Source organism: Methylobacterium sp. HJ2, from assembly GCF_056431005.1.
In genome coordinates this window covers 336,862-393,370 of record NZ_JBWJYM010000003.1, presented here as the reverse complement: position 1 = coordinate 393,370, position 56,509 = coordinate 336,862, and the positions used below count along the sequence as shown (strand labels likewise).

Sequence of the window (56,509 nt, the reverse complement as noted above, 5' to 3'; positions counted from 1 at the left end):
GACGCGTTGGCCGACGCCCTTGAAACCGGCGCGATCGGCGGCGCGGCCCTCGACGTCTTCGCGGTGCAGCCGCTGCCGACCGATCACCGGCTGCGCGCCTGCCCCAATCTGCTGATGACACCCCACATCGCCGGCACCACGGCGACCAGCCTGCGCACGATGGGCATGGGCTCCGTCGAGGAGATGCTGCGCATCCTCCGGGGCGAGCCGCCGCGCAACCTCGTCAACCCGGAGGCGCTCGCCCGGTCAGCGGGACGCTAGGGCGCCCGCGATCGCGCCCTCCAGCGCCTCGGGCTTGGTCTTCGGCGCGTAGCGGCCGATCACCCGGCCGGCGCCGTCCGCCAGGAACTTGGTGAAGTTCCACTTGATGCCCTGCGAGCCGAGGAGGCCCGGCTTCTCGCGCTTCAGGTGGACGAAGAGCGGATCGGCCTCGGGGCCGTTGACGTTCACCTTGGCCAGCACCGGAAAGCTGACGTCGTAGGTCAGGCTGCAGAAGCGGGCGATCTCGGCGGCGTCCCCGGGCTCCTGGGCGCCGAACTGGTTGCATGGGAAGGCCAGCACCGCGAGCCCACGGTCGCGGTGGCGCCGCCACAGGGCCTCCAGCCCCTCGTACTGGCCGGTGAAGCCGCATTTCGAGGCGGTGTTGACGATGAGGACCGGGCGGCCGCGATACTGGGCGAGGGGATGGGGCGTCCCGTCCGCGGCGAGCGGCGAGAAGTCGTGGATCGTCGTCATAGACATGTTCTCTCGGTCTGACGGCGCGGAGGGCTTGCGCGGATCGACACGGTCGCGCGCGTCGATCCGCGGGACGGGACGTCCGGGTCTTGCCGGTGATCCCGTGTCCGCTCAGGCCGCCGTGCGCCGCTCCACCAGCCGCGCGAGGTAGGCGCTGCCGATCGGGATGATCGTGTCGTCGAAATTGTAGCTCGCGTTGTGCAGGCCGGGCCCTGGGTTCGAGCCGATCCAGGCATAGGCGCCGGGCACTGCGAGCGTCATGTCGGCGAAGTCCTCGCTGCCCATCCGCGGGGTGGCGTTGGTGTCGACCTTGTCGGCGCCGAACAGCTCGGCGGCGATCTCGGCCGCGGCGGCGGCCTGCTCGGGGGCGTTCTCCAGCACCGAGAACACGTCCTTGATGTCGACCGCGATCTCGGCGCCGTAGGCGGCGGCGTAACCCTGCGCCAGCTCGCGGATGCGCTGCGATGCGAGCGCCCGCAGAGCGTGATCGAAGGTGCGGATCGTGCCGGCGAGATGAGCCGATTCCGGCACGACGTTGTAGGCCGAGCCGGCATGGATCTGGGTGATCGACAGCACGATCGACTTCAGCGGGTCGGCGTTGCGCGACACGATCGACTGCATGGCCTGGGCGAGCGCCGTCGCGATCAGGATCGGGTCGATGCCGTGATGGGGCTGGGCGGCGTGGATGCCGCGGCCCCGCACGGTGATGTCGAAGAAGTCGGCCGCCGCCATGATCGGGCCGGGCCGGAGCTTGATCGCCCCGTGCGGCCCGTGCGGCTGGTTGTGCAGCCCGTAGATCTCGTCGCAGGGGAAGCGCTCGAACAGCCCGTCGGCCAGCATGGCGCGGGCGCCGCCGCGACCCTCCTCGGCGGGCTGGAACACGAACACGGCGGTGCCGTCGAAGTCCCGGGTCTCGGCGAGGTAGCGAGCGGCGCCGACGAGCATCGTGGTGTGCCCGTCATGTCCGCAGGCGTGCATCTTACCCGGATTTGTCGAGCGGTAGGGGAGGTTGGTCTCCTCCTCGATCGGCAGGGCGTCCATGTCGGCGCGCAGGCCGATGCGGCGGCCGTTGTCGCTGCGGCCCTTGAGGATGCCGACGACGCCGGTCCCGCCGATCCCGCGATGCACCTCGATGCCGTAGCCCTCGAGCAGCTCGGCGACGAGGCCGGCGGTGCGCAGCTCCTCGAAGCCGAGCTCCGGGTGGGCGTGCAGGTCGCGCCGCAAGGCGGTCAGTTCGTCGGCATAGGCGGTGATGCGGTCGATCGGGCTCATGCGCGGCTCTGCTCAGGGATCTCGCTTGAAGGGAGTCAGGGTGTCGAGTTCTCCGACGAGAGCATCGACGTGAGCGCGCTCCCGTCGCAAGTAGTCGGCCACGGCGCGGCGCAATCCCGGGTCGGCGATGTCATGGGCCGAGTGCATCACGACGGGCCGGTAGCCCCGCGCCAGCTTGTGCTCGCCCTGCGCCCCCGCCTCGACGCGCTTCAGACCGCGGGCGATGGCGAAGTCGATGGCCTGATAGTAGCAGATCTCGAAATGCAGGAAGGGATGGTCCTCGATGCAGCCCCAGTTGCGCCCGTAGAGCGCCACGTCGCCGATCAGGTTGATCGCGCCCGCGATGTAGCTGCCCGCGCGCCGGGCCATGACCAGGAGCACGCGCCCGGCCATCCGCTCCGAGAGCAGCGAGAAGAAGCGCCGGTTGAGGTAGGGCCGGCCCCATTTGCGCGAGCCGGTGTCGACGTAGAAGCGATAGAACGCGTCCCAATGCGCCTCGGTGATGTCCGCGCCCGTGAGGTGCTCCACCGTGATGCCCGCGGAGAGGGCGTCGCGGCGCTCGCGTCGGATGCTCTTGCGCTTGCGCGAGGCCAGCGCCTCCAAGAAGTCGTCGAAGGTCGCGTAGCCGCGGTTCTCCCAGTGGAACTGCTGATCGGTGCGCTTGAGGAAGCCCGCCGCGCCGGCGCGCTCCCACTCGGCCTCCTGCATGAAGGTGACGTGGATGGAGGAGGCCTCGGTCTGGTCCCGCAGCGCCCGCAGGCCCGCGATCAGCCCGGCCGTCGCGGTCGCCGGATCGGCGCCCGGGCCGATCAGGAAGCGGGGGCCCGTGACGGGGGTGAAAGGCACGCTCACTTGGAGCTTCGGGTAGTAGCTGCCGCCCGCCCGCTCGTAGGCGTCGGCCCAGCCGTGGTCGAAGACGTATTCGCCCTGGCTGTGCGATTTCAGGTAGCAGGGCGCCACGCCGAGCAGCGCGCCCTCGCGCTCAAGCGCGATGTGCAGAGGCAGCCAGCCGGTCTTGCGGGAGACGCAGCCCGATTCCTCCAGCGCCGACAGGAACGCGTGGGAGACGAACGGATTGTGGGTCTCGTCGCCGGCGGCCAGCGTCTCGGCGGAGGTGGCGCAGGCGTCCCAGGCCGCCGCGCCGATCTCCTTCAGGCCGGAGAGGGCCCGCACCTGCAGCGCGGTGGCGGCCTCTGGCGTCGCGGCAGGTGTCTCCATGCGGCGTAATCTAGCCGCCCGCGGGAGAGGAGCAAGCGACACCTGGGGTCGCGCGCCGTCGCAGGCCCGCGGACGTCGTCCATCGTCCGGCCGCGTCTCACCTTGGCAGCGCCAAGCGGTGGACGCCAACGTCGCGGACACGTTCTTCGTATCGACGGCTTTCGGATCGTACGGGCCGTGGGTGAGACATTATCGGGGTCGCGACCTGCCCGGCCTCGTCGTCTCCATCGAGCCGGGCCCGCAGGCGTGCAACGACTTCCTGCCCCGCCCCGCGTCCAGCGCCGCGAGGGGTCCGGTCATCGCCCGGGTCCGGCTGGATCGGGCGACGCTGCTCGATGTCTGGGATAGCGGCGCGTCGCGAAATCGCCGCGGGTCGCGGCGTTCCGCAGCGGGTCGCAGCGTCGGCCCTGATCCGGCCTCGGCCGGGTCCGGTCCGACGCGTCAGGGCACGAATCCCTCGAACACCATCTGGTCCGCATGGGCGGCGGCGTTGGCGCGTTGCTCGGGGGTGCGCACGGTCCAGGCCATCACCGGCATGTGCCCCAGGATGCGGGCGAGGTGGGTGGCGGCGGTGGGCAGATCGTCGACCCGCCAGGACAGGAAGTCGGGCCGGGTCTCCCCGATGTGCAGCAGATTGGCGAGGGAGCGGCGCTCGGCGACCGGCAGGGCGGCGTAGGACGGGTCGTCCTGGCTCGATTCGGCGACGATGCCGCGAGGGATCCGCTCCGGCAGCCAATCGCGCAGCGCCGCGACGATGCGGGGATCGAAGGATTTCAGGGCCACCGGCCCGTCGTAGCCCGAGACGAGAGCGGCGGTGCGGCGCGCGAGCGCGAGATCACCGTCGAAGCGCGACTTGATCTCGACGACGAGGGGAACGCGGGCCCCGATCGCTGCGAGGAACTCCGTCAGGGTCGGGATCGTGCCGGAGCTGCCGCCCACCGCGAGCCGGCCGAGCTCGGCCGCGGAGAGGGCGAAGACCGCCTCGCTCCGCTCCGTCAGCCGGCCGAGGGCGGCATCGTGGAACACCATCGCCTCGCCGTCGGCGCTCGCCTGCACGTCGCACTCGATGGCGAAGCCTCGCGCTATGGCGGCCTCGGCCGCGGGTATCGTGTTCTCCGGCCGCCCGGCCGCCCGGTCGTGCAGGCCGCGATGGGCGATCGGACTCGCAGTCAGCCAAGCGGGAGCGGGCATCAGCGCACCTCGAACATCGCCTCGACCTCGACGGCGACGCTCAGCGGAAGCTCCGCCACGCCCACGGTGGAACGGGCGTGGCGTCCCCGGTCGCCGAGCAGCTCGACCATCAGGTCGGAGGCGCCGTTCATGATTCCAGCGAGCCCCGGGAAGGTCGGCACCGCGTTGATGAAGCCGCCGAGCCGGACGCACTGGACCACCGCACGGTCGAGATCGCCGACCGCTGCCTCGAGCTGGGCCAGCACGTTGAGGGCACAGAGCCGGGCCGCGGCGACGCCAGCCTCGACCGAGACGGCGTCGCCGACCTTGCCGACGTGCTCGGGAGCGACCTTGCCGTCCGGCCCGAAGCAGATCTGCCCAGAGATCACGACGAGGTTGCCCGTGCGGACGAAGGGCACGTAGTTCGCCACGGGCGCGGCCGCCTTGGGCAACGCGAGGCCGAGCCGCTCCAGACGTTCCTTGACCGTGCTCATCCGATTCTCTCCCTCAGAAGCCTGCGCGAGAGGCTCTGAGCACAGGGACGGGGAGCCCCGCAAGGTGCCCGAAATTCGGGCGACATGGCAGGCAGGCCGGCCAAATCATTGACAGAGGAGCGGTGTTTCATAGTAATCGCGCGCGTGCCGCCCGGTCGACGAGGCGGCACTTTCATTTCGAGCGACCGCGCGGTGCGCGGACGGCCGACGACCCGGCGGATGCCCCGCATCCGCGCCCCACGAGAGACGGAGATGGGATCTGTGACATCCGCCCTTCTGCCGAACTATGCGCGGGCCCCGATCGCGTTCGAGCGCGGCGAGGGCGCCTGGCTCGTGGCGACGAACGGCGAGCGATACCTCGATTTCGGGGCGGGCGTCGCGGTGAACGCTCTGGGCCACGCCCATCCGCATCTCGTGGCGGCTCTGACCGAGCAGGCCCAGCGGGTCTGGCACGTCTCGAACCTGTACCAGATCCCGGAGGGCGAGCGCCTCGGGCAGCGGCTGGTGGACGCGACCTTCGCGGACATCGCCTTCTTCTGCAACTCGGGCGCCGAGGCGAACGAGGCCGCCATCAAGATGGCGCGCAAGTATCACGCCTCCGGCGGCCATCCGGAGCGCTTCCGCATCGTCACCTTCGAGGGCGCCTTCCATGGGCGCACCCTCGCCACCATCGCGGCGGGCGGCCAGCAGAAGTATATCGAGGGCTTCGGCCCCAAGGTCGACGGCTTCGATCAGGTGCCCGCGGGCGACATGGCGGCCCTGGAGGCGGCGATCACGCCCGAGACCGCGGCCCTGATGATCGAGCCGATCCAGGGCGAGGGCGGCGTCCGGGTGGTGCCCCATGCCGAGCTGCGCCGGATGCGCGAGCTCTGCGATCAGCACGGCCTGCTGCTGATCATGGACGAGGTCCAGACCGGGGTCGGGCGCACCGGCCGGCTGTTCGCGCACGAGTGGTCGGGCGTGACGCCCGACATCATGAGCGCGGCCAAGGGCATCGGCGGCGGCTTCCCGCTCGGCGCCTGCCTCGCCACGGCCGAGGCGGCCCGCGGCATGACGCCTGGGTCCCACGGCACCACCTTCGGGGGCAACCCGCTGGCGATGGCGGTGGGCAACGCCGTGCTCGACGTGGTCCTGGCGCCGGGCTTCCTCGATCACGTCAACCGCGTCTCCCTGCTGCTGAAGCAGAAGCTCGCCGGCCTGCGCGACCGGCATCCGGGCGTGCTCCAGGAGATCCGCGGCGAGGGCCTGATGCTCGGGCTCAAGCTGTCCGTGCCCAACACCGACTTCGCCGCCGCGGCACGCGCCGCGCACCTGCTGGTGATCCCGGCGGGCGACAACGTGGTCCGCCTGATCCCGCCGCTCATCGTCACGGGGAGCGACGTGGCGGAGGCCGTCGAGCGGCTGGAGGCTGCCGCCGCGGCCACCGAGGGGGCGATGCGCGGCGCGGCCGAGTGAGGAGCCGCGCGGCGGGCGAAGGCCCCGCGCGACGCGGCAGAAGCGGAATCCTGAGAAACGACGTGTTGAGATGAAAGCCCAGACGAACGGCCACGCGCAGGCCGCCACGACCGGCCCGCGCCACTTCCTCGACCTCAAGGACATCTCCGGAGCGGAGCTGCGCGCGGTGCTCGACGCCAGCGCCGCGATGAAGCGGGACCGCCGCAAGGGCGAGCCGCCGGCCGAGCGCCCGCTCGCCGGCAAGTATCTCGGCATGGTGTTCGACCGGCCCTCGACCCGCACCCGCGTCTCCTTCGACGTGGCCATGCGCGACCTCGGCGGCGAGACCCTGATGCTCACCGGCAGCGAGATGCAGCTCGGCCGCGGCGAGACCATCGGCGACACCGCGCAGGTGCTCTCCCGCTTCGTCGACGCGATCATGATCCGCATCCTCGACCACGGGCTGATGCTGGAGCTGGCGGAGAACGCCACGGTGCCGGTCATCAATGCGCTGACCAAGGTCTCGCATCCCTGCCAGATCATGGCCGACGTGCTGACCTTCGAGGAGCATCGCGGGCCGATCCGCGGCCGCACCGTGGCGTGGTCCGGCGACGGCAACAACGTTCTGGCGAGCTGGGTGCACGCTGCCGCGCGCTTCGACTTTACCCTCAACGTCGCCACCCCGCCCGAGCTCGCGCCGCCTGCCGCCCTGATGGCCTGGGCCCGGAGCGAGGGCGCGCGCGTCAACCTGACGACGGACGCCTTCGCGGCGGCGGCGGGGGCCGACGCGGTGGTGACCGATTGCTGGGTCTCGATGGGCGACGACGACGGCGAGCACCGCCACAACCTGCTCTCGCCCTACCAGGTCAATGCCCGGCTGATGGGGGTCGCGGCCAAGGACGCGGTCTTCATGCATTGCCTGCCCGCCCATCGCGGGGAGGAGGTGACGGCCGAGGTGATGGACGGCCCGCAATCGGTGGTCTTCGACGAGGCCGAGAACCGTTTGCACGCGCAGAAGGGCGTGCTGGCCTGGTGCCTGCGCGCCAACGGGCTGTAGGGGTCGCGAATCCGGAGCTGGCGCACCATATCGCGGGAACGAGCGGTTCCCGCTCCTTCCAGATCCCCCCGGCATCGCCGACGCGCGCTCCGCCCCCGACCGGGCTCGGACGATTGCGCGCGCGGCCCGAGACGAGCGGAGCCAGCATGACCTCCGGACACGAGACGTCCCGCGCGATCCAGACCAACGGCCAGATGGGCGAGCACGAGGGCGACGACGACGCGGTGCTGCCCTTCGCCGTCGAGGCACTCGACGTGCGCGGGCGCGTGGTCCGGCTCGGGCCCTCCGTGGACACCATCCTGCGCCGCCACGGCTATCCCGACGCGGTGGCGCGGCTGCTCGGCGAGGCCGCGGCGCTCACCGTGCTGCTGGGCTCCTCCCTGAAGTTCGAGGGCCGCTTCCAGCTCCAGACCAAGACCGACGGCCCGGTCGAGATGATCGTCGTCGATTTCGAGGCGCCCGACCGGCTGCGCGCCACGGCCCGCTTCGACGCGGAGCGCGTCGCCGGCCTCGGTAGCGCGCCGCTCAGGACGCAGGATCTCGTCGGCCGCGGCCATCTCGCCATGACGATCGACCAGGGCTCGGCCGCAAGCCGCTATCAAGGCATCGTGGCTCTGGAGGGCCAGAGCTTCGAGGAAGCGGCGCACCAGTATTTCCGTCAGTCCGAGCAGATCCCGACCGAGGTCCGCCTCGCGGTGGCCGAGGCGATCGGCGCGAGCGAGGGGCGCTGGCGGGCGGGCGGGCTGCTGGTGCAGTTCCTGCCGCAATCGGTCGACCGCGCCCGGCTCGCCGACCTGCCGCCCGGGGACATTCCCGAGGGAAGCGTCCATCTCGGCGAGGGCAAGGCGCCGGAGGACGATGCCTGGGTCGAGGCTCGCTCCCTCGTCGGCACCATCGAGGATCACGAGCTCGTCGATCCGGGCGTGTCGAGCGAGCGGTTGCTCTACCGGTTGTTCCACGAGCGCGGCGTGCGGGTGTTCGACAGTCAACCCGTGCGCGAGACCTGCCGCTGCTCGCGCGAGCGCGTGATGGGGATGATCCGCTCCTTCTCCCCCGAGGACCGGCGGGACATGGTGGCCGATGACGGGCGGATCGTGATCACCTGCGAGTTCTGTTCGCGCCGCTACGATCTCGACCCGGCCGAGGTCGAGCGCGAGATCGAGGCACGGCCGGCCCAGTAGAAGCCGGCCGCAACGCGCGGCAACGCGATAACGCGTAAGCTTTCGAGCAAGCTTTGCCGTTCTCGTCTTTGCGACGATGCGCAGAACGACGTTTTTCCGGTGAACCGTTTCGCGACGTGCGGCGTTTCGAGCCCAGTCAAGATCATCCCGGAGGAAACATCATGCGCAAGATCGCAGTCGGTCTGGCCGCACTTCTGTTCAGCACCTCAGTCTACGCGCAGGGCGCCGCGGGCGGGGCCGCAGCGAATGCCGGTGGCGGCGGCCGCGGCGGTTCCGAATCCAGTATGAAGGCCGGAGGATCCGCCTCGCGCGGCGGGCAGTCCGGCGGGATGGAGCGCGGCGACCGTGGCGGCGGGATGGGCCGCGACGCGTCGGCCCAGCGCTCCGGCGGCAACGAGGGCAGCAAGGCGGATCGCGGCGGCGACACGGCCGCGCGCGGCGACCGGGACGGCGGCCCGCGCGACCGCACCGAGGCGCGCAACGGACGCGATGGCCGCGATGGCGATCGCGACATGCGCCGCGGGCGCGACGAGGCGCGAGGCGACCGTGTCCGCGACAGCCGGCACAGCGAGCGCGGCGAGTTCCGTGGCCGCACGGATGTCCGCAGCCGCACCGACGTGTCCGAGGGCGGCTTCCGCCGCGAGGGCCGCTTCGTCTTCATCGGCGGGCGCCGCGTGGTCTACGGCTCGCCCGAGTACCGCCGGCTGATCGTCACCGAGCACCGCAGCGGGCCGCGCCAGCGCTACGTCCTGATCCGGGGCCAGCGCGTCCTCTACGGCTCGCCGGAATATCGCCGTCTGGTGAGCATCCGCGAGAGCGGACCCCGCACCCGCTACGTCACCATCCGGGGCCAGCGCGTCCTCTACGGCTCGCCCGAGTACCGCCGCCTCTCGGTCACCACGACCGAGCGCCGGGGCGGAACCGTCAACGCGAACTTCAGCGAGCGCAGCCGGACCGATATCCGCAGCCGGCACGAGGACCATGCGGGGCGCGGCGACCACGGCTTCGGCCGGGACGCTGACCGTCACGAGAGTCGCAACGCCGGCATGCAGGATCGCGGCGGCCGGGACGGCATGCGCAATGCCGACACCCGGGGCCGCGGCGGCCGGGATCAGGACGGCATGCGCAACGTCTCCGACACGGGCGGCGCCAAGAGCGGTATGAACGGCGCCATGGACAAGGGCGGCAAGGCCGGCGGCGCGGACCGCGGCGGCATGGGTGCCGGCACGGGCGGCGGGCGCCAGGGCGGCAGCGGCCGTGAAGGCGGCATGGGCGGCGGCAACGCCGGAGCCCGCAACTGACCTGACCGGATCACGGACGTCCGCCCCCGCCGGGGGTGGACGTCCCGCTTAGAAACTCCCACAAAGCCGGGGCGCGGGCATCGTCGGATGCACCGCGCTCCGCGCCGTTTCGAGGATGCCTGCCGCGTCGAGCGGGCGAACCCGACCCGATCCTCAACCGCGCCTCGTAGGCCCTCGTTCGTGAGCCCGGGGTCAGGTCTTGAGAACGGGCTCCGCGATGTCGCCACCGCCGCGCTGGGCCAGATAATCTGGCTGGAACAGACACATCCGAACCGCGTCCCGGTAACGTCCGTTGACGAAGAACTCGTCTCGCAGAACGCCCTCGGGTCGGAAGCCGCAACGCTCGTAGATCTGGACCGCGCGCTTGTTGTCCTTGTCGACGTGCAAGTAGAGCTTGTGGATGTTGAGCACGCTGAAGGCGTAGTCGATCGCGACGCGCGTGGCCTGCCACGCATAACCCCTGCCCTGAAAATTCGGGTGGATCGCGATCTGGAATTCGCAGCGCCGGTGCAGGTGGTTGATCTCCACCAGTTCGACCATGCCGGCATTCTCGTTGCGGGCGGTCGCGATGATGAAGCGCCGCTCGGTCTGGTTGTGGATGTTGCGCTCGTAGAGCTGCGCCAGCTCGGCGTAGGATTCGTAGGCCTCCTCGAACCAGTAGCGCATGATGCTGTCGTTGTTGTTGAGCTGGTGCACGAAGAGCAGGTCCTCCCGCTCCAGCGGCCGCAGCTTGACGCGATCGCCGGGCTCGCTCATCGGGCGCATTCCACGATCAGGCGGCGCAGGGCCGCCTCGCCGTCCGCGAGCGCCTTCAGGGTGATGTACTCGTCGGGCTGATGCGCTTGGTCGATCGAGCCGGGGCCGCAGACGATGGTGGGCAATCCGGCGCCCTGGAAGCGTCCGGCCTCGGTGGCGTAGGGCACCGAGATCGTGCGATTGCGGCCCGCCACCCGGAGCGCGAGGCGTTCCGCTTCCGAGCCCGGCTCCGGTGCGAGGCCCGGCACCGCCACCTCCTCCACGGTCTCGATGCGTCCGTACTCGCCGTGGCGGTTGAGACGCTCCCGCACCACGCGCTCGCTGGCGCGGGCGAAGAGCGCCGGGATCTCGGCGGCGTCGAGATCCGGCAAGCCGCGATACTCCCAGTGGAAGCTGCAGAGCTTGGGCAGGATGTTGCGGGCGGTGCCGCCCGCGATCGTGCCCACATGCACGGTCGTGTAGGGCGGGTCGAACCGACCCGAGACATCGCCCCGGGCGATCATCGCGTCGGCGATGCGATTGAGTTCGGCGACGAGATCGCAGGCCGCCATCACGGCGTTGGCCCCCAGCATCGGCTTGGAGGAATGGGCCTCGTGCCCGTGCACGGTGGTGGTGAGCGTGACGACGCTCTTGTGGGCATCCGCGACCTCGAGATCGGTCGGCTCGCCGACGATCACCGCGCCAGGACGCGGCAGGTCGACCCCGAAGCGCGCGATCGTATCGAGCACGCCGAGGCAGGTCGTCTCCTCGTCGTAGGAGAACAGCAGGTGGATCGGCCGCTTGAGGTCGGCCCGCAGCATCTCCGGCACCAGGGCGAGGCAGAGGGCGCAGAAGCCCTTCATGTCGACGGCGCCGCGGCCGTAGGCGCGTCCATCCGCGACCCGCAGCGTGAAGGGGTCGGCGCTCCAGCTCTGGCCGGTCACCGGTACCACGTCGGTATGGCCCGACAGCACCACGCCGCCGTCGATCGCCGGACCGATCGTGGCGAACAGAGCGGCCTTGTCGCCGGCCGCGTTGGGGATCCGGATGGACGGTACGCCCCAGCCGTCGAGATAGGCGCAGACCCAGTCGATGAGGTCGAGGTTCGAGCGCGCGCTCTCGGTGTCGAAAGCGACGAGGCGAGCAAGCAGGTCGAGCGGCTCCAGCCGCTCACCGGTCTCAGGCATGGTTCGGCTCACGGGTAGCGCCCGGCGCGGCGCCCGCCCGTTCTAGCTCAGTGGAGGCTGCGGCGCACGTGCGGGCTGTCGAGAGAGAAGGCCGGGATCTCGGCCTCGAAGCTCTCGCCGGCGACGGTGGCCATGGTGTAGCTGCCGGCCATCAGGCCGTCCGGCGTGGTGAGCGGACAGCCACTGGTGTAGCTGAACGATTCGCCCGGTTCGAGCACGGGCTGCTTGCCGACGACGCCGGTGCCGCGCACCTCCTGGCACGAGCCGTGCCCGTCGATGATGCGCCAGTGGCGCGAGCGGAGCTGGACCTGCTCGTCGCCGTTGTTCACGATCTCGACCGTGTAGGCGAAGAAATAACGGCTCTCGCCCGGAGAGGATTCCTCCTCGACGAACCGGGGCATGACCGTCACGCTGATTCCGCGCGTCTGTGCCGTGTACATGGTCCTGACTGGCCTCTTCCGAGCGGGACCTCCACCGGCCGCACCCGATTCGGCTCGGCTTCTCGGACCGGTGGCCCACGTGGTAGTGGGCGGCGGAATCCGCGTCAATCGCGGGCGAGTACGGCGCGGGGCCGACCGCCGCGGCCTCGGGCGAGCCGCTTAACCGGCCCTTTAGGCGATCGGGCGGACAAGGATCGATCCTCGGACAGGGGCGCTCCGCCACGGCGGCGTCCCCCGCCCGACCGCCACGAGCCGCAGACAGGACGGGAACGCGCGATGGAAGCGAGCACGACGCGGGATCCTGCGGCCCGCCCGTCCGGAGACCGACCCGAGGGTATCCTGCCGGCCCAGGCCATCGCCGCGCTCGCGGAGGCTGGCGCGATCAAGCCGGCCGCGCCGTTCGCACCCGACCAGATCCAGCCGGCGAGCCTCGACCTTCGCCTGGGGCGGCGCGCCTTCCGGGTCCGCACCAGCTTCCTGCCCGGACGGGACCGGACGGTCGACGCCTGCGTCGCGACGCTCTCCCTGCATGCCATCGATCTCGGCCCCGGCGCCGTGCTGGAGACGGGCTGCGTCTACATCGCGGAGTTGCAGGAAGACCTGGCGCTGCCGGAGGATCTCGCGGCGAGCGCCAATCCGAAGAGCTCGACCGGGCGGATCGACGTGTTCACCCGCGTCATCACCGACCGCGCGGCGGCCTTCGATCAGGTCGAGGCCGGCTATCGCGGACCGCTCTATGCCGAGATCTCGCCCCGCACCTTCCCGGTGCTGGTGCGCACCGGCTCGCGCCTGTCGCAGATCCGCTTCCGCCGCGGCGAGCCGCGGCTGCGGGAGGCGGAGTTGCTGGCGCTCCACGCGCGCTCCCCCCTCGTCAGCGGCAGCGCCGGATCGTTCCTCGGCGGCGTCCCGGTCTCCGTCGATCTGGCGGGCTTCGACGGGCTGATCGGCTACCGGGCCAAGCGGCATACCGGCCTCGTCGACGTCGACGCGCCCGGGTGCCACCGCGTCGCCGCGTTCTGGGAGCCTCTGCCCTCCGACGGGTCGGGCACGCTGATCCTCGATCCCGGCCAGTTCTACATCCTGGCCTCGAAGGAAGCGGTGCAGGTGCCCCCCGACCATGCCGCCGAGATGGTGCCGTTCGACCCGCTCGTGGGCGAGTTCCGGGTGCATTACGCCGGCTTCTTCGATCCGGGCTTCGGTTACGACGGCGCGGGCGGCAGGGGCGCGCGCGCCGTGCTGGAGGTGCGCTCCCGCGACGTGCCGTTCCTGCTCGAGGACGGCCAGCTCGTCGGACGCCTCGTCTACGAGCGCATGGCGGAGCTGCCGCGCACCCTCTACGGGGCGGGCGCGGGCTCGAACTACCAAGCGCAGGGGCTGAAGCTCTCCAAGCACTTCGCCTAGCATCGCGGCCTCCTCGGCGGGAGCCCGCGCACGGCTCGGAATTTACCCGTCAGGTCCCGGCCACGGTCTGCGCGAAGGCGCGGACGAGGGGCATGTCGAGCTTCCCGGTCATGCCGAGCAGGATCTCGACCGCTTGGTCGCTCCGCATCGGCATGCGGTAGGGGCGGCTCTCCACCAGGGCGGCGTAGATGTCGCAGATCGTGGCGAGGCGCACCGGATCGCTGATCGCGCTGCCCGACAAGCCGTCCGGGTAGCCCGACCCGTCGAGCATCTCGTGATGATGGCGCACCACCGCGAGCGTCGGGGCGTCGAACCCTCCGGCGGCCACCAGGATTTCGTGGCCGATCGCCGCATGGGTGCGCATCACCGCGAATTCCGCCTCGTCGAGCCGACCCGGCTTGTTGAGGATCGCGAGCGGGATCCGCGCCTTCCCCACATCGTGGACGAGGGCGGCGCGCACCAGCTGCTGCCGGTCGCGATCGGAGAAGCCGAGTCCGATCGCAACGGTGGCGGCGAGCCCGGTGACGAGCAGGCAATGCTGGTAGGTGGCGTCGTCGTAGTTGCGGACTGTGGCGAGCCAGCGCTCCAGCCCCCCCGCTTCGACCGCGGTGAGCACCGGGCTCAGGCCGGCATCGATCGCGCCGGCATCGACGGCGCCGCCGCTGCGCACGGCGTCGAGCAGACCGGTGATCACCGTGCCGGCCTCGTCGGCCGCCTGCGCCACAACCGTCTCGACCGTCGCGGCGGCAGGGCGGAGATGCGCGAGCACGGCCTGTGCAACGGTGAGCGGAGGCGTCGCGCCCGGCAGGCAGAGCCCGGCGCCGAGGTTGCGCGCGATGCCCAGGCTGCGGCTCCCCATGCTGCGCATGAGGCAGATCAGGGGCGTCCGGCCGCTGCCGAGAGCTGCCAGCAGGCCGCGCAGGGTCCGCTCGGCGTCGGGCTGCATCAGGTCGATATCCGCAACCAGCCCCATCGCCGCGTCCGCGGTCGCGATCGTGCGACCCCGGATCGTCGTGACGTGGCACGGGGCGATCTGCTCCAGGAGCTGCGAGAGAGCGATGCTGCGGTCGGGACGATCGGTGAGAAGGACGAGCATGCCCGGCACAATTCCGCTGTGACGAAGGGCGTGACCGTTGGCGACGGCTCAGACCTACGTCTCCCACTCCGTCTTACGCGAAGGGATTTCCCAATTACCTAACGCGATACTGGACGGCGCCCCGGAATCTCATCATCGCCCCGTACGGAGGCCGCGGCGGTGGGTGGGCACGGCACGGCTCCGACGCCCTGGCCGCAGCGCGTCGCGCGGTCGACAGGGCGACGCTGCGCCGCCCGCGCCCGGCGAGGGGCGGTCAGGGGCGAATCGAGGGTCGGATCGTCGCTGCTGAGCGCCGGCAACGGTTCGAGCGCCAGGGCGACCGCGGCGGTGGCCGGCGGAGGATCCGGCACCCGGTCCACGGCTACGACGGGCTGAGGCGCAGCGGGAGGCGATCGGCGGCTGTCCTCAGAGTGTGGGATGGCGACGGCCGGCACCTCCGCGCGATCCGACTCGGTGCGGGACCTTGAGAACGGCTGGATCAGGGGAAGTGCGAAGGCCGAGAGCACCGCGAGGCCGAGCAGAGCACCGGTCGCCATCCCGGTCGCCACGCCACCGCGGCCTCCGGCCGAGACCGCACGCAGATCGCCCGGGACGAAGCGTCCCCGCCGCCGGAACAGGAGCATGCGCTCTGTCGAAGAGCGGAAGCGCGCGAGGTCGTCGGTCATCGCCTGAGCCGGCCGTGGGTCGTGCTGCCGAGCGGAGCGGTCATCTGCAGCGAAATCAAGGCGCTCGACCGCAGACCGCCGATTTTTCTCGCGACCGTTGCCTTCGCGCCGGACTCAGCGGCCGGCCGCCTCCGCGTCGACGAGCCAGACGAGACGCCCGAGGCTGGTCACCCGCCCGGCCGGCAAGGCTTCCCCCGCAGCGAGGCGGGTCAGAGGCCCGCGCTTGCCGGCTCCGGTCACGAGGAACAAAGCCCATCGCGAGGAGGCCAGCGCAGGAATGGTCAGGGTGATCCGCGGCACGAAGGGCGCGAGCCCGGCCTCCGGCACCGGGGCGACGAGCGCCTCGGTCTCGTCCAGGGCCGGCTTGCCAGGAAACAGCGAGGCGGTGTGCCCGTCCTCGCCGAGGCCAAGCAGCACGAGATCGAAGAGCGGCCGGGCGGGATCGAGCCGCTCGGCTCCATAGAAGTCGAGCAGGGTGCGGGCGTAGGCGCGGGCGCCCGCGTCGGGTCCGGTCTCGGACGGGATGGGATGCAGGTTCGACGCCGGCACGGGCGCATCCAGCCCGAAGGCGTCCCGCACCATGTGGAGGTTGCTGCGCGGGTCGTTCCGGGGCACCGCGCGCTCGTCGCCGAAGAACCAGTGCAGGCGCGCCCAGGGCAGACGCCCGACATAGTCGGGACCGGCGAGGAGGGCGTAGAGCCTCTTCGGCGTCGATCCCCCCGAGAGACACACGGCGATCCGCTCCGCCGGGGCGTCCCAGCAGAGGGCGACGAGGTGGTCGGCGGCGGCGCGCGCCACGGCGTCCGGATCGGCGAGAACCTGCGAATCCGGGGGGAGGGGGATCACCATCGCGCCGCTCACATCTTGGGCTGCTTCGGCTCGAGATGACCGCCGAAGCCGTGCCGCATCGCCGAGAGCAGCTTGTCGGCGTAGGAGACCTGCTCGCGCGAGCGGAAGCGCCGGTACAGCGCGTTCGACAGGACGGTGGCCGGCACCGCCTCCTCGATGGCCGCGTTGATGGTCCAGCGGCCCTCGCCCGAATCCTCGACGAAACCGGAGTAATCCTCCAGCTGCTCGTCGCCGGCCAGTGCGCTCGCCGTCAGGTCGAGCAGCCAGGACGAGACCACGCTGCCCCTCCGCCAGACCTCGGCGATGTCGCCGAGGTTGAGATCGAAGCGGCGCTCCTCCGGCAGGGACTCCGCCCCGGCGTGCCGGAGGATATCGAAGCCCTCGGCATAGGCCTGCATCAGCCCGTACTCGATGCCGTTGTGGATCATCTTGACGAAATGGCCGGCGCCCGAAGGCCCGGCATGAATGTAGCCATGCTCCGCCCGCGGGTCGCGCCCCTCGCGGCCCGGCGTCCGGGGGATCTCACCGAGGCCCGGTGCCAGGGTGGCGAAGATCGGGTCGAGCCGGTCGACGGTTTCCTTGTCGCCGCCGATCATCATGCAATAGCCGCGCTCCAGGCCCCAGACGCCGCCCGAGGTGCCGACATCGACGTAGTGGATGCCCTTGTCGCGCAGCTGGATCGCCCGCCGCACATCGTCGCCGTAGAACGAGTTGCCGCCGTCGATGATCGTGTCCCCGGAGGCCATCGAGGCGCCCAGCGCCTTCACGGTCTCCTCGGTGATCGCACCCGCCGGCAGCATCACCCAGGCCGCACGCGGCACCTCAAGCTTGGCCACGAGATCGTCCAGGCTGTCGGCGCCGATGGCGCCCGCCTCGACGAGGGCTGCCACCGCCTTCGGGTCGCGATCATAGACCACGGCCGTATGCCCGTTGCGCAGCAGGCGGCGCACGATGTTGCCGCCCATCCGCCCCAGTCCGATCATTCCGAGTTGCATCGCAGCCGATCCTTCCGAATGCCCCGTCGAAAACCTCCCCGGGCGCGGCGCCCGGGGTCGGACGTGCCGGCGCTCAGGCGAGCGCGGCCTTGAGCGCCGCGGCGACGCGCTCCAGCCCCGCCGGGAGATCACCCTTGAGGTGAACCCGCAGAGCGCGGCGCCCGCGCTCGGCCAGGACCGCGAAGTCGCCGCGGGCCTGCGCGGCAACGACCGTGCCGAAGCCCAGCTTGCGCCCCGGGATCGCGAGGTCGGCGCTCGGCTCGGCGGTGATCTGGACGAACACGCCGGTATCGGGACCGCCCTTGTAGGCCTGCCCCGTCGAGTGCAGGAATCGCGGCCCGAACTCGAGGCAGGTGGCGACGTGGCGCGCGTCGCGCACCGCGAGCCGCGCGGCCTGCAAGGCATCGTGCGTCTGCGCGTTGCGGGGCACATAGGCCAGGAGCGCGAGGTAATCGGACGCCTTCAGCCGGCCGAGATGGGCCTTGAGGGCCGCGTCGAGCCCATCGCGTGCCTGCGGCAGGGCCTCGGCATTCGCCGCGTCGGCGTAGAGGGCGACGCCGTCGTCCTCGTAGAGCGGCGTCTCGTCGGGGAGCGCCCCGCTCGCCTCGGCCGCCGAGAACAGCTTCTTCGTCTCGATCTTGCTCGCCTCGACATCGGGCTGGTCGAACGGGTTGATCCCGAGGATCGCGCCGGCCACGGCCGTCGCCATCTCGAAGCGGAAGAATTCCTGCGGCAGTTGCTCGACGCGGTCGAGGGTGATGCGTACCACCGGGTGCCCCTCGCGCTCCAGGCTGCGCAAGGCCTCGTCCTGCTGCGTCACGGCATGGCCGTCGACGCGCAGGTAGACGAAGATCCGGTCGTGGCCGTAGGCCGCCGGGACGTCGACGGGCTCGCCGTCGATCGGGATCAGGCCCTTGCCCTGCTTGCCCGTCGATTCGGCGATGAGCTGCTCCGCCCAACCGCCGAAGCTCGCGATGTCGGGCGAGGCGACGAGGGTGACCTTGTCGCGCCCGTTGCGCGCCGCCGTGCCGAGCGCGGCGCCGAGCACCACGCCCGGATTCTCGGAGGGCGGCACGGCCGGGCCGCAGGAGCGGACCATGGTGCGGGCGGTGTCGAGGAACTCGGCGACGTCGATCCCGATCGCGGCGGCCGGCACCAGCCCGAAGGCCGAGAGCACGGAGTAGCGCCCGCCGATCTGCGGCACACCATGGAAGATCTTCGCGAAGCCGTCGTCCCGGGCGGCCGTCTCCATCGCGGAACCCGGATCGGTGACGGCGACGAAATGCGCGCCGGCCTTGTCGCCGACGACCGCTTTCATCCGGCCGAGGAAATAGTCGCGGAAGACGTTGGGCTCCAGCGTCGAGCCGGATTTCGAGGCGACGATGAACAGGGTGCGCTTCAGGTCGATCGCCGCCTCGACGGCGCGGACCTCATCCGGATGCGTCGAGTCGAGGATGCGCAGCTTCGGGAAGCCTTCCCGGCTGCCGTAGGTCAGGCTCAGCACCTCCGGCCCGAGGCTGGAGCCGCCCATGCCGAGCACCACGGCGTCGCTGAAGCCCTGCGCCTTCACCCACTCGGCGAACGCGGCGTAGCGGTCGGCCTGCTCGCGCTCGTCCTCGACGATCCGGAGCCAGCCGAGCCACTTGTTCTCGTCGGCGCCGGACCAGACGGAGGTGTCGTGGGCCCAGAGCCGCCGGATCGCGCCGCTGGCGCGCCAGGATTCGACGGCCTTGCCGGTCTCGTTCGCGAGCGCCTCCGGCATGGCGAGGCTCTGGGCGTTGAGGCGATGCCCGAGAAGGCCGGCGCGCTTGCCCGCGACCGCGCCGAGCAGCTTGTCGGCGGCGTCGATGAAGAGCTGCACGCCCTCCTCGACGAGCTGCCGGGCGACGGCCTCGATGTCGATGCCGGCCTTGGCGAGGGCAGCCATCACCGTGCGGGCGCCGTCGACATCCTGCTCAATCGTGGCCCGCACCACCCCGTGGTCGCGGAAAGCGTCCATGGTCGCGGGCGGCATGGTGTTGACGGTGTTCGGTCCGATCAGCTCCTCGACGTAGAGGACGTCGCGGTAGGCCTTGTTCTTGGTCCCCGTCGAGGCCCAGAGCAGGCGCTGCGCCTTGGCGCCTTTCTCGGCGAGCGCCGTCCACCCGGCCTCGGAGAAGATCGCCTTGTAGCGCTGGTACGCGAGCTTGGCGTTGGCGATCGCCACCTTGCCCTTGAGGGCTTCGAGCGCGGCCTTGGCCTCCGGATCGTTGAGGGCGGCGGCCTTCTCGTCGATCAGCTTGTCCACGAGGCTGTCGATGCGGCTGATGAAGAAGCTCGCGACGCTGGCGATGCGTGAGACGTCGCCGCCGTTGCGCGCGCGCTCCTCGAGCCCCTCGACGAAGGCGCGGGCGACCTTTTCGTAGGCGTCCTGCGAGAACAGCAGCGTGACGTTGATCGAGATGCCCTCCGCCGTGAGCTGGCGGATCGCCGGGATGCCCTCCGGGGTGGCGGGCACCTTCACCATGAGGTTGTCGCGCTGGACCATCCCGTGCAGGCGGCGTGCCTCGACGAGCGTCGCCTCGGTGTCGAGAGCGAGATAGGGGGAGACCTCGAGGCTGACGTAGCCGTCGGCCCCGTCGCTCGCCTCGTAGACCGGGCGGAGCACGTCGGCCGCCGCCTGGATGTCGGCGATCGCCAGCCCCTCGTAGAGGTCGATGACGCGGCTGTCGCCGCCGTCCATCACGCTCTTGAGGCTCGCATCGTACTCGTCCGAATGCCCGATCGCCTTCTCGAAGATCGACGGGTTCGAGGTGACGCCGCGCAGGCCGTCGCGTTCGACCAGGGTCTTCAGCTCGCCCTTGGCGATGAATCCGCGGGCCACGAAATCGAGCCAGACCGCTTGATCCTGTTCGGTGTGCAGGGCCTTGAGCGCGTTCATGTCGAATCCTCGCGAAGTCTCCGGCGCCAGCGGGCGGGTCGGCGCCGATCCGGACCGTCGTCCAGAGAATGTAGGGGCGCGGACCGCCCGCTCACACGGGGGCGGTCCGCGCCGGGACGCCTATTTCTTGTGCTTGGCGATCTGGGCGCGGGCGGCCAGCAGCACCTTCTCGGGGGTGAAGCCGAACTTCGTGAGCAGGTCCTTCAGCGGCGCGGACGACCCGAAGGTGTGCATGCCGATAATGGTGCCGGCCGAGCCCGCGTAGCGGTCCCAGCCGATCACCGAGCCCTGCTCGACTGCCACGCGGGCGAGCACGCCCGGCGGCAGCACGCTGTCGCGATAGGCCTCGTCCTGGCGCTCGAAGAGGTCCCAGGACGGCATCGAGACGACACGGGCCTTCACGCCCTCGGCTTTCAGGGTTTCGTAGGTCGAGACGCAGAGCTGCACCTCGGATCCAGACGCCATCAGGATCACCTCCGGCGTGCCCTCGCAATCGGCGAGCACGTAGCCGCCCTTGGCCGTGCCGGCGGCGGCCCCGTACCGGGCGCGGTCGAAGGTCGGGAGCGGCTGGCGGGAGAGCGCGAGCACCGCGGGCTGGTTCTTCAGGGAGAAGATCACCCGGTAGGCCTCGGCCACCTCGTTGGCGTCGGCCGGGCGCAGCGTCACGAGGCCCGGGATGACGCGCAGGGAGAGGAGCTGCTCCACGGGCTGGTGGGTCGGCCCGTCCTCGCCCACGCCGATCGAATCGTGGGTGAAGATATGGAAGACCGGCAGCTCCATCAGCGAGGCGAGCCGGATCGGCGGCCGCATGTAGTCGGCGAAGACCAGGAAGGTGGCGCCGTAGGCGCGCAGGCCGACGAGGCCGAGCCCGTTCACGATCGAACCCATCGCGTGCTCGCGCACGCCGAAATGGATGTTGCGCCCGCCCGGCTCGAACGGGGTGAGCGAGCCCGCGCCCTCGAAGGTCAGGTTCGACTTGTTCGACGGCGCGAGGTCGGCCGAGCCGCCGAGCAGGAACGGCACGTGCTGGGCGATCGCGTTCAGCACCTTGCCGGAGGATTCGCGCGTCGCGAGGCCCTTGGCGTCCGCCTCGAAGACCGGGATATCCTTGTCCCAGCCCTCGGGCAGCCGCCCCTCGAGGAAGGCATCGAGATCCTCCGCATGGGCGGCATCAGCCTCCCGGGCGGCCGTGAAGAAGCCCTGCCATTGGTCGAAGAGCGCGGCGCCGCGCTTGCCGATGCCCGCCCGGAAGGTCTCGTGCACGCCGTCGGGCACGAGAAACTGCGCGTCCTCGGGCCAGCCGTAGGCGCGCTTGGCGCCCTTCACTTCCTCCTCGCCGAGGGCATCCGAGTGGGCCTTGGCGGTGTTCTGCTTCTTCGGCGCGCCGTAACCGATGATCGAGTTGACGATGATGATCGTCGGCCGGTCGGAGGATTGCAGGAAGGTCTCGAGGGCCCCCGAGATCGCGTGGACGTCGTTGGCGTCGGCGACGCGCAGCACCTGCCAGCCATAGGCCAGGAAGCGGGTGGCGACCTCCTCGCCGAAGGCGAGTTCCGTGTGGCCCTCGATGGTGATGGTGTTGTTGTCGTAGATCCAGCACAAGTTCGACAGGCGCAGGTGCCCGGCGATGGAGGCCGCCTCCGAGGCCACGCCCTCCATCAGATCGCCGTCCGAGCAGATCGCGTAGACGTTGTAGTCGAACAGCGGCAGCTCGGGCCTGTTCAGGCGCTCGCCGAGGTAGCGACCGCCCATCGCCATGCCGACCGAGTTCGCCACGCCCTGGCCGAGGGGGCCGGTGGTGGTCTCGACGCCCGTGGTGAAGTGGTACTCGGGATGGCCGGGGGTGCGGCTGTCGAGCTGGCGGAACTGCTTGATGTCGTCGAGCGACACCGCGGGGCTGTTGCCGCCATCCGTCTCCGCGACCTCCGCGAGGTGCAGGAGCGCGTAGAGCAGCATCGAGGCGTGGCCCGCCGAGAGCACGAAGCGGTCGCGGTTCGGCCAGTGCGGGTGGGCGGGATCGTAGCGGAGATAGCGGTTCCACAGGGTGTAGGCCACCGGCGCAAGAGCCATCGGGGCGCCGGCATGCCCGGAATTGGCCTTCTGCACCGCGTCGATGGCGAGCGTCCGGATGGTATCGACCGCGCGTTTCTCGGCCTCGCTGAGGGCCGCCCTGGCGACCGTGTCTGCTCCGCTCATGGTGCTCGTCTTTCCACGTTTCTGGCGCCTCGAACCGAGTCCGGACGATCCCGTCGGGACGGCGGATGGGGACCTAGCTCAAGCGCCGCGCAGGCTTTCCGATGCCAACGCCGCGCGATCCGAGCGGGTTGGTATCAGAGCGCCGCCGCGGCGGCGACCCGTGCGCTGAGCGGGGTGCCTCCGCCCGCTCCCCGGTCCTCGGACCCGGACCCGCGCTCCTTGGCCGGGCCTTCCGTGCGGCTGTAATTGAGGATCGTGTTCACGAGCGCAACATGCGTGAAGGCCTGGGGGAAGTTGCCCACCTGTCGTTTGGCCTCGACGTCGTACTCCTCGGAGATCAACCCGACGTCGTTGCAGATGGCGATCAGGCGCTCGATGAGCGCGCGGGCCTCCTGCCGGCGCCCGAGGCAGATCAGGTTGTCGGCGTACCAAAAACTGCAGGGCAGGAACGCGCCCTCGCCCCCCGGCAGGCCGTCGGTGGACTGGTCGTGCGTCTCGTAGCGCAGGATGAAGCCGTCGCGCATCAGTTTCCGCCCCACCGCCTCGACGGTGCCGACCACCCGCGGGTCGTCCTGGGGCAGGAAGCCCATATGGGCCATCAGCAGCAGGCTCGCGTCGAGATCGGTCGAGCCGTAGAACTGCACGAAGCTGTTCTGGGCGCGGTCGAAGCCCTTCTCGCAGACCTCGGCATGGATCTCGTCGCGGGTCGCGCGCCAGCGCGCCACCGGAGGCTCCGGCAAGCGATGCCCGGCGAGGAGCCGGCTGGCCGAGCCCGACTCGGCGATGGCCTCCCAGCTCCGGATCGCGCGATCGTAGGCGACCCAGGCCATCACCTTGGAATGGGTGAAGTGCTTGCGCCCGCCGCGCACCTCCCAGATGCCCTCGTCGGGCTCGCGCCACGCCGTCTCGAGGTGGTTCATCAGCGCGCGCCCGACCCGGAAGCCCTCGCGATCCTCCGGCATGCCGCGCTGTCGGGCCTGGAATAGGGCATCGAAGACCTCGCCGTACACGTCGAGCTGGAACTGGTTGACCGCGGCGTTGCCGACGCGCACCGGCTTCGAGCCCTCGTAGCCCGGCAGCCAATCGAGCTCGATCTCCGGAAGCAGGCGCTCGCCCGCGATGCCGTAGAGGATGTGGGCCTGCTCCGGGTTGCCGGCGACTGCCCGGGTCAGCCAGTCGCGCCAGGCCCGCGCCTCGTCGAGGTAGCCCGAATCCATCAGGGCGAGCAGCGTAAACGTCGAGTCGCGCAGCCAGCAGAAGCGGTAGTCCCAGTTGCGCACGCCGCCGAGCTGCTCGGGCAGCGACGTCGTCGGCGCGGCGACGATTCCGCCGGTCGGCCGGTAGATCAGCGCCTTCAGGGTCAGGAGCGAGCGCTTGAGGATTGCGTCCCAGGGGGTGCCCTGGGCGCAGTGGTCGGACCAGTCGCGCCAAGCGCGGTCCGTCGCGGCGAGAACCTGCCGCGGCGAGATCGGCGGCGGATCCTCCTCGTGCGAGGCGCCGTAGCTGAGGACGAACCGCATGGTCTCGCCCGCGTGCACGGTGAAGTCGGAGACGGTCGTCTGATGCTTGGAGCCGTGCAGGGGCGCGTTGGTGCGCAGCACCACCTTGTGCGGTCCGGCAATCATGCGCAGATCGTCCAACTCGCTGCGCGAGACCCAGGGCACGGCCGATCCGTAATCGAAGCGCACCGCGATCTCCATGTGCATGGCGACGCGCCCGCTCACCCCCTCCACGAGCCGGATGAGGTGCGAGCCGTCGCCGGCCGGCATGAAGTCCGTCACCAGCACCTCGCCCTCGTGGGTCCGGTGGCGGGTCTCGAGCACCAGCGTGCCCTCGCGGTAGGCCCGGGTGGTCTGCGCGCCCTCCGCCACGGGGCCGAGCTGCCAGAACCCGTGCTCGCGGGTGCCGAGAAGCGCGGTGAAGAGCGCGGCGGCATCGAAGCGCGGCCAGCACAGCCAGTCGACGCTGCCGTCCCGGCTGATCAGCGCGGCGGTGCGTCCGTCGCCGACGAGCGCGTAATCCTCGATGCGTGCGGCCATGAACGAAGCGGATCCCGGGGCGGCAGGCCCTTGATGCACCGCACCTAGTTCGCGGGCAGTGCGGGTCCAGGGCCCGGTCAGCGCATCCGGTCGACGATCACCGACACAGAGCCGCCGATGCCGCTCATCCGAGCCCGGACGAAGGAGGCCGCTCCGTCCACGGCGCGCACGGCCGGCTGGATCATCGGCGCGAAGGGCAGTGAAAGGTCGGGCAGGCTTCCCTCCTCGGCGTCCGCGACGCCGTCCGGCGTCCGCTCGTCCGTCGCGCGGATGACCGCGACGGGGGCCTGACGATGCTGCGTCTCCGGGCAGCGCGGGGCCGGGCAGGGCCGCCGCGCCGCACTGGCCGCGATCCGCGTTGCGGCAGGCGGCCGGCCGGCCGCGATCGATGGCACCGCGGCGAGCGCGGGATCCGAGGGACCGCCCGCGACGGAGGAGCCGGCGGGCACGAGCGGGTATTGCGCGGCGAACATCAGGGCGGCCGGCAACCGGGCCGGCGGAGCGTCGAGGGCGGCGGCCGCGTGGAAGGCCTGGGCATCGATCGCCGGCGCGGTGGGCGCGGCGGGTTCGCGGCAGATCAGGGACCCGAGCCCGATGAGCACGGCCGTGACGAGAGTGGGCAGGAGCGGCAGGGACAGGCGCGGGTCCGACCGGGCGGTCATCCTGTCTCGCACCGTGAGCGGGTCTCGCCTGAGCATCCGTTGCACCGATCTCGTTGCCATCCCGTCGTCTCAGAATGGCGGGCGCTTTGCGGCGGAACCGGGGCCGTCCGCTTTCGCCCGTGTAACAGTGTCGGATCGGCGCGCGCCCGGGGATATCGGCGCGGAGGCGGCGGGCATGCACCTTGCGTCCGGTCCGGCAACGCCTAAGACACCGGCCTTCGCGCCGGGAATGGGGCTCACGGGGTCGGCGCGGCTCCGGAGCGGGCGGCGCGGGTTCGAAGAATGCTCGAGGGGTCGCCCGAAGCCGGGCCGCGATGACCGAATCCAGCCTGACCGTTGCCGTGATCGATCCGAGCCAGGCGCGCGCCGCCATCTTGGAGGAGGGCCTGCGCGCCGCCGGGATCGGCCGTGTCGTGGTCATCCCGGATACCGCCGACCTGATGGAGCGGGTCACCCGTCTCGCGCCGGACGTCGTCGTGATCCATCTGGAGAGCCCGAGCCGCGACATCCTCGAGCAGATGTCGAGCGTCACCCGACAGGCGGAGCGGCCGGTGGCGATGTTCGTCGACCGCTCGGACGCCACGATGATGCAGGCGGCCGTCGATGCGGGGATCTCGGCCTACGTGGTCGACGGGCTCAAGGCGGAGCGGATCAAGTCGATCCTCGACATCGCGATCCTGCGCTTCAACGCCTTCGCGCGCCTGCAGCGGGAACTCTCGGAGGCCCGGGGCGAGCTGGCCGACCGCAAGCTGATCGAGCGGGCCAAGGGGATCCTGATGACCTTGAAGGGCCTCAGCGAGGAGGAGGCCTACAAGCAGCTGCGCCGCAAGGCGATGAACGAGAAGCGCAAGATCGCCGACATCGCCCGCGCCATCGTGACCACGGCGGACCTTCTGGGATGAGGCGCAGATGAGGCTCCATCTCGGATATGTGCCGCTCTGCGACGCGGCCCCACTGATCGTCGCGCATGAGCTCGGCTTCGCCCGCGCCGAGGGGCTCGACATCGACCTCTCGGCCGAGCCGTCCTGGGCGACGCTGCGCGACAGGCTGGCTTTGGGCCATCTCGACGCCGCGCACATGCTGGCGCCGCTGGCGCTCGCGAGCGTCCTCGGCCTGTCGGGCCCCCCCTCCGACATCGTCGTGCCGCTCTCGCTGAGCCTCAACGGCAACGCCGTCACCGTGACGAACGCCCTCTGGGCCGAGATGGCGCCGGAGGCCGACGATCTCGCGAGCGTGGCCGGCGCCCTCGCGCGGGCCGCTGTCGCCCGCCGCGCCGCCGGGCGGCCCCTCACCCTCGGCACCGTCCATCCCTTCTCCTGCCACACCTATCAGCTGCGCCTGCTCGCCGAGCGCGGAGGCCTCGATCCGGCCGCCCTGCGCCTCGTCGTCGTGCCGCCCCAGCACAGCGTCGAGGCGCTGCGGCGCGGCCTCGTCGACGGGTTCTGCTCCGGCGCGCCCTGGAACGGGGTGGCGGTCGCGGCGGGGATCGGCCGGATCGCCGCCCTCGGCTGCGAGATCGCCCCGGACACGCCCGAGAAGGTGCTGGCCGTCTCGGCGCGGCTCGACGGGGCGACGCGGCCGCTGGTGCGAGCGGTCGCCCGGGCCGGCCTGTGGTGTGCGGACCCGGCCAATCGCGGCGAGCTCGCGCATCTCCTGGGACGCCGGGCCTATCTCGACGTCGATGCCGAGCAGATCGCCCGCTGCTTCTCCGGAGACATCGTCCTCGACGGCGACGGAACGCGGCGGTCGGCGCCGCACTATATTCGCCTGGGCGCTCCGGCGCAGGCACCCCGGCCGGCGCAGGCGCTCTGGCTCGTCGCGCAGATGCGCGCGACGGGTCAGATCCCGGCCGGCCTGGAACCCGACGCGGCGGCGGGCGCGGTGTATCGGCCGGACATCTTCGCCGAACTGGATCCGACCGCATGAGCCGCGGACAGCGCCCGCCCGCCCGCGGACCGGGAACGCGATCGGGGATCGGGCGTTATGGTGTCGCCATGCCCGGATGCCGCAAGCTCGATACCACCTCGTCAGCGCCGGTTCGTGGCGAGCGCCTCGCCCTGTCGCATTACGTGCGCCTTCGCGCCCGTCCGCCCCGCCCGGCCAACGACAACCGCAGGCTCGCTGGCCCCGCCCTCTGGCATTGGGCCTTGGTGATCGGGGCCGCGCCCACGATCGGGCTGCTGGCGGCACTCTCCCTCCTGTTCTGATCCGTCCCATCCGGCGGTCCCGCGGGTGACCGTGGCCTGAGGTCCGGCTGCGCCAAGCGCGACCGCGGCACGCATAGGGCCGCCGCGCGGCTCGGCTCGGGCCCGCTGCCCGTTTCGCTTACATTCGCCTCTTCTTTGTGCAGCGCACACGCGCCTGGATGCACTCAAGCGTGGCCGCGCGAAAACTGCGAATTCCCCTATCCGGTCCGTGCCTTAGAGGCGGTGCGCACGGCATGGCACGGAACCTGCTCTGAACTCGAGGTCCGTCAACGGCGACGGGCAGCACCGTCAGCGAGGCCGCTGATCCGGTTCGCTCGCAGGCGGTCACCGCCGCGCGGCAGCGAACGGAAAGCGGCTTTTTTCGTGGCGTTCCGCCAGCGACTGTTTTCGGGAATCGAGATTCGTCAGACGATGGTCACATACCGGACGGACCCGGCGGCCGGCCCGACGCCGCCGCGCGAACGCCTCGTCGTCGTCGGCAACGGCATGGCGTCGCTGCGCTTTCTCGAACGCCTCACCGAGGGTTCGCCCGGCCGCTACGACGTGACCTGCGTCGGCGCCGAGCCGGTGGCGGCCTATAATCGGGTGCTGCTCTCCTCGCTGCTCGGCGGCGAGGTCGACGAGGCGGCCTGCAACTTCCGCGGGCTCGACTGGTACGAGAGTCACGGCATCCGCCTGATCACCGGCGCGCCCGTCACCGCGATCGACCGGGAGAACGGCCTCGCGATCGTCGGCGAGGCGCATGTTCTTCCCTTCGACAAGCTCGTGCTGGCGGTGGGCTCCCTGCCGATCCGCCTGCCGAAGCCCGGCATGGATCTGCCCGGCGTCATCACCTTCCGCGACCTCGCGGACGTGGCGGCGATCCGCAAGGCCGCCGTCCAGCACGCCAAGGCGATCGTGATCGGCGGCGGGCTTCTCGGGCTCGAAGCCGCGGTCGGCCTGGCCCGGCTCGGCGTCGACACCACGCTGCTCCACGTGATGGACCGCCTGATGGAGCGCCAGCTCGACCACGAGGCCGCGGGCTTGGTGCGGCGCGCGATGGAGTCCCGCGGCGTCAAGGTGTTGCTCAAGGCCGACACCGCCCGCATCGAGGGCGATGGTCAGGTCGAGCGTCTCGTCCTCGCCGACGGCACCGTGCTCCCGGCCGATCTCGTGGTGATGTCGGTGGGTGTGCGGCCCTCGCTGGCGCTCGCGCAGGGCGCCGGGCTCGAGACGGGACGGGGCATCAAGGTCGACGACCGGATGACCACCTCGGATCCGCGCATCTTCGCGCTCGGCGAGTGTGCCGAGCACCGTGGCATGATCTACGGCCTCGTCGAGCCAGCCTACGAGCACGCCGAGACCCTGAGCCGGCATCTCGCGGGCGAGGAGGCGCGCTACACCGGGACCGCGCTTTCCACGAGCCTGAAAGTCTCGGGCCTGCCGGTCTTCTCAGCGGGCGTGGTGGACACGCCCGAGACCGCAGAGGCGATCGTGCTGCGCGATCCCGGGGCCGGCCTCTACCGCAAGCTCCTCGTGGAGGACGGGCGCCTGATCGGCGCGGTCTTCGTCGGCGACATCGGCGAGCAGGGCTGGTGCAAGACCCTGATCCGCACCGGCGAGCCGGTCTCCGAGCACATCGACGACCTCATGTTCGGGCGCCCCGCGCCCCAGTCCCTCGCCGCGTGAAGGAGGCAGATATGGCTGAAGACTTCAACGCCGAGCAGAAGCGCTATCTCGAAGGCTTCGCCTCCGGCATCGCCGCCGCCCGTCTGACCGGCGGCCTCGCCCTCGGCGGCGCTGCCGCGGCCGGCCCGGCGCCCGAGCCCACGGGGACGGACGCGATCCACATCAAGGCCCAGGACGCCACCGTGAAGGCGGGCGGCAAGCTCTGCGAGCAGGAGAAGTGGAAGCGGGCCGAGAACCCGTTCGAGGGCCATAACCGGCTGATCGAGGAGGCCGCGACCGGCAAGGCGCCCAAGCCCGAGGACAATTTCCGCTGGCGCTACCACGGCCTGTTCTGGGTCGCCCCGAACCAGACCTCGTACATGTGCCGCCTGCGTATCCCGAACGGCATCCTGCACCACTGGCAGTTCGCGGGGATCGCTGACCTCGCGGACGCGCATGGCGGCGGCTACAGCCACGTCACCACCCGGGCGAACCTCCAGGTTCGCGAGATCGCGCCAGAGCACGGGCAGCCCTTCCTCGACGGGCTCGCGGATCTCGGCCTCACCGCCCGGGGCTCGGGCGCCGACAACATCCGCAACGTCACCGGCTCGCCCACCGCCGGCATCGACGCGCAGGAATTGCTGGACACCCGCCCGCTCGCCAAGTCCTGGCACAACTGGATCATCAACGACCGCTCGCTCTACGGCCTGCCGCGCAAGTTCAACGTCGCCTTCGACGGCGGCGGCGTGATGCCGGTGCTGGAGGAGACGAACGACATCGGCTTCCAGGCGATCCAGGTGCTCGAGGGTGCGTCCGTCGCCCCGGGCGTGTGGATGCGCCTCGTCCTCGGCGGCATCTCCGGCCACAAGGACCTCGCCCGCGACACGGGCGTGGTGCTCAAGCCGGAGGATTGCAACCGCGTCTCGGACGCGATCATCCGGGTCTTTATCGAGAACGGCGACCGGACGAACCGCAACAAGAGCCGGATGAAGTACGTCCTCGACGCCTGGGGCTTCGACAAGTACCTCGCCGCCGTCGAGGAGAAGCTCGGGCGCAAGCTCGACCGGGTCGATCCGGCCCACGTCGCGCCGCGCAAGCCCACCGACCGCTTCGCCCATGTGGGCATCCACAAGCAGGCCCAGGACGGCCTGAACTGGATCGGCGTGGTGCTGCCCGTCGGCAAGATGACGACCGACCAGATGCGAGACTTGGCCCGGATCTCCGCCGAATGCGGCGACGGCCAGATCCGCCTCACCGTCTGGCAGAACTTCGTATTCTCGGGCGTGCCGGACGCCAAGGTCGCCGAGGTCGAGGAACGGGTTCTGGCCCTCGGGCTCACCACCAAGGCGGCGGGCATCCGCTCGGGCCTCGTCGCCTGCACGGGCGCCCGTGGCTGCAAGTTCGCCGCCTCCGACACCAAGGGCCACGCGATGATCATCGCCGACCACGTCGAGGCGACGGTGACGGAGCTCGACGTGCCGGTGAACGTCCATCTCACCGGCTGCCACCATTCCTGCGCGCAGCACTACATCGGCGATATCGGGCTCATCGGCGCCAAGGTCGTCGTCTCGGAGGAGGGCGACACCGTCGAGGGCTACGACATCGTGGTCGGCGGGGGATTCGCCGAAACGCCCAAGATCGGCACCGAGATCTGGAAGGCCGTGAAGGCCGAGGATTGCCCGGGCCGCGTCGAGGCCCTGCTGCGCACCTATCTCGCCCGCCGCGAGAGCCCCGCCGAGAGCTTCCAGGCCTTCACCGCCCGCACGGGGCCGGAAGCGCTCCGCGATGCCGCCGAGGAACAGCCCGCCCTGAAGGCCGCCGCATGACCCAGCATGTTTCCCCCCCGCTCGTCCTGATCCCTGAGGGCGCCCCCTTCAACGAGGACCAGCGCGCCTGGCTCTCGGGTTACTTCGCGGCGCTGCTCGGCCCCGCCGTCGAGGGCGCCACCGCCCTCGCGCCCGGCTCGGTGCCGGGCGGCGGCCCCCAGCTCGCCGACAACGACGACGCGCCCTGGCACGACCCGTCGATGCCGATCGGCGAGCGCATGGACATGGCGCGCGAGCGCTCCGAGCCGCAGAAGCTGATGGCCGCGATGGCCCAGCAGGATTGCGGGCAGTGCGGCTACAATTGCGCCGACTACGCCAACGCCATCTTCCTCAAGAACGAGGAGCGCCTGAACCTCTGCCAGCCCGGCGGCAAGGACACCATGCGCATGCTCAAGAAGCTGGAGGAGGAATTCGGCACCTCCGGCGGCGCCGCGCCGGCGAAGACGGGCGATGCAGGGGCGCCGAAGGCTGCGGCCGATCTCGGGCCGCTCGGCTATTGCCGCGAGAACCCCGTCCACGCGACCTTCCTCGGACGGCGCCGCCTGAACGAGCCGGGCGGCGAGAAGGAGACGTGGCATATCGAGATCGACCTGAAGGACACGCCCATCCAGTACGTGGTGGGCGATTCCCTCGGGCTGTTCCCCGCCAACGCCCCGGCCCTGGTCGACGCCGTGATCGCCGAGCTCGGCGCGCGCCCCGAGCGGATCGTCAACGGCCGGACCCTGCGCGACGCGCTGCTCACCGACTACGCCCTGGGCGCCGCTCCGGATGGGCTCTACCAGCTCCTATCGCTCCTCACCTCGGGCGAGGCGCGCAGGAAGGCGCAGGCCCTCTCGGCCGGCGAGGATCCGGACGGCGACGCGGCCTATCTCGACGTGCTCGGCGCGCTCCACAAGTTCCCCGGCGCCCGGCCCGACGCCGAAGTCTTCCTCGAGGCCCTCGACGAGCTCCAGCCGCGGCTCTACTCGATCTCGTCCTCGCCGAAGATGGATGTCGGCAAGGTCTCGCTCACCGTCGACGCGGTGCGCTACAATCACCGCTCGCGCCTGCGCCTGGGCGTCGCCTCGACCCATCTCGGCGAGCGCCTGCCCGAGCAGACCAAGGTCAAGATCTACCTCCAGAAGGCGCACGGCTTCGCGCTGCCCGAGGATCTCTCGAAGGACGTGATCATGTGCGGCCCCGGCACCGGCATCGCGCCGTTCCGGGCCTTCCTGCGCGAGCGCGCTGCCACGCAGGCGCCGGGCCGCAACTGGCTGTTCTACGGCCACCAGAAGCAGGCTTCGGACTTCTTCTACAAGGACGAACTGAACAGGATGAAGGACGACAAGGTCCTGACCCGCCTGTCGCTCGCTTGGTCGCGCGACGGTTCGGAGAAGACCTACGTGCAGGACCGCATGCGCGAGAACGGCGCCGACCTGTGGAAGTGGCTGGAGGGCGGTGCCCACTTCTACGTCTGCGGCGACGCCAAGCGCATGGCCAAGGACGTCGAGCGCGCGATCATCGACGTGGCCGCCCAGCACGGCGGCAAGAGCGCCGACGAGGCCGTGGCCTATCTCGCCGCGCTCAAGAAGTCCGGGCGCTACCAAGCCGACGTCTACTAGGGCGCGGGGATCGCCCTCCGGGCTCGCGCCTCGACCCATCGCGGATGAGGCTCGCACGTCCGTCCCTTCCGCCCCTGCGGGGGAAGGACGGACGCGCGCCTCGCTGGAACGTCACTCGAGCAACCGGCGGCGCCGCGCGCCTCCGAAACCCGCGGCGGGGCGGCCCGACTCTTGCTGCCGCGACCGAGAACAGAGGCCTGAGGAACCGGCCATGAGCGCGCACGTGCCCGAGCAGACGGTCCGTACCACCTGCCCATATTGCGGGGTCGGCTGTGGCGTGCTCGCGACGCCGGACGGCAAGGGCGGCGCCAGCATCGCGGGCGACACCGAGCATCCGGCGAATTTTGGGCGCCTCTGCTCGAAGGGCTCGGCGCTGGGCGAGACGCTGTCGCTGGAGAACCGCCTGCTGCACCCGCAGGTCGACGGGGTTCGCCAGAGCTGGGAATCCGCCCTCGGCACGGTGGCGGGGGGCCTGCGCAAGGTCGCCGAGGCGCACGGACCGGACGCGATCGCCTTCTACCTCTCGGGCCAACTCCTCACCGAGGATTACTACGTCGCCAACAAGCTCGCGAAGGGCTTCATCGGCACGCCCCACGTCGACACCAACTCGCGCCTGTGCATGTCCTCCGCGGTCGCCGCCCACCGGCGCGCCTTCGGCTCGGACACGGTGCCGGGCTGCTACGAGGACCTCGACGAGGCCGACGTGATCGTGCTGGTCGGCTCGAACACGGCGTGGTGCCACCCGATCCTGTTCCGCCGCATGGTCGACGCGCGGGCCAAGCGCGGCACCAAGCTCGTGGTGATCGACCCGCGCCGGACCCAGACCGGCGAAGAGGCCGACCTGTTTCTCGGTCTCAGGCCGGGCTCGGACACCGCCCTGTTCTCCGGCCTGCTCGTGCACCTCGCCGAAGCCGGCGCCCTCGATGCCCGCTTCATCGCCGACCACACCGCCGGGTTCGAGGCCGCGATCGACCGCGCCCGTCTGGTGATGCCCGACCGCGCGGCGGTCGCGACGGCCACGGGACTCCGCGAGGACGAGATCGGCCGGTTCTACGACCTGTTCACCCGGACGACGCGGGTCGTCACCGCCTTCTCGCAGGGCGTGAACCAGTCCGCCCAGGGCACCGACAAGGGCAACGCGATCATCAACTGCCATCTCGCCACTGGGCGGATCGGGCAGCCCGGGATGGGTCCGTTCTCGCTGACCGGGCAGCCGAACGCCATGGGGGGACGGGAGGTCGGGGGGCTCGCCAACATGCTGGCCGCCCACATGCATTTCGCCCCCGAGGAGGTTGATCGCGTGCGCCGGTTCTGGAGCGCGCCCAACATCATCACCGGGGAGGGCATGAAGGCCGTCGCCCTGTTCGAGGCGATCCGGCGCGGCAAGATCAAGGCACTGTGGGTGATGGGAACGAACCCGATCGTCTCGATGCCGCGCGCCGACGTGATCCGCGAGGCGATCCGGGGGCTCGATCTCTACGTCGTCTCCGAGGTGATGGCCGATTCCGATACCGCCCGCGCCACCGGCCGCCGGACCGTGCTGCTGCCCGCGCTCGGCTGGGGCGAGAAGGACGGCACGGTCACAAATTCCGAGCGCCGCATCTCGCGCCAGCGCCGCTTCCTCAAGGCGCCCGGCGAGGCACGGCCCGACTGGGCGGTGCTCGCCGATGTCGGGCGCCGCCTCGGGCACGGGCCGGCCTTCGCCTTCACCAGCGCGGCGGCGGTGTTCCGCCAGCATGCCGGCCTCTCGGCCTTCGAGAACAACGGCAGCCGCGATTTCGACCTCGGCGGCCTCACCGAAATCAGCGACGCCGCCTACGAGTCCAGCCTGCCGCTGCAATGGCCGCTGACGAAGCGCGGCGGCCCGAAGGGCCGGGCCCGCATGTTCGCGGACGGGCGGTTCTACACCTTCGACCAGCGCGCCCGCTTCGTGGCCGTCCAGGCCCCCGCCCTGGCGCAGCCGGTGAGCGCGGCCTTCCCAATGGTGCTGAACACCGGCCGGGTGCGCGACCACTGGCACACGATGACGCGGACGGGAAAGAGCCAGCGTCTCTCGGCCCACCGCGCGGTCCCGTTCGTGGAGATCCACCCCGACGATGCCGAGCGCTTCGGCCTCACCGAGGGCGCCATCGCCGCCGTCTCGACCGAGCACGGCGCGGCGGAACTCGAGGCGATGGTGACGCCGGGGATCACCCCGGGCAGCCTGTTCATGCCGATGCATTGGAGCGACGCCACCGCCTCGAAGGCCCGCGTCGGCGCTCTGGTGCGCGGCGTGCCCGACCCGGTCTCGGGCCAGCCCGAATTGAAGGCGACGCCGGCGCGGATCGAGGCCGTCGCCTACCGCGCCCGTGGCTACCTGCTCAGCCGCGAGCCGGTGACCGCCCCGGCCGGCTGGTGGTGGGCACGGGCGGCGGTCGCAGGCGGCTCGGGCCTGCAATTCGCGACGCAGGAGGGCTCACGCGAGATGGCGCTGCTGATGCGCGGCTTGTTCCAGGGCCTGGAACTCGCCGAGTACGCCGACCACGCCCGCGGGCGCTATCGCTGCGCCGTCTACGACGGGGCGCGGCTCGTCGCCTGCCTCGCCTACGCACCGAGCGCGGCCAAGCCCGATTGGGAGGCCGCCAAGGCGCTGTTTGCCGGTGAGGCGCCGGAGGCGCCGGAGCGGCGCGCCCTGTTGTCGGGCCGGGCCGCCACCGCCTCGGCCGGTCCCGTCGTCTGCGCCTGCCACGGCGTCGGGCTCGACGTCATCGCGGCCACGATCGCCGCGGGCGCGGGCACGGTGGAGGCGGTCGGCGCGGCCTGCAAGGCGGGCACGAATTGCGGCTCGTGCATCCCGGAGATCCGGAAGCTGCTGCCGCAGGCGCTTGCGCGCAGCGCGGCCTGATCGCACTTTCACCGGAATCGCGTGCCCAATCCCGGGCCCGCCCGCTGCTCGTCCTCGCCGGGCGTTCGACCGGAACCAGCGTAGCCGAATCCCATGCGTTCTCCCCGTGAACCTCGCGAGACCAAGGCCGGGCTCGATCCGCTGGCGGTCCTGCCCGTCTTCGTGCCGCTGCAGGGCAAGCGCGCGGTGCTCGCCGGCGCCAACGGCGGCGCGCCCTGGAAGGTGAAGCTGCTGGCCGCGGCCGGCGCGCGTGTCGACGTCTACGCCGAGGATCCGGGCGACGAGTTGCGCGCGGTGCCGGACGAGGTGGTCGCCGGCCACGTCACGCTTCATGACCGGCGCTGGACCCCGGACGACCTCTGGGGCGCGGCCTTCGCCATCGGGGCGATGGAGGACGAGCGCGACTGCGTGGCCTTCGTGGCCGCCGCGCGCGCGGCCGGCGCCATCGTCAACGCCGTCGACCGGCCCCATCTCTGCGACGTCAAGTTCGGCGCCATCGTCAATCGCTCGCCTCTCGTCGTCGGGATCTCGACGGAAGGCGCGGCCCCCGTCTTCGGTCAGACCGTGCGCGCCCGCATCGAGGCGATGCTGCCGCGCGGGTTCGCGCGCTGGGTCGGGGCGGCGCGCGACTGGCGCGACGGCGTCACCGAGCGCTTTCACGGCTTTTCCGAGCGCCGCGGCTTCTGGGAGCGCTTCACCGAGCGCGCCTTCGCCGAGCCGGACCGGGCGCCCTCCGAGCGGGACCTCTCCGAACTGCTCGCCGAGACCGAGGCCGCGCCGCGGGGCGGCGCCGTCACCCTCGTCGGGGCCGGGCCGGGCGACGCCGAATTGCTGACGCTGAAGGCGCTGCGGGCCCTGCGCAGCGCCGACGTGATCCTCTACGACGACCTCGTCGCGCCCGAGATCCTCGACTACGCCCGGCGCGAGGCCCGCACCATGCTCGTCGGCAAGACCGGGCACGGGCCCTCCTGCCGCCAGGACGACATCAACGCCCTGATGGTGCAGCTCGCCCGCTCGGGAAAACAGGTGGTGCGTCTCAAATCCGGCGATCCTCTGGTCTTCGGCCGGGCCGGCGAGGAGATCGAGGCCTGCCGGCTCGCCGGCATCCCGGTGACGGTGGTTCCCGGCATCAGCGCAGCGCAGGGCGCGGCGGCCACGCTCGGCGTCTCGCTCACCCACCGCGACGCGGCCCGCCGGCTCCAGTTCGTCACGGGGCACGACCGCCGTGGCGCCCTGCCGGACGACCTCAACTGGGGTGCGATCGCCGACCCGAGCGTGACGAGCGTGGTCTACATGCCCAAGCGCACGCTGCGCGCCCTGCTGGCGCGGGCGGTCGCGGAAGGCCTTGCGCCGACGACGACGGCGCTCGTGGTGTTCAACGCCACCCGCCCGACCCAGGCGAGCGTGCGCGGCAGCGCCGCCGACCTCGCCGACCGGGTCGAGGCCTCGGGCCTCGAGGGGCCCGCGATCCTGCTGATCGGCGAGGCCCTGGCGGCCGAGCGTGCCGCGGTGCCCGGCGCGGCGGTAGAGGATCGCCGCGTCGGCTGATACATTCGGGCGCGGGCGATCCCGACGCGACCCGCAGGGAGCCGAGCGGTGACAACGGTCTTCGACGCGCATGGCTTCGCGCTCGCGGCCCATGCCGGGCAGATCGACAAGGGCGGCCAGCCCTACATCCGCCACCTGGAGCGAGTCGCCAACGCGGCGCTGGCGCGGGCGGGTCACGCCCGCCTGGTCGACAGGCTGGAGATCGAGCCGATCGCCGTGATGCAGGCCGCCATCCTGCACGACGTCCTGGAGGATACGCCCCGCACCGCGGCGGATCTGCGCGCGGCGGGCTTCTCCCAGGAGATCGTCGACACCGTGCGGATCTTGACGAAGCCGCCCGCGCGCATCGCCTATTCGGAGCGGGTCGGGCAGCTGATCGCGAGCGGCAGCCTGGCGGCGATCCTGATCAAGATGTCGGACACCGAGGACAACCTGAGCCCGGACCGGACCTTGCCGGACGCGGGATTCCTGCGCGAGCGCTACGCGGCGGCCTTCGCGCGGCTGGCCGAGGCGGCGGCGGCGATGGGCTATACCGGGCGCTGACGGTCCCGATGCAACCGGGAGGCCGCCCCCGGCATTGCCGGCCGAAGAGGAGAGCCGCCCATGCCCCCGAGCGACCCGGCATCCGAGCTGCCCGAACTGCCCGTCGGCGCCTTCCTGAAACACGATCCGGCGCCCGATACCGAGTTCTACGCCGAGCCGCGCTTCGTCACCCACATCGATGCCGGGGCGATCGCCGCGGTGACGGACCTCTATCGCCGGATGCTGCCCAAGGGCGGCCGGATTCTCGACCTGATGTCGAGCTGGATCAGCCACCTGCCGGAGGAAGCGGCCTATGCGGAGGTGGTGGGCCAGGGGCTCAACGCCCGGGAGCTCGCCGCCAATCCCCGCCTGACCCGCCGCGTGGTGCAGGACCTCAACGCGAATCCGGTCCTGCCCTTCGACACGGCGGAGTTTGACGCGGCCGCGCTCTGCGTGTCGGTCCAGTATCTCCAGCGCCCGGTGAGCGTGATGCGCGAGGTCGCTCGCGTGCTGCGGCCCGGCGCCCCGGTCATCGTCACCTTCTCGAACCGCTGCTTTCCTACCAAGGCGGTGGCGATCTGGAGTGCGATCGGCGGCTCGGACCACGCACGGCTGGTCGGGCTCTACCTGCAGCGGGCCGGGTTCGCGGGCATCGAGGCGCAGGCCCTGGTGCCGATGGGGGGGCCGGGCGATCCGCTGACGGCCGTGATCGGGCGCGCGCCGCAGGCGGGACTGGCGCCGCAGGCCGAGGGAGCGTCGCAGGCTGACGAGGCGCACCGGAACCGGGACGGCGCCGTCCGAATGCCCGGATCGGAGGAGGCGCGATGACGCCCGACGCCTTCGCGGGCACGCTGGGCGAGGCGACGCCGCCGGCCGACCTTTCGCCGCCGCTCGCGGCCCTGTGGTGGGCGGCGCGGAGCGACCGGGACCGGGCCCATGCCCTGGTGCAGGATGCGGCCGGGGCCGACGCGGCCTGGGTGCACGCCTACCTGCACCGGGTCGAGGGCGACGCGGGAAACGCGCGCTACTGGTACGCCCGCGCAGGGCGCGCCCCGGCGACGGACGATCTCGAAGCCGAGTGGCGCGGCATCGTCGCGGCCCTCCTGCCGGCATCGTGAGGAGGTCCGTCGCACCGAAGCGGACCCGCGGTGGTTGACAGCGATAGGGCCGGCGCGATCGGCCGAACCGCACGGATGCCCGTCATGAATGATAATCCGGTCTGGCTCATCACCGGCTGCTCCACCGGCTTCGGCCGCGACCTCGCCCGGCTCGTCGTCGCCCGCGGCTGGCGCGCCGCGGTGACGGCGCGCCAGCCGGACCGGGTAGCCGATCTCGTCGCGGGCGCGGAGGACCGCGCCGTGGCGTTGCCCCTCGACGTGACGGACGCCGCCCAGATCGCCGCCGCGGTCGAGACGGTGCACGCGCGCTTCGGCGGGATCGACGTCCTCGTGAACAATGCAGGCTACGGCTACCAGAGCTCCGTCGAGGAGGCCGAGGAGGACAAGGTCCGCGCGCAGTTCGACGCCAACGTGTTCGGGCTGTTCGCGCTCACCCGCGCGGTCCTGCCAGGAATGCGAGCACGGCGGCGCGGCCACATCCTCAACGTCACCTCGGTGGCGGGCTTCATCGGATTTCCGGGCTCGGGCTATTATTCCGCGAGCAAGCACGCGGTCGAGGGCTGGTCGGACTCGCTCGCCGCCGAGGTGGAGGCGCTCGGGATCCGGGTGACCTGCGTCGAGCCGGGTCCGTTCCGCACCGACTGGGCCGGGCGCTCCCTCATCCAGACCCCGAGCCGCATCCCCGACTACGCGGAGACGGCGGGCGCGCGGCTGCGCGCCACCGCCGAGAAGAGTGGGACGCAGGCCGGGGATCCCGTCCGGGCGGCCGAGGAGATGATCCGGATCACGGAATCGGCCGACCCGCCGCGCCACCTCGTCCTCGGCGTCTGGGGCTACGAGGCGGTGACCGAGCGGCTGCGCCGCCGGCTCGCCGAGATCGAGGCGTGGCGTGAGACGAGCCTCGGGGCGGATTTCCCGACCGGCTGATCCGGAGCCCGCCCTGGACGGCGGCGCCATACGGCCGTCCTCACGAGAGGCGAGATGAGAGGTGCGGGGTTCGTGCACCGGCAATCGGCCGGGCGCCATTGCCCGTGCACTGCGCCTGCTGGCACAACTTCCGCATCACCCTCGCCGCCCGGCGGCGGGCGACCTCTCACGATGGATGCGTGGACACGATGCGAGCGCGGTGTGATGCTGGACGGATGCGCTTCAAGATTGCACTGCTCGGCCTCGGCCTGATGCTCGGAGTCTCCGCAGTCCCGTCCGGGGCGAGAGCGGAGAACACCTTCCGGTTCGCGTTCCAGGGCGACATCAAATCCCTCGATCCCTACTCGCTGAAGGAGAGCTTCACGATCGGGATGCACGGCGCGGTCTACGAATCCCTCGTCACCCGCGACAAGAATCTCAAATTCGCGCCCCAGCTCGCCGAATCCTGGGAGACGCCCGAGCCGACGCGCTGGCGTTTCCATCTGCGCAAGGACGTCAAGTTCCACGACGGCTCACCCTTCACCGCCGCCGACGTGATTTTCTCCGCCGAGCGGGTACGGGCCCCGGGCTCGAACTTCCAGACCAACGTGCCGTCGGACGCCACCTTCGTGAAGGTCGACGACCACACCGTCGACATGGTGCTGAAGAAGCCCAATCCCATCGCGATCTACCAGTTCTCGACCTGGTACATCATGTCGAAGGCCTGGGCCGAGAAGAACGGCGCCGTCGCGCCCTCGCCGGCGACGGCCACGACGCCGAGCTACGCGGCCCTGCACGAGAACGGCACCGGGCCGTTCGTGATCACCGAGCACCAGCCGGGCGTGAGGACCGTCTTCAAGAAATTTCCGGGGTACTGGGGCACGGTCGAATCGAACCTCGACGAGGCGGTCTTCACCACGATCGGCAACTCGGCGACCCGCGTCGCGGCACTCCTCTCGGGCGAGGTCGACTGGATCGACCCGGTGCCGCTGCAGGACCAGCCCCGCGTCGAGGCGAGCGGGACCGCCGTGGTGATGGCGGGACCGGAACTGCGCACGATCTTCCTCGGTATGGATCAGTCGCGCGACGAACTGAAGGATTCGAGCGTCAAGGGCAAGAACCCGTTCAAGGACAAGCGCGTGCGCGAGGCCTTCTACCTCGCCATCGACGAGGACACGATCGCCAAGCGCGTCATGCGCGGACAGGCGACGCCCTCGGCCCTGCTGATCGCGCCCTCGCTCTACGACCGCTCGGGCGAGTTCAAGCGCCCCGCCGCCGATCCCAAGAAGGCCAAGGCGCTGCTCGCCGAGGCCGGCTACCCGGACGGCTTCGCGCTGACGATGGACTGCCCGAACGACCGCTACGTCAACGACGAGGCGATCTGTCAGGCCGTCGTCTCGATGCTCGCCCGCATCGGCGTGAAGGTGAACCTCAACGCTCAGCCCAAGGCCAAGTTCTTCGCCAAGGTGCTGGCACCGGCCTACGACACCTCGTTCTATCTTGTCGGCTGGACGCCGTCCTCGCAGGACAGCCACAACATCCTCTACGAGATCTCCGGCTGCCGGACCGATCCGAAGACGGGCCGCGGCGGCTGGAACCTCGGCAATTACTGCAACCCGAAGATCGACGAGATCGCCGACAAGGTCGAGGCCGAGACCGAACCGAAGACCCGCGACGCCCTGATCAAGGACGGGTTCGACACGATCTCCGCCGATTGGGGCTACATCCCGCTCCACCAGCAGGCGCTGGCCTGGGGCGTCTCCAAGAAGGTGACGCTGGTGCAGCGGCCCGACAACATGCTGATGCTGTACTGGGTCTCGAAGCAGCCCTGAGGCGCGCGGGGTGCTCGCGTTCCTGATCCGCCGCCTGCTCCAGGCCGCCGCGGTCCTCGCCGTGGTCGGGCTCATCGCCTTCGCGATGTTCCGGTTCGCGGGCGATCCCGTGAACCAGATCGTCGGGCCCGACACCCCGGTCTCAGAGCGGGCGGCGATCCGCAAGAGCCTCGGCCTCGACGACCCGATGCTGGCGCAGTTCGGGCGCTACGCCGCCAACGCCGTGCGGGGCCAGTTCGGCATCTCCTACCAGTTCCGGCAGCCGGTGACGGCGCTGCTCGCGGACCGGATGCCGGCCACGCTCGAACTCGCCTTCTGCGCCACGCTGTTCGCCCTGACGGTGGGCGTCCTGATGGGCGTCTACTGCGCCCTGCGCCGCGAGACCCTGCTCGCCAAGCTGTTCCAGGCGATCTCGCTGATCGGCATCAGCCTGCCGACCTTCCTGATCGGCATCCTCCTGATCTTCCTGTTCTCCGTCACGCTCGGCTGGCTGCCCTCCTACGGCCGCGGCGACGTCGTCCGGATCGGGGGCTGGACCACCGGCTTCCTCACGGTCTCCGGCCTGAAGGCCCTGATCCTGCCCTCGGTCACCCTCGGGCTGTTCCAGATGACGCTGATCATGCGGCTGGTCCGGGCCGAGATGCTGGAGGTGCTGCGCACCGATTACATCCGCTTCGCCCGCGCCCGCGGCCTCTCCACCCGAGCCATCCATTTCGGGCATGCCCTGAAGAACACGCTGGTCCCGGTGATCACCGTGGCGGGCCTCCAGCTCGGCTCGGTCATCGCCTTCTCGATCATCACCGAGACGGTGTTCCAGTGGCCCGGCATGGGACTGCTCTTCGTGCAGGCGGTGCAGAACGTCGACATCCCGATCATGTCCGCCTACCTGCTCCTCGTCGCGGCGATCTTCGTCACGATCAACCTCGTGGTGGATCTGCTCTACACGGTGGTCGATCCGCGCCTGCGCGCCAGCGTCGGACGCGCCGCGTGAGCGCCGCTCTCGACGACACCGCCGAGGCGCCCGAACCGCCGAAGCCCGCGCCCTCGCGGATCGCGCGCTTCCTCGGCTCCGACCTCTGGGCGAGCTTCAGCCGCTCGAAGCTCGCGATCGGGGCGTTCCTCGTCACGCTCCTGATGTTCGGCCTCGCCTTCGCGGCGCCCTGGATCTCGCCGCAGAACCCCTACGACCCGGCCCAGCTCGACCTGATCAACTCCAACCTGCCCCCGCTCTGGAGCGCCGACGGGCATGCGCCGTTCGTGATCGGCACCGACGACCAGGGCCGCGACGTGCTCTCGGGCGTGCTCTACGGGCTGCGCCTCTCGCTCATCGTCGGGGTGCTCGGCGTCCTCGTCTCGGGCACGCTCGGCATCGCGCTCGGCCTGATCGCCGGCTATTTCGGCGGGTTCCTCGACACGCTGATCATGCGCGTGGCCGACGTGCAGCTCACCTTCCCAGCGATCCTGATCGCGCTGGTCGTCGACGGCGTCGCCAAGGCGGCCTTCGGCAGCGCCCTCGACCCGAACGCGACGATCGGACTGATCGTGGTCTCGATCGGGTTGTCGTTCTGGGTGCAATATGCCCGCACCGTGCGCTCCTCGGTGATGGTGGAGCGCGGCAAGGACTACGTGCAAGCCGCCCGCCTGATCGGGCTGTCCTCGCCGGTCATCCTGGTGCGCCACGTCCTGCCCAACGTCACCGGCCCGGTCTTCGTCATCGCCACCATCAACCTCGCGCTGGCGATCATCACCGAGGCGACGCTCTCGTTCCTCGGCACCGGGCTCCCCGAGACCATGCCCTCGCTCGGCACCCTGATCCGCACCGGCAACCGCTTCCTGTTCTCGGGCGAGTGGTGGGTCGTGGCCTTCCCGGGCCTCGCGCTGGCCGGGCTCGTGCTCGCGATCAACCTGCTGGGCGATTGGCTGCGCGACGCCCTGAACCCGAAGCTGCAATGAGCGACCCGATCCTCTCCGTCCGCGACCTGCGCGTCGCCTTCGAGACGCGGCGGGGCACGCTCACCGCCATCGACGGCGTGTCCTTCGAGATCGGGCGCGGCGAGATCCTGGGCGTCGTTGGCGAGTCCGGGGCGGGCAAGTCGGTGACGGGCTCGGCCGTGATCGGCCTGATCGACCCGCCGGGCCGCATCGTGGGCGGCGAGATCCGCCTCGGGGGCGAGCGCATCGACGACCTGCCGCCCGAGCGCATGCGCCGGGTGCGGGGCCGCCGCATCGGCATGATCTTCCAGGATCCGCTCACCTCGCTCGACCCGCTCTACCGCGTCGGCGAGCAGATCGTGGAGACCATCCGCACGCATACCGACCTGTCGGCGCGGGCCGCGCGGGCGCGCGCCGTCGACCTCCTCACCGAAGTCGGCATCCCGGCGCCCGAGCGGCGCATCGACGGCTACCCGCACGAGTTCTCGGGCGGCATGCGCCAGCGCGTCGTCATCGCCCTCGCCCTCGCGGCCGAGCCGGAGCTCATCATCGCCGACGAGCCGACGACCGCCCTCGACGTCTCGGTCCAGGCGCAGGTGATCACGCTGCTCAAGCGCCTCTGCCGCGAGCACGGGACCGCCGTGATGCTGGTGACGCACGACATGGGGGTGATCGCAGAGGCCGCCGACCGGGTCGCGGTGATGTATGCCGGCCGCATCGCGGAGATCGGACCGGTGGCGCAGGTGGTGCGCACGCCCCACCACCCTTACGCCCGCGGCCTGATGGGAGCGATCCCGACCCTGAGCCAGGGCGACGCGCGCCTGGCCCAGATTCCCGGATCGATGCCGCGGCTCACCGCGATCCCGCAGGGCTGCGCCTTCAATCCGCGCTGTCCGCAGGTGTACGGGCGCTGCCGGAGCGAGCGACCGGACGCCATCCCCGTGGGCGAGGGACGGGTCGCCTGCCATCTCTACGACACTCGCGGGGCGGCGGCATGAGCACGGCCCCGATCCCGAGTGCCGGTGCCCCCTACGTCGAGGTCCGCGATCTGCGCCGGGTCTTCGACGTGTCGAAGCCATGGCTCAACCGGATGATCGAGCGGGCGCCGCGCCAGAGCCTCAAGGCGGTGGACGGCGTCGCCTTCGCGATCAACCGGGGCGAGACCTTCGCGCTGGTCGGCGAGTCGGGCTCGGGCAAGTCGACGGTCGCCCGCATGGTGGTCGGTCTGCTGCCGCCCTCGTCCGGCGAGGTGACGATCACCGGCATCTCGATGACCGACCCGCGCCAAGCGGCGGCGCGGCGGCGCCTGCGCGCCCGGATCCAGATGATCTTCCAGGATCCCTACGCCTCGATGAACCCGCGCTGGCGGGTCGGTGCCATCGTCGCCGAGCCGATCCGCGCCTTCAACCTGATCCAGGGCGAGGCCGCGACCCGGGCGCGCGTCGGCGAGCTGTTGCGCCTCGTCGGGCTGCACCCGGACGATGGCCGCAAGTATCCGCACGCATTCTCCGGCGGGCAGCGCCAGCGCGTCGCCATCGCGCGGGCGCTCGCCAGCCAGGCCGCGTTCCTCGTCGGCGACGAGCCGACCTCGGCCCTCGACGTCTCGGTTCAGGCCCAGATCCTCAACCTGATGCGCGACCTGCAGGACCGCTTCGGGCTGACCTACCTGTTCATCAGCCACAACCTCGCCGTGGTGCGCCACATGGCGACGCGGATCGGGGTGATGTATCTCGGGCGCCTCGTCGAGGTGGGCGACCGGCACGCGATCTTCGAGCGCCCGCGCCATCCCTACACCCGCATGCTGCTCGATGCGGTGCCGGACCTCGCCCATATCGGCCGCGCCCGCACCCCGGTCTCCGGCGAGATCCCGAACCCGATCGACCCGCCGCCGGGCTGCAGCTTCAACCCGCGCTGCCCGCTGGCGAACGGGCGCTGCCGCAGCGAGGTGCCGCGCCTGATCGACGGCGTGGCCTGCCACGCGGCGGAGGAGGGGCGTCTGCCGGGCTGAAGCGCGGCGGCTCGCGCGCGAGGACGCACACGAAAAAGGGGCCGCCCGGAATGGCGGCCCGAGGTGAGGAGGACACACGCGAGCGCGCGCGACGACGCGGTTCACGTGAGGCCAACCGGCCCCGGCGCGGGATGTTCCGGCGGAGCGGCAAGCCGGGGCGCCCGATCAGCGCAGCAGGTAGTTCTCGGGCTCGATCGGCCGGGGGAGCGGCTCGCCCAGGGCCGCGTGGACGATGCGGTCGACCACGCGCAACAGCGCGTCGAGGGGAAGGTCGTTGGCCGCGAGCCCGAAGGGTTCTTCCAGTTCGTCGCCGAGCGCGTCGAGGCCGAAGAACGTGTAGGCGACGAGCGCCACGGCGGCGGGCGTCGCCCAGCCGAGCGAGCCGGACAGGCCCACCGGCAGGAACAGGCAGTAGAGCCACGCGGTGCGATAGAGGAGCAGCGTGTAGGCGAAGGGCAGGGGCGTCGACTCGATGCGCTCGCAGGCCGTGTGGATCGCCGAGAGATCCGAGAGCTTGCGCTCCAGCAGGCCGAACAGCACGTCGGTGAGGATGCCCGCGCGCAGGGATGCGGCGAGCCGGTGCGTGAGCGCGGCGAGCACCGCGTCGGTCGGACTCGGGACGCCCGGCGCGTCGAAGGCGGGAAGCCAGGTCCGGATCGCCACCACCTCGTCCTGGCCGCGCAGGCGGGCGTGCAGGCCGTGCGCGAAGGCGCCGAGATGGCGCAGCCCGGCTTGGCGCGCCTCCGCGTGCTCCGGCCCCGGCAACAGCGCCGCCAGCGTCCGGGCGAGGCCGCGGGTCTCGACGATCAGGCTGCCCCAGACCTTCCGGGCCTCCCACCAGCGCTCGTAGCAGGCGTTGTTGCGGAAGCTCAGGAAGATGGAGAGCGCCAGCCCGATCAGCGTGAAGGGGCCGATTCCCGCCGACACCGGGAAGGCCTCGGGCCAGCGCCGCTCGGCCGCGACGACGAGCGCGGCGAAGACGGCGAGGCCCGCCACCTTCGGGGCGACCTGCGGCAGGATCGAGCCGCGCAAGGTGAACAGGATGGCGAGCAGGCCGGGACGGGGGCGGACGATCATGGATGCGAGCCGATGGGGGAAGCGGATCGCCATATCGCATCCGGGACGGACCTGTCAGGCCGCCGACGGATCGAGCCGCGGAGGTGGGACGATCCCCACCCGCGTCATGATGCGGTCAATATCGCGGCGGATTGCGAGGCACGAGGGGCGGTGCGGCCCCGCCGCGCCGCGGCGGGATCTGCCGGACCGCGCGCGAACGCGTCGGTGCCGAGGGACGCGGCACCGGAGCTGCCGGACGAGGTCGCGGCGGCGCATGGGAGTAATGGCATGACGTTTCGACTGAACACGGCAGGCCGGCGGGTTCGCGCCGCCGCAGCCCGGGCGGCCCTGCCGCTCACGGTGCTGGCGGGCCTCGCGGGTGCGGCGCACGCGGCCACGCCGGCCGATCCGAGCGGCACCTACCTGACCGAGGACGGGCGCGCCCGGATCCGCCTCGAGAAGTGCGGACCGGCCGAGAAGAACCTCTGCGGCTACGTGGTCTGGCTCAAGGTCCCGCTGAACGACAAGGGCCAGCCGCGGATCGACTTCAAGAACCCGGATCCCAAGAAGCAGGCGCGGCCCTCGCTCGGCCACCAGCTCATCCTGGGCCTGAAGCCGAACGCCGATGCGCGCTACGAGGGCCGGATCTACAACTCGGAGGACGGCAAGTCCTACGACGTGACGATCTGGACCGAGGCGCCGAACGAACTCACGGTGCGCGGCTGCCTGATCGCCTTCCTGTGCAAGTCGCAGACCTGGAACAAGGTCGTGGATGTGGTGCCGGGCCAGCTCACGGCGGCGACGAACGCTCCGGGCGGCCCGCGATCCGATCCCGAATGGGCGTCCCAGAAGCCGGCCGCCACCGGCTCGACCGGATCCGCCGCGGGCAAGCCCGCGTCGAAGGCCCCGGCCAAGGCCGGTGCGGCGCCGGCCCCCGCGGCGGCGGCCCCCGCCGCGGACGAGTAGGGGCGAGCCCAGCGGTGAGCGCCGACGCGCCGCCGCCCTATCCGGGCGGCTGCCTCTGCGGCGCGGTGCGCTACGTCGCCACCGCCCGCAGCCTCGGCACGCGCATCTGCCATTGCGCCACCTGCCGCGCGGCGACCGCGGCGCCCTACCTCGCCCACGCCCAGTTCGCGCGGGCGCAACTGCGCTGGCAGGGCACCACGGCGCGCTGGCGCTCCTCGGAACGGCTGTACCGGCATTTCTGCCCGCGCTGCGGCACGCGTCTGTTCCTCGAGCCGCGCGACGCGGCCCGGATCGGCGTGCCACTGGCGACCCTCGACGATCCCCTGACGATCAGCCCGGAGATGCATGTCTGGACGTCGCAGGCGCTGCCCTGGGCGCTCCCGGCGGATGCTCTGCCGCGCTTTCCGGGAGCGGCGCCGCTGCCCTATCGCAAGCCCGGGCCGGCGGGCTGAGGCCGGCCCGGGGCCGCCCTCAATCCACCAGCGCCGCGTAGGTCATCACCCGGAGCTGCTTGCGGATCGGCAGGGCGGAGGAGGGGATCAGCTGGGTCAGCAGCACCACGGCGAGTTCCTCGGCCGGGTCGATCCAGAAGGCCGTCGAGGCGAGGCCGCCCCAGGCCACCTCGCCCGGCGTCCCGATGATCTGGGCGCGCGCCGGATCGAGCATCACCGAGAAGCCCAGGCCGAAGCCAATGCCGTCGTAGGAGGTTTCGGCAAAGCGCGGCGTGCCCATCGCCGCGAGATCGCCGCGCAGGTGGTTGGACGTCATCAGCGCCACCGTCTTGCGGCCGAGCAGGCGGACGCCGTCGAGCTCGCCCCCGTTCAGGATGAAGCGGCAGAAGCGCAGGTAATCCGCCGCCGTCGAGACCAGGCCGCCGCCCCCGGAGACGACGGCCGGCGGCGCGGCGAAGGTGGTGTCGACGGAATCGTCGTAGAGCTTGAGCCGGCGCTCGCGGTCGTACACGTAGGTCGCGGCGAAGCGGTCGAGGTTCTCGGACCGGACGTGGAAATCCGTGTCGCTCATCCCGAGCGGCGCAATCACGCGGGTGCGCAGGTACTCGGCGAAGTCGAGGCCCGAGACCACCTCGACGAACCGGCCGAGCACGTCGGTGGCGACGCTGTAGTTCCAGGCCGCACCGGGATGCGCGAGGAGCGGCAGGCCGGCGACGATCCGCGTGACCTCGGCGAGGCTCGAATCCGGACGCAGGAAGTCGGCGCCCTCGGCGCGGTAGAGCGCGTCGACGAGCGTCGCCTCCATGAAGCCGTAGGTGAGGCCCGCCGTGTGGGTGAGAAGATCGCGGATCGTGATCGGGCGGCGGGCCGGCTCGGTCTCGAGCTTGGCGCGGTTGCCGCCGGTGGCGACCCGCATCGCGGAGAATTCGGGCAGGACGCCGGCCACCGGGTCGTCGAGCTGGAACCGCCCCTCCTCGTAGAGTTGCATCACCGCGACCGAGGTCAGCGGCTTCGTCATCGAGTAGATGCGCGCCACCGTGTCCGTGGTGAAGGGCTTGCCCCGCGCGAGGTCCGAGAGCCCGTGAGCGCGCCGGAAGGCCGTCCGGCCGCGGCGCGAGACCGCGACCGAGAGCCCGGCGAGCTTGCCGGTCGCCACGAGGTCGCGCATCCAGCCGTCGATGCGCTCCAGCCGCTCCGGGCTGAAGCCGAGGGAAGCCGGGTCGGTCTGGTCCTGCATCGGGGATCCTGTCTCGTCACGTCCGCGCAGGAGGTATAGCGGGACCGGGCGCCGCGGCGAGCCGGATCACCAGCCCATGCTGCCGGGGCCACCCTTGAAGGGGCCGACGATCCCGGGGGTGATCCAGCCGCCGTAGAAGCCGCCGGGCTGCGGCTCGGCCCGCGCGTCGCCGACCCAGCAGGCCTCCATCGGCGCGGCATAGAACGCGACGCAGCCCGCGAGGGCGCGGAAATCCGGCGTCGGATCGGGATAGGCCCAGGCGGCACCCGGCGCGCTCCGGCCGCCGGCCGCGACGTCGAACAACACGGCCTGCCCCTTCCACTCGCAGATCCCGGCCCGACGCGGGGGGCCCAGCGCATCCGCCGCGACGTCGCCGGGCGGAAAATAGTAGGTCGGCGGATGGCTGGTCTCCAGGACGCGCCAGCCCGCCACGGTGTCGGCGACGGTCACGCCGCCGAGCACCACGCGCAGGCGCCGCGCGACGCGCTCGAGGCGCGGCGGGCGGGGATAGTCCCAGACGCTCTCCTCGCCGGGCTTCGGGGGGATGGGGGTCGGATGCATGGCCGCCATCCTGCACGGGCGGGCGAGGGCTGGAAAGGCCAGCGGCCGCGGCGGTTTGCCGGGGGCGGGGGTGCGTGCTAGCTCCGGCGCCGGAACCGGTGCCGAGGCGCCGCCCGACCCGCGCCGAAGCGGGTCTCCGCACCGACCGGAGTGAAGCGGTGAGCGCGATCGCCCTGTTCCTGGATTTCGACGGCACCCTCGTCGAGATCGCGCCGCGGCCCGATGCTGTCCGGGTCGATCCCGACCTCGTCGCGATCCTCGAGCGCCTGCGGGCCCGGCTCGACGGGGCGCTTGCCATCGTCACCGGCCGGCCGGTGACGGTGATCGACGATTTCCTGGCGCCGGGCCGGTTCGACGTTGCCGGCCTCCACGGGGTCGAGCGGCGGGTCGGCGGCGTGCAGGCGGGCGGACGGGCCGAGGACCATCCGGACCTGCGGGCGGAGGTGCCCCGGCTGCAGGCGGCGGTAGCTGATCTCGACGCGATCCTGATCGAGGACAAGGGCGCCTCGGTCGCCGTGCACTGGCGCCTCGCCGCGCCGGCCGACGCGGTGCGGGCCGAGGAGGCGGTCAAGGCGGCGGCCGCCGCGTTGGGCGGTGCCTACCGGCTTCAGCTCGGCAAGGCGGTGGGGGAGATCGTTCCGGCCGCCGCCACCAAGGGCCACGCCATCCGGGCCTTCCTCGAGGCCGCTCCCTATGCCGGCCGCCGCGCCGTCTTCCTGGGCGACGACCGCACCGACGAGATCGCCTTCGCGAGCGTCAACCAGGATGGGGGCGTCTCGGTCCGGGTCGGCCCGGGCGAGACCGCCGCGCCGCGCCGCCTCGCCGACCCGGAGGCGGTGCGCGCCCTGCTGCGCGCCTGGGCCGAGGGCGGCCCGATCGATCCCGAGGCGCTGCCGCTCGCCTGAGGCGGCTTCCGCGGGCCTGTGCGCCGGCCCTATCCTTGCTCCCGGCGCGGTGAGGGCGCCCGGCCCGCAGCCTCCGGCCACCCGTGACACCGGAACGATTCGAGGGGAGAACGGCCCGCATGTTCGAATTCCCGGTCCTCGTCGGCGATATCGGCGGCACCAACGCGCGCTTCGCGATCGTGCCGGAGCGGGGCGGAGCACCCGTGACGCTCTCGCACGAATCCACCGCCGCCCATGCCGACCCGTCGAGCGCGATCCGGGCGGCCCTGACAAAGGGCGCGGCGGCGGCCGGCTGCCCGGCCCCGCGCTCGGCGATCCTCGCCATCGCCGGACGGGTCGACGGCCCCGAGATCCAGCTCACCAACGCCCATTGGGTGGTCGCCCCGGCGCGGATCGGCGCGGATTTCGACCTCGCGAGCACGGTCGTGGTCAACGATTACGTCCCGGTCGCCGCGGGCGCGGCCGGGATCGCCCCGACCGACCTGACCCCGGTCGGACCCGCCATCGATGCCGCGATCAGCGCGCCCGCGGGCGCCCGCGTGGTCCTCGGGCCCGGGACCGGCTTCGGCGCCGCCGCGCTCGTACCCTATGCCGAGCATTGCGCCATCGTCTCGACGGAGGCGGGCCACACCGATCTCGGGCCGACGACGTCCGACGAGGAGCGGATCTGGCGCGTGCTGGAACGGTCGGAGGGCCGCATCACGGTCGAGACGGTGCTCTCGGGCCCCGGGCTCGCCCGGCTGCACGCCGCGGTGCGGCACGTCCGAACCGGGGTGCCGACGCAGAAGATCGATCCGGCGGCGATCACCGAGGCCGGGCTCTCCGCCGCGGATCCGCACGCCGCGGAGGCGCTCGGCCTGTTCGCCCGGCTGCTCGGCCGGGTCTGCGGCGATCTCGCCCTGACCTTCCTGGCGACCGGCGGCGTCTATATCGGCGGCGGCATCGCCCCGCGCATCGTCGGCGTGCTGAAGCAGGGGGGATTCCGCGCGGCCTTCGAGAACAAGGCGCCGTTCGCGGCCATGATGCGCGCCATTCCCACCAGCGTCATCACCGTGCACGACCCGGCCTTCACCGGGCTCGCGGTCCTGGCGAGCGAGGGAACACGCTTCGTCTATCACGGGCAGGTCTGGCGCCGGGACGTTACTGGGTGAGGCGTAGCGTCCCGATGCTCGCGGCGATCTGATTGAAGGCGCTGATCAGCCCGTTCGAATCGTTGGCCACGAAGAACTGGTTCGTGGAGCTGGCGCAGGCGCTGAGCAGGTTCAGACCCTGCTGGTCGATCGGATCCGAGGCGATGCTGAAGCCGATCGTGTAGACCGAGATGCCCGCGTTTTTGGCGTTCGAGCAGGCGAGCCGCGTCAGCGCGTCGAGAGCGTTGCGGGTCGAGGTGGTGTCCGTCGTGGTCAGGTTCTGGTTCGTGGGGGGCAGACGGCTGTTCGGCCCCGAGCCGTCGGCGTTCTGCAGGTAGCCGGCGGCAAAGTACATGGTCTGGTTGTAGGGTGAGTTCCCGTTGATCGGCCAGCTGTTGGCGCCGTCCGTCATCAGAATCAGGATCTTGTTGACCGTGCTCGAGGAATAGGCGGCCGGAGAGCTGCCGGTGGCGAAGACGCTGAGCGGCGACAGGGTGCGCCAGCCCCACATGAAGCCCTCGTGGATGTTGGTCGAGCCGAGGGGCGCCATGGCGTTGATCAGGGTCTTGAGCGCCGTGGTGTCGCTCGTCAGCGTCTGCAGCGGCTGCGTGGTGCAGCCGAAATTCGGCCCGTTCGGCACGCCCGTGTAGGGGTTCGACGTGGTCGGGGAGGGCGTGCGTGCCGAAACGTACTTGCAGGCCCGTCCCTCGGCCTGGGCGAAGGTCAGGCTGCCCGAGTAGGCGCATCCGCTCGCGTTGGTGTAGTCGTCGATGTAGCTGTTGAAGCTGTAGTTTCCGGCCCAGCTGCCGTACTGGGTGCTGCCGTTCCCGGGCTCGTCGGGCGCAAACATCGGGACGAAATAGGAATCCTTGTTGCTCGAACTCGGCGCCCCGTCCTGCACGTTGAGCGGGTAGGGCAGCGTTTCCAGGCAGCCCGCCCAGCCCCAGCCCGAATAGGCGCTCTGCAGTGCCTGGAAGATCTGCAGCCGGTTGGTAAAGTTCGCGCTTCCGGGCGAGAGCACGTTGGTCCAGTGATAGGACGACTTGCCGGTCAGATCGATCCACGAGGCGGAGCGATAGCTCGCCGGCATCGCCACCGAGGAGGCGAAGGGCACGATCGAGATCTGTGTGCCGGTGGCGAACGAGGGGTTGGTGTAGACGTAGTCGACGAAGTTCGTGGCCGCGGTCCTGAGGGCCTGGATCTTGGACTGGCCGCCGCTGGAGGCCGACATCGAGCCGGTGTTGTCGAGGACCAGGGCGATCTCGAAGGTCTTCGGCAGCGGCGTGGCACAGCGCGCCGTGGCGTGCGGCCTGATCGTCGTCACGCCGGTGATCTTGCCGAAGAAGATGGCCGAGGGAATGCGCGCGCTCACGGTGATCTGGCGCGGGTTGGAGGTGATCGTCAGCGTATCCACGGTGACGGCGCCGCCCATGTAGCCGCCCAGCATGGTGTTGGCCTGGAGCTGCAGGGCGGCGGTGGTCGTGGCCATCGGCGTCTGGCAGAGCGCGAGCGCGGTGGCGTCGGTGGCCGCCTGCAGCTTGGTCTCCAGCCGCGTGGCCATGCCGTAATCGATCGCCGCACCCGTGAAGCCCAGCAACGGCAGGCTCAGGAAGGCGAACAGGATCGCGACGTTGCCGCCCCGCGCGCGGCCGAAGCCGCGCAGGCGAGGCGTCAGGTGCCGCAGGGATCCGCGCGCCCTCACTTGCACTCCGCCCCGCCCGGCAGAACCACCTCGGTATAGGCGTTGCCGTTGTATTTCTGGCCGCCGCGCGCCGGCCAGGGCAGGCTCACCTTGAGGTTGATGGTGCCGGCCGTGTTGCCGAACAGCTTGACCAGCGCGCTGCCGATCATGGGCCTGTAGGCCATGCTGACCTCCGTCAGAACGTAGCGGACGCCGGTGGTCTGGAACCCGGCCGGCACCGCGAGGTCGCTCGCCGCGCCGAGGGCGCGGGCGCTGCCGTTCTGGTTCGCGAGACTCGAGCACACCTTCGGCACGAGGTTCAGGTTCTTCAGGTCGACGCCGAGGGCGCTGACGACGATCGTGGTGCTGGTGGCATCGAACGGACGCAGCACCGCCGCCGACGAAGCCAGGATGTCGCTCATCAGCGTGGTGCCGATCGGGTTCTGCGCGTCGCCCTGGGCGGTGAGATCCGAGACGGTCCGGGCGAGCAGGGTCAGCTTGCGCCAATTGTCGATCGCATGGGCGTATTCGGACATGCCGACGAGGATCAGCAGCAGCACCGGCAGCAGCATGGCGAACTCGGTCGCGGCGTTGCCCGCGCGCGCAGCGACCAGCCGGGAGAGGAACGCTCGGACGGGAGCCGTGCCCGAGCGCGCCGCGGCAGGCCCCAGCTCCAGGCTCCCGTCGTGCCGCGCTGTGTCGCGCCGACCCGGCATCCCCTTCGCCGGACGGCACGCGAGGGGCCGGATCAACTGGCGCATGCCGTCGTCCCGGTGGTCTGGTAGGGCTCGGTGCGAAACACCGCCGTCGACATCAGCAGGTGCGAGCCGTTCGAGAACGTCTTGAGATTGAGGCCGAGCAGGCCGAAGATCGCCGGGATCTGCACCGCCGCCGTGACCACCACGATCGAGCCGGGCTTGGGGCAGCTGTAATTGGTTCCGAAGCCCGAGCTCCACGTGCCGGTGTTGGGATCGAATGGCGTGGCCGAGGCCGATCCGCCGAAGCTGCTCGCGGTCGAGACGTCGATCTTCACCGCGCTGCAATCGAACAGGGTCAGGACCTTTGCGGTCGCCGTCCCGCACATCGTGGTCTTCAGGCTCGCCAGCAGCGTCGCCGCATCGGTCTGGCCGGCCGAGCTGAGCTGGAACTGACCGGTGAACAGCGACCGGACCGCGTTCTGCAGGGTGCGATCGAAGTTCTGCGCCGCCCAGATCAGGAAGGCGATCTGGATGATGCCGCCGCAGAGCGCCAGGAAGGGCAGGGAGACGAGCGCGAACTCGACCGCAGCGGCTCCCCGCGCATCGGCGTGGAAGCGCCGGACGAGGCCGCCGCGCGGATACGGGAAAGGCCGAGCCATCGGATGGCGGAACCGGGTGACCATACAACTGGTGATATGCGTTCGCGAAAGTTAAAACTTCGTATTGCATCAGGCAGAGGCAGCGTATTCTCCCCTGCAGGCGGTATCGCGAATCCAAGATTGCTAGGTCGAGCCTTGGCCCCATCTTGATCGTGAATAATCACGCCGAGTTTATCTCATGATCGCGCTCAATTTTTAGACATCCGGACAACCTTGCGTCTTCCAGTGGCGTTCGCGGCGATACGTTCGAGGCGATGCGTTCGCAGCCGGATCCGGCCGCTTCCAGGCGTTCGTTGCGTCCGTTATCCCGATCACCGGGCGGGGCCGGTCCAGGGAGATGCGCATGGAGACCAGCGATACGGGGACGCGCGATACGGTGACGGATCTCGGCGCGGTCGCGCTGTCGGCGGCGATCCATGACAGGACCGTGTCCTGCGCCGCAGTGATGCGGGCCTATCTCGACCGGATCGAGCGCCTCAACCCGGGCGTCAACGCCATCGTCGCCGTACAGGAACGCGGCCCGCTGCTGGCGCAGGCGGAGGCGCGGGACGCCGAACTCGCCCGGGGCGAGAGCCGCGGTCCGCTCCACGGCTTCCCCCTCGCGGTCAAGGATCTCGACCCGGTGCGGGGCCTGCCCTTCACGCAAGGCTCGCCGATCTTCCGGGACCGCGTCGCCGAGACCGACTCGATCATGGTCGCGCGGCTGCGCGCGGCGGGGGCGATCTTCATCGGCAAGACCAACATCCCGGAATTCGGTCTCGGGTCGCACAGCTTCAACCCGGTCTACGGCGCCACGCGCAACGCCTACGACCGCAGCCTCACCGGCGGAGGATCGAGCGGGGGTGCCGCCGTCGCCGTCGCCCTCAGGCTGCTGCCCGTCGCGGACGGCACCGACCACGGCGGCTCGCTGCGCAACCCGGCCGCGTTCAACAACCTGTTCGGCCTGCGCACAGGTGCCGGGCGGATCCCGATCGAGACGGCCGACCCGTTCAGTCCGGGCCTCGGCGTGTCCGGCGCGATCGGGCGCTCGCCGGCCGATATCGGCCTGATGCTCTCGGTGCAGGCGGGCTACGATCCCCGGGTGCCGGCCTCGATCCGCGAGGATCCGGCCGTGTTCGCGCGGCCCCTGGAACGGGATTTCCGCGGCACCCGGATCGCGTGGCTCGGGGATTTCAACGGCCATGTGCCCTTCGACCCGGGCGTGCTGGAGCTCGCCCGGTCAAGCCTCGCCACCTTCACGGCGATCGGCTGCGTCGTGGAGGAGGCCTGTCCCGCCTTCGACATGGAAGCCCTGTGGCGCGACTGGATGACCCTGCGCGCCTGGACCTTCGCCGCGAGCTTGCGCACGCTCTACGACGATCCGCAGCGCCGCAAGCTCCTGAAGCCCGAGGCGGCCTGGGAGGTGGAGCGCGGGCGCGCGCTTGGGGCGGACGAGGTCACGGCGGCGCAGGAGGGTCGGGCGCGCTGGTATCGCACGCTGCTGCGCTTCATGGAGGACGTCTCGTTCCTCGTGGCTCCGAGCGCTCAGGTCTTCCCGTTCGCGGTCGGCCTGCGCTATCCGGAGACGGTCGGGGGACGCGCGATGGACACCTATCACCGCTGGATGCAGACGGTGACCCCCGTGACGATGTCGGGGCTTCCCGCGCTCAACGTCCCGGCCGGGTTCGGGCCTAACGGTCTGCCGACCGGCGTGCAGATCGTGGCACCGAACCAGTGCGAGCGGGCCTGCCTCGAGCTCGGCGCGGCCTACGATGCAGCGAGCGGCTGGGTCGAGCGCGCGCGGCCGCCCGGCTGCTGAAGCCGCGCGGCGGAAGGCCCGACTCGTCGACGTGTCACTCGTCGGCGGAGGAATCTTGCGCCGCAGGCGTGTCGCTATCGGTGGAAGCCTCGGCGGCGGGCCGCGGTGGCTTCGGGGTCTTGTTGAAGCTCTTGCGCCGATCCTCGGCTTTGCGCGGATCGGGCTTCTCGGCCATCAGCCGCTTCACCCGGGCGTTGAAATCTTCGGTCGTGACGGCCTGGGCTTTGCCGGTATTGCCACTGCGTGCCATGGCGGCCTCCGCTCTCGTTGCCCAGGGCACGGGATCGC

50 protein-coding genes (1 of these 50 cut by a window edge) are annotated in these 56,509 nt (G+C 71.1%); 28 read left to right on the top strand and 22 right to left on the bottom strand.

Going from position 1 to position 56,509, the window contains the following annotated elements:
* A protein-coding gene (locus ACS5RC_RS10420) for an NAD(P)-dependent oxidoreductase (RefSeq protein WP_478343779.1) crosses the window boundary here: on the top strand, window positions 1–261 show its 3' portion. The gene continues 726 nt to the left of window position 1, outside the view; 261 of the gene's 987 nt are visible here — the last part of the coding sequence; its start codon lies beyond the left edge, outside the window; its stop codon occupies window positions 259–261.
* Here ACS5RC_RS10420 and ACS5RC_RS10415 read toward each other — a convergent pair.
* The 5 genes from ACS5RC_RS10415 to ACS5RC_RS10395 all read right to left on the bottom strand — a co-directional run bounded on the left by ACS5RC_RS10415 (window position 247) and on the right by ACS5RC_RS10395 (window position 4,889).
* Window positions 247–735 carry a glutathione peroxidase gene (locus tag ACS5RC_RS10415; protein WP_478343778.1) on the bottom strand — a complete coding sequence of 163 codons (489 nt, stop codon included), beginning with the start codon at window positions 733–735 and terminating at the stop codon, window positions 247–249. The two genes, ACS5RC_RS10420 and ACS5RC_RS10415, sit on opposite strands and share 15 nt — an antisense overlap.
* Window positions 736–846: 111 nt before the next feature.
* Window positions 847–2,007 carry a M20 aminoacylase family protein gene (locus tag ACS5RC_RS10410; RefSeq protein ID WP_478343777.1) on the bottom strand — a complete coding sequence of 387 codons (1,161 nt, stop codon included), beginning with the start codon at window positions 2,005–2,007 and terminating at the stop codon, window positions 847–849.
* 12 nt (window positions 2,008–2,019) lie between these two features.
* Window positions 2,020–3,225 carry a GNAT family N-acetyltransferase gene (locus tag ACS5RC_RS10405; RefSeq protein ID WP_478343776.1) on the bottom strand — a complete coding sequence of 402 codons (1,206 nt, stop codon included), beginning with the start codon at window positions 3,223–3,225 and terminating at the stop codon, window positions 2,020–2,022.
* Window positions 3,226–3,666: 441 nt separating this feature from the next.
* Window positions 3,667–4,416 carry a glycerophosphodiester phosphodiesterase family protein gene (locus tag ACS5RC_RS10400; protein WP_478343775.1) on the bottom strand — a complete coding sequence of 250 codons (750 nt, stop codon included), beginning with the start codon at window positions 4,414–4,416 and terminating at the stop codon, window positions 3,667–3,669.
* Window positions 4,416–4,889, bottom strand: coding sequence for a RidA family protein (locus ACS5RC_RS10395; RefSeq protein ID WP_478343774.1), 474 nt, complete (start codon window positions 4,887–4,889; stop codon window positions 4,416–4,418). The genes ACS5RC_RS10400 and ACS5RC_RS10395 overlap by 1 nt, the downstream gene beginning before the upstream one ends.
* Before the next feature lie 261 nt (window positions 4,890–5,150).
* Here ACS5RC_RS10395 and ACS5RC_RS10390 point away from each other — a divergent pair, with 261 nt between their 5' ends.
* From ACS5RC_RS10390 to ACS5RC_RS10375, 4 genes are all read left to right on the top strand, one after another.
* On the top strand, window positions 5,151–6,344 hold the full coding sequence (locus ACS5RC_RS10390; protein WP_478343773.1) for an acetylornithine transaminase: 1,194 nt from the start codon (window positions 5,151–5,153) through the stop codon (window positions 6,342–6,344).
* Between the two features lie 70 nt (window positions 6,345–6,414).
* Complete coding sequence (argF, locus tag ACS5RC_RS10385; protein ID WP_478343772.1) at window positions 6,415–7,380, top strand: ornithine carbamoyltransferase; 966 nt, start codon at window positions 6,415–6,417, stop codon at window positions 7,378–7,380.
* Window positions 7,381–7,526: 146 nt separating this feature from the next.
* Window positions 7,527–8,561, top strand: coding sequence for an Hsp33 family molecular chaperone (locus ACS5RC_RS10380; protein WP_478343771.1), 1,035 nt, complete (start codon window positions 7,527–7,529; stop codon window positions 8,559–8,561).
* 161 nt (window positions 8,562–8,722) lie between these two features.
* The gene (locus ACS5RC_RS10375; protein ID WP_478343770.1) at window positions 8,723–9,862 is read left to right on the top strand and encodes a hypothetical protein; all 1,140 of its coding nucleotides are present in this window, start codon (window positions 8,723–8,725) and stop codon (window positions 9,860–9,862) included.
* Between the two features lie 192 nt (window positions 9,863–10,054).
* Here the strand turns inward: ACS5RC_RS10375 and speG are convergent, their stop codons facing one another.
* The 3 genes from speG to apaG are packed head-to-tail and all read right to left on the bottom strand — an operon-like array spanning window position 10,055 to window position 12,224.
* Window positions 10,055–10,618 (bottom strand): spermidine N1-acetyltransferase, encoded by a 564-nt coding sequence (gene speG / locus ACS5RC_RS10370; RefSeq protein ID WP_478343769.1) that lies wholly within the window; start codon window positions 10,616–10,618, stop codon window positions 10,055–10,057.
* Window positions 10,615–11,784, bottom strand: coding sequence for an acetylornithine deacetylase (gene argE, locus ACS5RC_RS10365; protein ID WP_478343768.1), 1,170 nt, complete (start codon window positions 11,782–11,784; stop codon window positions 10,615–10,617). Before argE ends, speG begins: the two co-directional genes overlap by 4 nt.
* A gap of 47 nt (window positions 11,785–11,831) precedes the next feature.
* Entirely contained in the window at window positions 11,832–12,224 is a 393-nt protein-coding gene (apaG, locus tag ACS5RC_RS10360; protein WP_478343767.1) for a Co2+/Mg2+ efflux protein ApaG, read from the bottom strand.
* Window positions 12,225–12,500: 276 nt separating this feature from the next.
* Here apaG and ACS5RC_RS10355 point away from each other — a divergent pair, with 276 nt between their 5' ends.
* Window positions 12,501–13,625: a 2'-deoxycytidine 5'-triphosphate deaminase gene (locus ACS5RC_RS10355; RefSeq protein ID WP_478343766.1), complete on the top strand. Its 1,125-nt coding sequence runs from the start codon at window positions 12,501–12,503 to the stop codon at window positions 13,623–13,625.
* 49 nt (window positions 13,626–13,674) lie between these two features.
* Here the strand turns inward: ACS5RC_RS10355 and ACS5RC_RS10350 are convergent, their stop codons facing one another.
* From ACS5RC_RS10350 to ACS5RC_RS10320, 7 genes are all read right to left on the bottom strand, one after another.
* Window positions 13,675–14,721 carry an HD-GYP domain-containing protein gene (locus ACS5RC_RS10350; protein WP_478343765.1) on the bottom strand — a complete coding sequence of 349 codons (1,047 nt, stop codon included), beginning with the start codon at window positions 14,719–14,721 and terminating at the stop codon, window positions 13,675–13,677.
* Between the two features lie 779 nt (window positions 14,722–15,500).
* The gene (gene pgl, locus ACS5RC_RS10345; protein ID WP_478343933.1) at window positions 15,501–16,232 is read right to left on the bottom strand and encodes a 6-phosphogluconolactonase; all 732 of its coding nucleotides are present in this window, start codon (window positions 16,230–16,232) and stop codon (window positions 15,501–15,503) included.
* 11 nt (window positions 16,233–16,243) lie between these two features.
* Window positions 16,244–17,230 carry a phosphogluconate dehydrogenase (NAD(+)-dependent, decarboxylating) gene (gnd, locus tag ACS5RC_RS10340; protein ID WP_478343764.1) on the bottom strand — a complete coding sequence of 329 codons (987 nt, stop codon included), beginning with the start codon at window positions 17,228–17,230 and terminating at the stop codon, window positions 16,244–16,246.
* Window positions 17,231–17,303: 73 nt separating this feature from the next.
* Entirely contained in the window at window positions 17,304–20,150 is a 2,847-nt protein-coding gene (locus ACS5RC_RS10335) for a bifunctional transaldolase/phosoglucose isomerase (protein ID WP_478343763.1), read from the bottom strand.
* A 120-nt stretch (window positions 20,151–20,270) separates the two neighbouring features.
* Window positions 20,271–22,346, bottom strand: coding sequence for a transketolase (gene tkt, locus ACS5RC_RS10330; protein WP_478343762.1), 2,076 nt, complete (start codon window positions 22,344–22,346; stop codon window positions 20,271–20,273).
* Between the two features lie 134 nt (window positions 22,347–22,480).
* Window positions 22,481–24,385, bottom strand: coding sequence for a glycoside hydrolase family 15 protein (locus ACS5RC_RS10325; RefSeq protein ID WP_478343761.1), 1,905 nt, complete (start codon window positions 24,383–24,385; stop codon window positions 22,481–22,483).
* A gap of 77 nt (window positions 24,386–24,462) precedes the next feature.
* The gene (locus ACS5RC_RS10320) at window positions 24,463–25,047 is read right to left on the bottom strand and encodes a hypothetical protein (RefSeq protein WP_478343760.1); all 585 of its coding nucleotides are present in this window, start codon (window positions 25,045–25,047) and stop codon (window positions 24,463–24,465) included.
* 314 nt (window positions 25,048–25,361) lie between these two features.
* Between ACS5RC_RS10320 and ACS5RC_RS10315 the strand changes: the two genes are divergently transcribed.
* From ACS5RC_RS10315 to ACS5RC_RS10235, 17 genes are all read left to right on the top strand, one after another.
* Window positions 25,362–25,949, top strand: coding sequence for an ANTAR domain-containing response regulator (locus tag ACS5RC_RS10315; RefSeq protein ID WP_478343759.1), 588 nt, complete (start codon window positions 25,362–25,364; stop codon window positions 25,947–25,949).
* Window positions 25,950–25,956: 7 nt separating this feature from the next.
* Window positions 25,957–26,973: a CmpA/NrtA family ABC transporter substrate-binding protein gene (locus ACS5RC_RS10310; RefSeq protein WP_478343758.1), complete on the top strand. Its 1,017-nt coding sequence runs from the start codon at window positions 25,957–25,959 to the stop codon at window positions 26,971–26,973.
* A 68-nt stretch (window positions 26,974–27,041) separates the two neighbouring features.
* Window positions 27,042–27,254 carry a hypothetical protein gene (locus tag ACS5RC_RS10305; protein WP_478343757.1) on the top strand — a complete coding sequence of 71 codons (213 nt, stop codon included), beginning with the start codon at window positions 27,042–27,044 and terminating at the stop codon, window positions 27,252–27,254.
* Window positions 27,255–27,665: 411 nt separating this feature from the next.
* Complete coding sequence (locus ACS5RC_RS10300; RefSeq protein WP_478343756.1) at window positions 27,666–28,922, top strand: NAD(P)/FAD-dependent oxidoreductase; 1,257 nt, start codon at window positions 27,666–27,668, stop codon at window positions 28,920–28,922.
* A gap of 11 nt (window positions 28,923–28,933) precedes the next feature.
* A complete protein-coding gene (locus tag ACS5RC_RS10295; RefSeq protein ID WP_478343755.1) occupies window positions 28,934–30,727 on the top strand; it encodes a NirA family protein in 1,794 nt (597 codons plus the stop codon).
* Window positions 30,724–32,328: a sulfite reductase subunit alpha gene (locus tag ACS5RC_RS10290; RefSeq protein WP_478343754.1), complete on the top strand. Its 1,605-nt coding sequence runs from the start codon at window positions 30,724–30,726 to the stop codon at window positions 32,326–32,328. Before ACS5RC_RS10295 ends, ACS5RC_RS10290 begins: the two co-directional genes overlap by 4 nt.
* Window positions 32,329–32,539: 211 nt before the next feature.
* Window positions 32,540–35,212 (top strand): molybdopterin-dependent oxidoreductase, encoded by a 2,673-nt coding sequence (locus ACS5RC_RS10285; protein ID WP_478343753.1) that lies wholly within the window; start codon window positions 32,540–32,542, stop codon window positions 35,210–35,212.
* 93 nt (window positions 35,213–35,305) lie between these two features.
* Window positions 35,306–36,760, top strand: coding sequence for a siroheme synthase CysG (cysG, locus tag ACS5RC_RS10280; RefSeq protein WP_478343752.1), 1,455 nt, complete (start codon window positions 35,306–35,308; stop codon window positions 36,758–36,760).
* A 48-nt stretch (window positions 36,761–36,808) separates the two neighbouring features.
* Complete coding sequence (locus tag ACS5RC_RS10275) at window positions 36,809–37,303, top strand: HD domain-containing protein (protein ID WP_478343751.1); 495 nt, start codon at window positions 36,809–36,811, stop codon at window positions 37,301–37,303.
* Window positions 37,304–37,363: 60 nt separating this feature from the next.
* Complete coding sequence (locus ACS5RC_RS10270) at window positions 37,364–38,110, top strand: class I SAM-dependent methyltransferase (RefSeq protein WP_478343750.1); 747 nt, start codon at window positions 37,364–37,366, stop codon at window positions 38,108–38,110.
* Window positions 38,107–38,400: a hypothetical protein gene (locus tag ACS5RC_RS10265; protein ID WP_478343749.1), complete on the top strand. Its 294-nt coding sequence runs from the start codon at window positions 38,107–38,109 to the stop codon at window positions 38,398–38,400. The genes ACS5RC_RS10270 and ACS5RC_RS10265 overlap by 4 nt, the downstream gene beginning before the upstream one ends.
* 75 nt (window positions 38,401–38,475) lie before the next feature.
* Window positions 38,476–39,327 carry an oxidoreductase gene (locus ACS5RC_RS10260; RefSeq protein ID WP_478343748.1) on the top strand — a complete coding sequence of 284 codons (852 nt, stop codon included), beginning with the start codon at window positions 38,476–38,478 and terminating at the stop codon, window positions 39,325–39,327.
* A 251-nt stretch (window positions 39,328–39,578) separates the two neighbouring features.
* A complete protein-coding gene (locus tag ACS5RC_RS10255) occupies window positions 39,579–41,138 on the top strand; it encodes an ABC transporter substrate-binding protein (RefSeq protein WP_478343932.1) in 1,560 nt (519 codons plus the stop codon).
* Window positions 41,139–41,148: 10 nt separating this feature from the next.
* Entirely contained in the window at window positions 41,149–42,129 is a 981-nt protein-coding gene (locus tag ACS5RC_RS10250) for an ABC transporter permease (RefSeq protein ID WP_478343747.1), read from the top strand.
* A complete protein-coding gene (locus tag ACS5RC_RS10245) occupies window positions 42,126–43,091 on the top strand; it encodes an ABC transporter permease (protein ID WP_478343746.1) in 966 nt (321 codons plus the stop codon). Before ACS5RC_RS10250 ends, ACS5RC_RS10245 begins: the two co-directional genes overlap by 4 nt.
* Window positions 43,088–44,068, top strand: a complete 981-nt coding sequence (locus ACS5RC_RS10240) for an ABC transporter ATP-binding protein (RefSeq protein ID WP_478343745.1) — start codon at window positions 43,088–43,090, stop codon at window positions 44,066–44,068. The genes ACS5RC_RS10245 and ACS5RC_RS10240 overlap by 4 nt, the downstream gene beginning before the upstream one ends.
* Window positions 44,065–45,078 carry an ABC transporter ATP-binding protein gene (locus ACS5RC_RS10235; RefSeq protein WP_478343744.1) on the top strand — a complete coding sequence of 338 codons (1,014 nt, stop codon included), beginning with the start codon at window positions 44,065–44,067 and terminating at the stop codon, window positions 45,076–45,078. The genes ACS5RC_RS10240 and ACS5RC_RS10235 overlap by 4 nt, the downstream gene beginning before the upstream one ends.
* A gap of 165 nt (window positions 45,079–45,243) precedes the next feature.
* Here the strand turns inward: ACS5RC_RS10235 and ACS5RC_RS10230 are convergent, their stop codons facing one another.
* Window positions 45,244–46,155, bottom strand: a complete 912-nt coding sequence (locus ACS5RC_RS10230; protein ID WP_478343931.1) for a bestrophin family protein — start codon at window positions 46,153–46,155, stop codon at window positions 45,244–45,246.
* Window positions 46,156–46,422: 267 nt separating this feature from the next.
* Between ACS5RC_RS10230 and ACS5RC_RS10225 the strand changes: the two genes are divergently transcribed.
* Together ACS5RC_RS10225 and ACS5RC_RS10220 are read left to right on the top strand one after the other, a co-directional pair.
* Window positions 46,423–47,100 (top strand): DUF2147 domain-containing protein, encoded by a 678-nt coding sequence (locus tag ACS5RC_RS10225; protein ID WP_478343743.1) that lies wholly within the window; start codon window positions 46,423–46,425, stop codon window positions 47,098–47,100.
* Between the two features lie 14 nt (window positions 47,101–47,114).
* Window positions 47,115–47,552, top strand: coding sequence for a GFA family protein (locus tag ACS5RC_RS10220; protein ID WP_478343742.1), 438 nt, complete (start codon window positions 47,115–47,117; stop codon window positions 47,550–47,552).
* A 19-nt stretch (window positions 47,553–47,571) separates the two neighbouring features.
* Here ACS5RC_RS10220 and ACS5RC_RS10215 read toward each other — a convergent pair whose 3' ends face one another.
* On the bottom strand, window positions 47,572–48,789 hold the full coding sequence (locus ACS5RC_RS10215; RefSeq protein ID WP_478343741.1) for a serine hydrolase domain-containing protein: 1,218 nt from the start codon (window positions 48,787–48,789) through the stop codon (window positions 47,572–47,574).
* A gap of 66 nt (window positions 48,790–48,855) precedes the next feature.
* Complete coding sequence (locus ACS5RC_RS10210; protein ID WP_478343740.1) at window positions 48,856–49,350, bottom strand: DUF427 domain-containing protein; 495 nt, start codon at window positions 49,348–49,350, stop codon at window positions 48,856–48,858.
* Between the two features lie 158 nt (window positions 49,351–49,508).
* Between ACS5RC_RS10210 and otsB the strand changes: the two genes are divergently transcribed.
* Together otsB and ACS5RC_RS10200 are read left to right on the top strand one after the other, a co-directional pair.
* Complete coding sequence (otsB, locus tag ACS5RC_RS10205) at window positions 49,509–50,255, top strand: trehalose-phosphatase (RefSeq protein ID WP_478343739.1); 747 nt, start codon at window positions 49,509–49,511, stop codon at window positions 50,253–50,255.
* Between the two features lie 119 nt (window positions 50,256–50,374).
* Window positions 50,375–51,406, top strand: coding sequence for a glucokinase (locus ACS5RC_RS10200; RefSeq protein ID WP_478343738.1), 1,032 nt, complete (start codon window positions 50,375–50,377; stop codon window positions 51,404–51,406).
* On the opposite strand, the gene ACS5RC_RS10195 is transcribed toward ACS5RC_RS10200, so the two are convergent.
* From ACS5RC_RS10195 to ACS5RC_RS10185, 3 genes are read right to left on the bottom strand one after another with little or no spacing between them, the layout of a single operon-like run.
* Window positions 51,396–53,087: a pilus assembly protein TadG-related protein gene (locus tag ACS5RC_RS10195; protein WP_478343737.1), complete on the bottom strand. Its 1,692-nt coding sequence runs from the start codon at window positions 53,085–53,087 to the stop codon at window positions 51,396–51,398. The two genes, ACS5RC_RS10200 and ACS5RC_RS10195, sit on opposite strands and share 11 nt — an antisense overlap.
* Window positions 53,084–53,827 carry a TadE/TadG family type IV pilus assembly protein gene (locus ACS5RC_RS10190; RefSeq protein ID WP_478343736.1) on the bottom strand — a complete coding sequence of 248 codons (744 nt, stop codon included), beginning with the start codon at window positions 53,825–53,827 and terminating at the stop codon, window positions 53,084–53,086. Before ACS5RC_RS10190 ends, ACS5RC_RS10195 begins: the two co-directional genes overlap by 4 nt.
* Window positions 53,815–54,423: a TadE/TadG family type IV pilus assembly protein gene (locus ACS5RC_RS10185; RefSeq protein ID WP_478343735.1), complete on the bottom strand. Its 609-nt coding sequence runs from the start codon at window positions 54,421–54,423 to the stop codon at window positions 53,815–53,817. The genes ACS5RC_RS10190 and ACS5RC_RS10185 overlap by 13 nt, the downstream gene beginning before the upstream one ends.
* A 343-nt stretch (window positions 54,424–54,766) precedes the next feature.
* Here ACS5RC_RS10185 and ACS5RC_RS10180 point away from each other — a divergent pair, with 343 nt between their 5' ends.
* Window positions 54,767–56,221, top strand: a complete 1,455-nt coding sequence (locus ACS5RC_RS10180; RefSeq protein WP_478343734.1) for an amidase — start codon at window positions 54,767–54,769, stop codon at window positions 56,219–56,221.
* Window positions 56,222–56,255: 34 nt separating this feature from the next.
* Here the strand turns inward: ACS5RC_RS10180 and ACS5RC_RS10175 are convergent, their stop codons facing one another.
* A complete protein-coding gene (locus tag ACS5RC_RS10175) occupies window positions 56,256–56,471 on the bottom strand; it encodes a hypothetical protein (RefSeq protein WP_478343733.1) in 216 nt (71 codons plus the stop codon).
* Window positions 56,472–56,509 lie beyond the last annotated feature (38 nt).

Coding starts and splice junctions, on each gene's coding strand:
- ACS5RC_RS10415 (WP_478343778.1), bottom strand. CDS start 735: ATGACGACGATCCACGACTTCTCGCCGCTCGCCGCGGACGGGACGCCC.
- ACS5RC_RS10410 (WP_478343777.1), bottom strand. CDS start 2,007: ATGAGCCCGATCGACCGCATCACCGCCTATGCCGACGAACTGACCGCC.
- ACS5RC_RS10405 (WP_478343776.1), bottom strand. CDS start 3,225: ATGGAGACACCTGCCGCGACGCCAGAGGCCGCCACCGCGCTGCAGGTG.
- ACS5RC_RS10400 (WP_478343775.1), bottom strand. CDS start 4,416: ATGCCCGCTCCCGCTTGGCTGACTGCGAGTCCGATCGCCCATCGCGGC.
- ACS5RC_RS10395 (WP_478343774.1), bottom strand. CDS start 4,889: ATGAGCACGGTCAAGGAACGTCTGGAGCGGCTCGGCCTCGCGTTGCCC.
- argF (WP_478343772.1), top strand. CDS start 6,415: ATGAAAGCCCAGACGAACGGCCACGCGCAGGCCGCCACGACCGGCCCG.
- ACS5RC_RS10380 (WP_478343771.1), top strand. CDS start 7,527: ATGACCTCCGGACACGAGACGTCCCGCGCGATCCAGACCAACGGCCAG.
- ACS5RC_RS10375 (WP_478343770.1), top strand. CDS start 8,723: ATGCGCAAGATCGCAGTCGGTCTGGCCGCACTTCTGTTCAGCACCTCA.
- speG (WP_478343769.1), bottom strand. CDS start 10,618: ATGAGCGAGCCCGGCGATCGCGTCAAGCTGCGGCCGCTGGAGCGGGAG.
- argE (WP_478343768.1), bottom strand. CDS start 11,784: ATGCCTGAGACCGGTGAGCGGCTGGAGCCGCTCGACCTGCTTGCTCGC.
- apaG (WP_478343767.1), bottom strand. CDS start 12,224: ATGTACACGGCACAGACGCGCGGAATCAGCGTGACGGTCATGCCCCGG.
- ACS5RC_RS10355 (WP_478343766.1), top strand. CDS start 12,501: ATGGAAGCGAGCACGACGCGGGATCCTGCGGCCCGCCCGTCCGGAGAC.
- ACS5RC_RS10350 (WP_478343765.1), bottom strand. CDS start 14,721: ATGCTCGTCCTTCTCACCGATCGTCCCGACCGCAGCATCGCTCTCTCG.
- gnd (WP_478343764.1), bottom strand. CDS start 17,230: ATGCAACTCGGAATGATCGGACTGGGGCGGATGGGCGGCAACATCGTG.
- ACS5RC_RS10335 (WP_478343763.1), bottom strand. CDS start 20,150: ATGAACGCGCTCAAGGCCCTGCACACCGAACAGGATCAAGCGGTCTGG.
- tkt (WP_478343762.1), bottom strand. CDS start 22,346: ATGAGCGGAGCAGACACGGTCGCCAGGGCGGCCCTCAGCGAGGCCGAG.
- ACS5RC_RS10325 (WP_478343761.1), bottom strand. CDS start 24,385: ATGGCCGCACGCATCGAGGATTACGCGCTCGTCGGCGACGGACGCACC.
- ACS5RC_RS10320 (WP_478343760.1), bottom strand. CDS start 25,047: ATGACCGCCCGGTCGGACCCGCGCCTGTCCCTGCCGCTCCTGCCCACT.
- ACS5RC_RS10315 (WP_478343759.1), top strand. CDS start 25,362: ATGACCGAATCCAGCCTGACCGTTGCCGTGATCGATCCGAGCCAGGCG.
- ACS5RC_RS10310 (WP_478343758.1), top strand. CDS start 25,957: ATGAGGCTCCATCTCGGATATGTGCCGCTCTGCGACGCGGCCCCACTG.
- ACS5RC_RS10305 (WP_478343757.1), top strand. CDS start 27,042: ATGCCCGGATGCCGCAAGCTCGATACCACCTCGTCAGCGCCGGTTCGT.
- ACS5RC_RS10300 (WP_478343756.1), top strand. CDS start 27,666: ATGGTCACATACCGGACGGACCCGGCGGCCGGCCCGACGCCGCCGCGC.
- ACS5RC_RS10295 (WP_478343755.1), top strand. CDS start 28,934: ATGGCTGAAGACTTCAACGCCGAGCAGAAGCGCTATCTCGAAGGCTTC.
- ACS5RC_RS10290 (WP_478343754.1), top strand. CDS start 30,724: ATGACCCAGCATGTTTCCCCCCCGCTCGTCCTGATCCCTGAGGGCGCC.
- ACS5RC_RS10285 (WP_478343753.1), top strand. CDS start 32,540: ATGAGCGCGCACGTGCCCGAGCAGACGGTCCGTACCACCTGCCCATAT.
- cysG (WP_478343752.1), top strand. CDS start 35,306: ATGCGTTCTCCCCGTGAACCTCGCGAGACCAAGGCCGGGCTCGATCCG.
- ACS5RC_RS10270 (WP_478343750.1), top strand. CDS start 37,364: ATGCCCCCGAGCGACCCGGCATCCGAGCTGCCCGAACTGCCCGTCGGC.
- ACS5RC_RS10265 (WP_478343749.1), top strand. CDS start 38,107: ATGACGCCCGACGCCTTCGCGGGCACGCTGGGCGAGGCGACGCCGCCG.
- ACS5RC_RS10260 (WP_478343748.1), top strand. CDS start 38,476: ATGCCCGTCATGAATGATAATCCGGTCTGGCTCATCACCGGCTGCTCC.
- ACS5RC_RS10255 (WP_478343932.1), top strand. CDS start 39,579: ATGCTCGGAGTCTCCGCAGTCCCGTCCGGGGCGAGAGCGGAGAACACC.
- ACS5RC_RS10240 (WP_478343745.1), top strand. CDS start 43,088: ATGAGCGACCCGATCCTCTCCGTCCGCGACCTGCGCGTCGCCTTCGAG.
- ACS5RC_RS10235 (WP_478343744.1), top strand. CDS start 44,065: ATGAGCACGGCCCCGATCCCGAGTGCCGGTGCCCCCTACGTCGAGGTC.
- ACS5RC_RS10230 (WP_478343931.1), bottom strand. CDS start 46,155: ATGATCGTCCGCCCCCGTCCCGGCCTGCTCGCCATCCTGTTCACCTTG.
- ACS5RC_RS10225 (WP_478343743.1), top strand. CDS start 46,423: ATGACGTTTCGACTGAACACGGCAGGCCGGCGGGTTCGCGCCGCCGCA.
- ACS5RC_RS10215 (WP_478343741.1), bottom strand. CDS start 48,789: ATGCAGGACCAGACCGACCCGGCTTCCCTCGGCTTCAGCCCGGAGCGG.
- ACS5RC_RS10210 (WP_478343740.1), bottom strand. CDS start 49,350: ATGCATCCGACCCCCATCCCCCCGAAGCCCGGCGAGGAGAGCGTCTGG.
- ACS5RC_RS10200 (WP_478343738.1), top strand. CDS start 50,375: ATGTTCGAATTCCCGGTCCTCGTCGGCGATATCGGCGGCACCAACGCG.
- ACS5RC_RS10190 (WP_478343736.1), bottom strand. CDS start 53,827: ATGCGCCAGTTGATCCGGCCCCTCGCGTGCCGTCCGGCGAAGGGGATG.
- ACS5RC_RS10185 (WP_478343735.1), bottom strand. CDS start 54,423: ATGGCTCGGCCTTTCCCGTATCCGCGCGGCGGCCTCGTCCGGCGCTTC.
- ACS5RC_RS10180 (WP_478343734.1), top strand. CDS start 54,767: ATGGAGACCAGCGATACGGGGACGCGCGATACGGTGACGGATCTCGGC.
- ACS5RC_RS10175 (WP_478343733.1), bottom strand. CDS start 56,471: ATGGCACGCAGTGGCAATACCGGCAAAGCCCAGGCCGTCACGACCGAA.